We start from the raw sequence: 56,657 nt of genomic DNA on the forward strand, positions 1-56,657 counted from the left end.
GGATGACGCCCGCCCCGCCGAGTACCGCAGCGGCCGCCACGGGGGCCGGCACGGCCGCTGCGGTACTCGGCGGGGCGGGCGTCATCCTGGGTGGCCTGGCGATCGGGGCGGCGGCGCTGGCCCAGGGCTTCGCCATCATCGCCGAAGAGGCGAAAACCGTCGGGCTGTTTTTCGACCATCTGGAAAAGGCCTGGAACGGCGCCGTCTACCGCTTCGACGAGGCGTTGCAGGCGTGGGTGGTGGATCCGTCTTCCCTGATCATCGAATGCGTCGACCTGGGCACCGGCACCTTGACGCTCGGCAGCCCGAAACTGTTCAGGCTGCGCGACCACTTCGGCGTACCGGGCATCAACCCGGATGACAAGGAAGCCTTCGGTATCCGTCAGACGTGGGGGATTTCCAGCCGGATCAAGGCACCGTTGCCCGCCGGGCAATGCGTCGTTCTGCCGTGCACGCCGAACACGAACTACAGCTATGAATACCAGGCCTTGCCGTTCGCGTCATGGCGTCATGACGCCGGTTTCGATGCGGCGCGCCGTCTTGAGCGCAAGGATGGCAGCGGGCAATGGAAATTCCTGTTCTCCTTCTACTCCTTCCCCAGTCACTACATCGTGCATCGCCTGTTCCCCAACTACCTCCCCACGACCGTCGAGGTGCGGCTGGATGCGGCCGAGCGGCAGCTGGCGGTACCGATTGTGCCGCCGGCATGGCACGGGTTGCTGACCTACGCGCTCAAGGGCGCGGGCGGCACCTGCACGCTGTTGCTCAACCCGGGGGTGTCGGTCGAATTGCATTCGACCCGCTTCACACATTGCCGTTGGGTGCTGCGGGCCGATTGGGCCAGCGAGCAGGCAATCAAGAAAGTGGAAGGGGGACTGCTGATCGACGGCATTCGCGTCAAGTTCATCGGCAAGGGCCGGCATGACGTCGCGCTGGCTCTGGCCGACCGGCGTGTGTTCAGCGTCGACCTGGTTTCCGCGAAACTGGATCTGCTGCAGGACACGGCACCCGACGGCCTCGATGAGACGGCGTTGCTTGAACGCTACAAAACGCTTGCGCACGACCATCGCCTGGTTCTGCCGTACACGCCGGTCGACAACTACTTGATCCCGTTCGAGCCACCGCAGACGCCGCGTCACACCAAGGCCTGGTACGACGCGCACGAAGACCGTTTCCTGTACATGCGCGACCTGGCAATCAGCGGTTCCGACAAGACGCAGTTGGCTCTGGTGTCCGGCGGCTCGGCCTATTTCTATGAGCCGTCATCCTTTCTGGTCTGGCAAGTCGATGCCGTCAGCGGCCTGCCCCAGGCGGAGTACCGATTGCTGCTGATGCCCGGCGAAAGTTCGATCCAGCGCATCGAAGCCGATGCCCGAGGGATGATTCACGTGGTGCAGATGTCCGTCGACCGAGGGCGTGTCAAAGAACTGGGTTACCTGATCCATGACCGGCAATTGCTGCTTTGCTCGGTGACTTGCGGATCAACCCCCAAGCTGCGGGCACAGGCCTTTGCCGGGGAGAGGCTGGCGCGCTGGGCGTCGGTGTTGGGGGAGCATTGGCCGCAAGCGGGCTCGTCCGCGAAGGAAAGCGACACGACGATCGGATGGGCGCCGGCACCCTACGTTTCGGTGTGTTGGCAGATGGATGAGGCGCGGCGGGACCTGGTCTGGATCCGCGGTCGCGACCGTCTGCTGATCAACCCTCTGCCGGCGCCGGGGCAACCGCGGGGCTGGGACGACTCGACCAGGAACCTGGATCGGTTGACGTTGCTGGTTCCGGCGAATGACGAAGAGGTGTACGTGGTTTACGACCGCTCGGCCCAACGCCTTTGCCGGTTGCAGCGGATGCCGGGGGAGGGGCGCTGGTCGCATGCGTGGATCGAGCCTGATCGGCTCAAACAGGTGGTCACGACGCCGGGTGGCTATGTCGCCATCACCGAAGACGGGCACTTCTTCAACCTGAACACCGACGGCCGGCTGCAGTTCGGCGGGCTGACCGAGCACTGGCTGCAGGGCCGCTCCCGCTGGTGGGAGACGCTCAAGGCGGTCGCGCAACGTTATCCGGTGGATCGCTTCGCCCTCATCGGTTTGCTCGAACATGGAGGGCATGGGCATCTGGGCGCCTGGTACATCGATCAGCGGTTGCTGCTATGCGCGTCGGCGAACGGTGATCGGGTCCGCTTGCTCGGTCTGGCGCCGGACAGGCGCCAGGCCTGGCTGTTCGATCCGTCCGGCGGCAGGATTCTTTCTCAGGCCTTTGTCGATCCCGGGCTTCTGGAACAAGCGTTCGCCAACGGTGCGCAGTTGCTGCGCAGCGGCCTGCTGCCCGCACCGCAGGAGGAGTGGGATGACTGGCGTTTCAGTGACGTCAGGCGCGAGGGCGCCGGGCTCAGAGGCACCACCGTGGACGGTGTGGAACTGGTTCTGCGCTTCGGGGAAACTGAGCGTGTGACCGGCGTCAACCACGCCTGGGTGACTGCCCAAGGGGATCATCTGATCCCGAACCTTCAAGCCCTGCTGCGCTCCGTAGAGCACGACGGGTTTGTGTCCACCGAAGCGGAACCCGGTGTGCGGCAATGGTACGACGTGGAGAACGCTTGCCTGGTCCGGGTCGTCGGCACGGCCCTGCGCGACGGTGACGAGCTGCTGGGCACCCGACGCCGCGAGCAAGTGCTGCTGCATGACCGGCAGGACCGGTGTGTGCTCGTCTACCCGGACGCGAAACGCCTCGGGCCGTTCACGCATGTGCAGCGCGATGCCGAGGTGATGGTGGTCGAAGGGCAGAACCGGGTGACGGATCTGCCTGCGCTGGTGCCTGACGGCGTCGGCACCGTGGTTCTGCGGGCGGGGCAGGGCGCTGTGACCTACTTTTTGCCGACGGCGCTCTGGCTCGAGCGCGATTCAGTCATCGTCGACTGTCGGCCCGTGCCGGCAGACGCCGTGACGGTTCCGGCGAAGCTGGTCTGGCTGCTGGACGATCCGCAGAGGCTGCAGTTGCAGATCGTTGACGGCCATTTGGTGCTGATCGACCCCGACAGCGAACATTGCCTGATACTCAGGGATGTGTGCAGTGACGATCCCCTGCTGCGCGGCGAAGTGTTTCTTGCGTTCGGGGCCTATCCCACCATGTCGGCTTCGCGCCTTGTCCAGCTGATGCGCACTGCACAGGGCGCGCCGGGCGGTGCCGCGCTGGGGACGTTGCTGGCGCCTTCGCGCAGCCGCCTCGCAAGCGCTGGGCCCGAGTGACGGTCCGCCGAAAGGAAAGCGCCGCAGGCCTGATTGCCTGCGGCGCTCTTTGCGTGACCGGCTCAAGGCACCAGATAACCCTTTACCCCCGTGAAGATGATCTGCGCCGCCAGTGCGCAGACGAACAGCCCCATCAACCGGCTGACGATCTGCAACCCCTGGTCGCCGAGAATCCGCTCGATGCGGTTCGACAGGAACAGCACCACGCCGACCGTGAAGCTGGCCATGGCGATGCTCATGATCGCCGCGAGCTTGTCGTCCCAGTGCGGCTGGCTGACGCCCATCACCAGCAGCGCACCGATGGTGCCGGGACCGACGGTCAGCGGAATGGTCAGCGGCACGATGGTCACGTCCTGCTGCACGTTGTCGGCCTGCACCGCCGGTTTGCCCTGGGCCATGCCCAGCGCCGAGATGAACAGCACGCTGCCGGCGCCGATGCGGAACGCGTCCACGGTGATGCCGAACACATCGAAGATCACCCGCCCGAACAGGTACAGCAGGACGCTGGAGACCAGCGTGGCGATCGCCACCTTCCACGCCAGCCGCCGCTGCTCCTTGCGCGAGTAGCCGCGGGTCAGGCTGATGAAGCAGGACAGCACGAAGAACGGGCTGTAGAGCACCAGCATCTTCAGGTAAACGCTGAACAACTCGTGGAGCATGATGGAAACCCGCGTCGGCGAAAGTTGAGCGGAGTCTATCAGGCGCCGGACGGTCTGTCGGCGCATTCGGTGTTTTGTTTATTGGTTAGTTGTCTTTGTTGTTTTTGGCGTTATTTAGGAGTTGTCGGCGGTTGTAAGTTTTTATTGTTATTCATTGGAAATACTCATTGGCTTGTGGGGGGTTGATGAGTTTCGTAAGTTAGTCCTGTCGGCTCGGGAAGAGTCGAACTAATTAACTAAGGAAGACGAAACATGAATGTAAACACTGTTGTAACCGTAGCCGACCGCCTGGAACGACTGAATGCCTATGATGTGACGCCGCAGGACATCACCCTGGCCCCGCGCAGCCTCAACAGGTTGACGCCCTTCAATATCGAAGTGCCTGACCGCGCTTCTGTCGTGGGCGATGCCATTCTGGCGTTCGTGTCGGGCATGTCCGAGCAGAACCGTGCGGATGTACTGAACACCTATCTGTTCGCCTCGTTGGCCGCCAACAAGAAGTACCCGTTGGAAAGCCAGGGCAAGGAGTGGTACCAGACCTTTCTCACCGTCATGCAGGACGCCGGCTGGATCATCCTGAAGAAGTACTACGATTCCACTTCGGCGTCCGGCAAGAGTTTCAAGATGGATCAACTGGCGCTGACCATCCTGGGTTCCGCCCTGGCCGCTGCGGCGGTCCCCGGGCCGACCTCGGCGCTCCTGCTGAAGGTGGCGACCGATGCGATGGCTTCGCTGCAGGCCAGCGACAAGCCGCTTCAGGTCTTCGACCAGAACATCAAGAACAAGGGCACCGGCGGTTTTGCGGTAGGTTCCTGCCTTGAGACCGAGGGGCAGGAAGTGATCCTGACCCTGGGCGCGGTGCGCTTCATCAACCGGGTCAACCAGACCAAGGTTCTTTTCGTGAATTGGGACAGCAGTTCGGTGGACCTGTACAAGGGCGAATCCAGCATGACCATGGTGCCGGCCATCATCGGAAAGACCCGCGACATCATTGCCGGCAAGTTGGGTGACCGTGCAGTCAAGCAAATCAGCGAATGGGAAATCTGATTTGACGTCATTGAGTGGCGACCACACAGTGGTCGCCACTTTTTCATGTGCAGGAGGCAAAGATGAAAGAGCAATACTCGGTTTATGCCAACTCAGGCGCCATCGTTTTGTTTCCGTACGGGATGGCTGAGCAAGAAATACAAGATGTTCAACATTCAATCTTGTTTGCGCAGTTGGCGGCCAACAAGAAGTTTCCTCTCACGGCCGATCCGGATGATTGGTATTCCATCTGGCAGCAAGTTCTGAAGGGCCAATGGCTGCAAAGGAAAGTGGAGTGGAGCACGGTCACGCCGGCTCAGGGCGTCGGGTTCAAGGCGATGGGCGGGATGATCGACGTTCTGCAGCCGTCGCTGGCCGAGGCAGGGGACTGGGTGCCGGTCCTGCAGGCCATCGCGGCATTGCCGGTCTCGGATCCTGCCGTCGCGTTTCTGCAAGGGAGGATCCGGCAAGCGGTGGGTGCCGAAGGGGAGGATCAGGTAGCCGCAAGTGACCGCTACCGCTTCATGGTGGTTGTGGCGCAACCCGGCCCTCGCCTGAACGCCGCCTATGTGACGCTGAAGTCTTCGGCCGCCGCCGAGGGCAATCCGTACGCCTGGGTCTTCTCCGCGGACACGCTCCATGGGCCGCTGGAGCAACGCTTCTTTCAGGCTGACCTCGCCGCGCCGCTGTTCGATCCCGTCCGTGACACGCTGGCCAAGCGGTTGGAGCCGCATGTCGATCTCATCAGGGAGATCGACTTCAGCCCGCCGGACAGTGTTCGCTGCGAACCGGCCGGTTGATCAGGGCGTTCGCACCGTGTTGCGGTTCTGCTGATCGCGCTGGGCCACCCAGTGTTCGATCAGTTCGCGCAGTTGCGACAGTTCCACCGGCTTGGCCATGTGGCCGTCCATGCCGGCCTGGCGCGCGCGTTCCTTGTGTTCGGCGAGGATGTGCGCGGTCAGGGCCACGATCGGCGTGCGGATGCGCTGGTTGCCGACTTCCCACGCCCGCAGTTGCTGGGTGGCGGAGAAACCGTCGAGGATCGGCATTTCGCAGTCCATCAGCACCAGGTCGTAGCGCTGGGCCTTCATGGCCTGCAAGGCTTCCTCGCCGTTGCTGGCGGTGTCCGGCTGCAGGTTGAGCTTGCCGAGCATGCCGCGGATCACCTTGGTGGAGATCGTGTTGTCTTCGGCCACCAGGATGCGGAAGTCGCTCGGCACCTTGACCGCCGCGCCGGGGACGGCCGGCTGCGGCTGGAACACGGCCTGCCCCTTGTTGCGCTGGTTCAGCTCGTCGGCCAGGGTGGTCTTGAGGGTGTAGCCGGCCACCGGCTTGGCCAGGATGCGCTTGACCCCGGAATTGCGCGCGATGATCTTGCTCGGCGCATTGCTGATGCCGGTGAGCATGATCAGCAGGATGTCGTGGTTCAGGCTCGGGTCTTCCTTGATCTTGGCCGCCAGCTGCATGCCGGTCATGCCCGGCATGTTCTGGTCCAGCAGCACCACGTCGAAGTAGTCGCGCAGGTGCGCCTTGGTGCGCAGCAGGGCCAACGCCTCCTTGCCCGACGGCACGGCGCTGACGTTCAGGCCCCAGGCGCTGCACTGCTGCACCAGCACTTTGCGGCAGGTGTCGTTGTCGTCCACCACCAGCACCCGCGCGCCTTGCAGCGGGCTGTCGAGGTCGGAGGTCGGGTGTTCGAGGCGGTCAGGATCCAGCGGCAGGGTCAGCCACAGGGTGCTGCCCTGGCTTGCGCCGCTCTTGATGCCGAACTCGCCCTGCATGAGCCGGATCAGTTGCCGTGCGATCACCAGCCCCAGGTTGCCGCCCAGGCGGTTGGCCGACAGGAAGTGCTTGCTGTGCAGTTCCGCGTGCAGCAGCGCGTCGCGCTCTTCCTGCTCCATCGGCTGGCCGCTGTCCTGCACGGCGATGCGCAGGCGCGGCTTGACGCTGCGGTCGTCGAGGGCGACGACGATCAGCACTTCGCCTTCGTCGGTTTTCTTCAGGGCGTTTTCCAGAAGGCTCAGCAGGGTCTGGCGCAGGCGGGTCGGGTCGCCGCTGATGACCCGCGGCACCTGGGGCTGGATGAAGCTGATCAGCTCGACGTTCTGCTGTTCGGCCTTGGCGCGGTAGATGCTCAGGCAGTCTTCGATCAGGGCGTTGAGGTCGAACTGCACGTCGTCGAGCTCGATCTGCCCGGATTCGAGGCGGGAAATGTCGAGGATCTCGTTGATCAGGGTCAGCAGTTCGTTGCCGGCGCTGTGGATGGTCTGCACGTAGTCGCGCTGCTTGACCGACAGCGGCGTGCCCAGCAGCAGTTCGGTCATGCCCAGCACGCCGTTCATCGGCGTGCGGATCTCGTGGCTGATCTTGGCCAGGAACTCGGCCTTGGCGTTGATCTCGGCGTTGCTCGCCGCCAGGTCGCGGCTGATGCTGAACCGGCTTTCGGTGATGCTGCGCTGACGCTCGCCCAGGGCGATGCTCATCAGCAGGCCGCTGATGCAGATGAACCCCATCAGGGTCATGATCAGGCCCTGCGGCGCGACCAGGGTCAGGCCCAGCAGGGCCGGCAGGATGATCAGCGTGCCGATGTTGAACACCACCATCGCGGCGACGAACAGCCGCGCCGGACGGTAGCCCTTCTGCCAGTGGTAGCCGCCGACCAGCAGCATGCTCAGGCCGGCCAGGGCCACCAGGGCGTAGGTGATGATGTTCAGCGGCAGGGTGTTGACGAACAACAGCAGCAGGCCGCAGATCACGGTGATCAGGATGTCGGCCAGCAGCAGCTTGTTGAGCGGGTGCGGGCCGATCGGGGCGAAGAACCGGAAGGCGAACATCAGGCCGGCCGGTGCGGTCAGCAGCAGGGCCAGATAGGCGCCCGGGGTCTGGATCGCGTGCCAGTCCGGCAGCCAGGGCCCGGCGAGGTTGAGCAGCAGCAACAGGCTGAGCCCCAGCAGGCCCTCGCAGACCGCCAGCCACAGGCAACTGCGCGAGCGGGTGTAGCCGTAGCGGATCAGGTTGTGCAGGATCAGCATGCCCAGGCAGCCGAACAGCAGGCCGTAGAGCAGGGTCTGGTTCTGGTTGGCCGCCGACATCACCGCCGACTGCAGGGTGATGTGCGGGCGCAACTGGTGGTCGGAGACCAGCCGCAGGTAGACCTCAAGGGGTTTGTCGCGCTGGGGCAGCGGCACCAGGAAGTCGCTGCTGGGCAGCGGCCGGTCGACCTGGGGTTGGCCGGTGCCGCTTTCGCGCTGGTCGATCAGCGTGTCGCCGTCCAGCACGTAGAGATTGAGGCGCGACAGGTCAGGGGCGAAGATCCGCAGCACTTGCTCGTGCTTGCCGGCGGCCAGCCTGAAGCGCAGCCACAGTGCACCATCGGGCTCCGCCGCCGTGAGGCGGTCGAGGTCGATGGGGCTGAATTGGTTGGTGTAGCGGGGCGAGCGGATGTCGCTCAGTTGCAGGTTGCCCTGTTCGTCGAGCAATACCGCCCAGCCACTGCCTTGTCCGGCCTGGGCCGGCAGCATGCAGAGCAGGGTCAACAGCGTGACGGTGAAGCCTATGGCGATCCTGAGCCAGCGCACGGCGAAATCCCTTCGTAGGTTGATGCCAGAATATAACGATGCGCAGCGTCGGAACAGCCCGACCGGGGGATGGCCCCCCGGCCGGACGTCACGGACAACCGATCAGCGGGATTCGCCACGCTCACGGGCGATGGCGCGGTAGCCGATGTCCTTGCGGTAGAAGCAGCCTTCCCAGTCGATCGCCGCCGCCAGGCGGTAGGCCTGTTGCTGGGCTGCGCCGACGCTGTCGCCCATGGCGGTGGCGCAGAGCACCCGGCCGCCGGCGGTCACGATCTGGCCGTCCTTTTGCGCGGTGCCGGCGTGGAAGACCTTGCCTTCCAGCGCGGCGGCGGCGTCCAGGCCGTTGATCGCGGCGCCCTTGGCGTAGTCGCCCGGATAGCCGCCGGCGGCCAGCACGATGCCGACGCTCGGGCGCGGATCCCACTGCGCTTCGACCTTGTCCAGCGCCTGGGCCAGGGCGGCCTCGACCAGCAGCACCAGGCTCGACTGCAGGCGCAGCATCACCGGTTGGGTCTCCGGGTCGCCGAAGCGGCAGTTGAACTCGATGACCTTGGGGTTGCCGGCCTTGTCGATCATCAGCCCCGCGTACAGGAAGCCGGTGTAGACGTTGCCTTCGGCGGCCATGCCGCGCACGGTCGGCCAGATCACCTGATCCATCACGCGCTGGTGCACGTCGGCGGTGACCACCGGGGCCGGGGAGTAGGCGCCCATGCCGCCGGTGTTCGGGCCGCTGTCGCCGTCGCCGACGCGCTTGTGGTCTTGGCTGGTGGCCATCGGCAGGACGTTCTTGCCGTCGACCATGACGATGAAGCTGGCTTCCTCGCCGTCGAGGAATTCTTCGATGACCACGCGCGAACCGGCGTCGCCGAAGGCGTTGCCGGCGAGCATGTCGCGCACGGCGTCTTCGGCTTCGGCCAGGGTCATGGCGACGATCACGCCTTTGCCGGCGGCCAGGCCGTCGGCCTTGATCACGATCGGCGCGCCTTTTTCACGCAGGTAGGCCAGGGCCGGCTCGATCTCGGTGAAGTTCTGATAGTCGGCGGTCGGGATCTTGTGGCGGGCCAGGAAGTCCTTGGTGAAGGCCTTCGAACCTTCGAGCTGCGCGGCACCCTGGGTCGGGCCGAAGCAGTCCAGGCCACGGGCGCGGAACAGGTCGACGACGCCGGCCACCAGCGGCACTTCCGGGCCGACGATGGTCAGGGAAACGTTCTTCTGGGCGAAGTCGGCCAGTTGCTCCAGGGCCAGCACGTCGATGGCGACGTTTTCGCACTTGGCCTCGATGGCGGTGCCGGCGTTGCCCGGCGCCACGAAAACCTTCTGCACGCGCGGATCCTGAGCCACTTTCCAGGCCAGGGCGTGTTCACGGCCACCGCTGCCGATGATCAAAACATTCATTTCAGAAACCTCGGATGACGCTAATTCTATGGAGCACCGCTGGGATGCTTTTCTGTAGGAGCGAGCCTGCTCGCGATGGCGGTGTATCAGTCAATACTGCGTTGACTGGTCTATTGCTATCGCGAGCAGGCTCGCTCCTACAGTGGGTCGTGTACTTAGTGACGGAAGTGGCGCATGCCGGTGAAGACCATGGCGATGCCGGCTTCATCGGCAGCGGCAATCACTTCAGCGTCACGCATCGAGCCGCCCGGCTGGATCACTGCGGTGATGCCGACCTTGGCCGCGTTGTCCAGGCCGTCGCGGAACGGGAAGAACGCGTCGGACGCCATGACCGAGCCGGCCACCTGCAGACCGGCGTGCTCGGCCTTGATCGCGGCGATGCGGGCGGAGTTCACGCGGCTCATCTGGCCGGCGCCGACACCGATGGTCTGACGGTTCTTGGCGTAGACGATGGCGTTGGACTTGACGAACTTGGCCACTTTCCAGGCGAAGATCAGGTCGTTGATTTCCTGCTCGGTCGGCGCGCGCTTGGTCACGACCTTCAGGTCGTCGGCGCTGATCATGCCGATGTCGCGGCTCTGCACCAGCAGGCCGCCGTTGACGCGCTTGTAGTCCCAGGCCGGGCTGCGGTCGGCCGACCACTCGCCGCAGGCCAGCAGGCGCACGTTGGCCTTGGCGGCCACCACGGCGCGGGCTTCTTCGCTGACGCTCGGGGCGATGATCACTTCGACGAACTGACGCTCGACGATGGCCTTGGCGGTCTCGGCGTCGAGTTCGCGGTTGAAGGCGATGATGCCGCCGAACGCCGACTCGGTGTCGGTGGCGTAGGCCAGCTCATAGGCCCGGCGGATGCCGCCTTCGGCGTCCGGGCTCACGGCAACGCCGCACGGGTTGGCGTGCTTGACGATGACGCAGGCCGGCTTGACGAAGCTCTTCACGCATTCCAGCGCGGCGTCGGTGTCGGCCACGTTGTTGTACGACAGTTCCTTGCCTTGCAGCTGGGTGGCGGTGGCGATGCCGGCTTCGGCCGGTTTGGCTTCCACGTAGAACGCCGCGCTCTGGTGCGGGTTCTCGCCGTAGCGCATTTCCTGGGCCTTGATGAACTGGCTGTTGAAGGTGCGCGGGAATTCGCTGCGGCCTTCGGTGCTCAGCACGTCGGTGGCCTGGTTCACGGTGCCCATGTAGTTGGCGATCATGCCGTCGTAGGCGGCGGTGTGCTCGAAGGCCTTGAGCATCAGGTCGAAGCGCTGGGCGTAGGTCAGGCCGCCGGCCTTGAGGTTCTGCAGCACGTTGGCGTAGTCGCTGGCGTTCACCACGATGGCGACGTCTTTATGGTTTTTCGCCGCCGAACGCACCATGGTCGGCCCGCCGATGTCGATGTTCTCGATGGCGGTCGGCAGGTCGCAGCCGGGCTTGCTGATGGTGGCTTCGAACGGGTAGAGGTTGACCGCGACCAGATCGATCGGCTTGATGCCGTGCTCGTTCATGATGGCGTCGTCGGTGCCGCGGCGGCCGAGGATGCCGCCGTGGATTTTCGGGTGCAGGGTCTTGACCCGGCCGTCCATCATTTCGGCGAAACCGGTGTAGTCCGCGACTTCCACTGCGGACACGCCATTGTCCTGCAGCAGCTTGAAGGTCCCGCCGGTGGAAAGGATTTCCACGCCCAGGGCTTCCAGCTCCCTGGCGAATTCGAGGATCCCGGTCTTGTCGGAAACGCTGATCAAGGCGCGGCGGATCGGCAGGCGGGTAGTCTGGTCGGTCATCTCAATTTCCATCAAAAGCAAGGGAAGTCAGCAAAAAAGGCGACCGGTTTCACGCGGGCGCCTTTCTGGTTGGTATTGAATGCTTACAGCAAATCGTACTGCTTGAGTTTCTTGCGCAGCGTGCCGCGGTTCAGTCCGAGCAGCTCGCTGGCCTTGGTCTGGTTGCCCTTGACGTAGTTCATCACGCTTTCGAGCAGGGGAGCCTCGACTTCGGAGAGCACCAGGTTGTACACGTCCGTGACGGTTGCGCCCTCGAGGTGGGCGAAATAATTGTGCAGCGCCTTCTCGACACTCCCGCGAAGGGTCTGGCCTTCTTCGCTCGGCGTATTGAGGTGCTGTTTCAAATTCACGTTGTCGCTCACGGGTGTTGTTCCACTCACTAAAGTCTCGGTCATCATCGTCATGCGGCCACCCCTTCTCCGTCCCCTGTCAGGCTCTTGTAACGTTCGGCGAAGAACTCCCGAACGTTGGCGCATTGTGTTTCCGTACCATCCAAACGATTGAAGCGGGCGCGGAACTCCCTGGCGCCCGGCAGGGTTGCGAGATACCAGCCCACATGCTTGCGGGCGATGCGCACGCCCATCACGTCCCCATAGAACGCGTGGAGGGCGGCCAGATGCTCAAGCAGAATGCGTTCCACCTCGATCAGCTCCGGCGCCGGCAGCTTTTCGCCGGTGCGCAGGAAATGCTCGATCTCACGGAAAATCCACGGCCGCCCCTGGGCGGCCCGGCCGATCAGCAGGCCGTCGGCGCCGGTCGCGTCGAGCACGTGCCGGGCCTTTTCCGGCGAATCGATGTCGCCGTTGGCGAAGACCGGGATCGACACCGCCTGCTTGATCGCGGCGATCGTGTCGTACTCGGCCTCACCGGTGTACAGGTCGGCGCGGGTGCGGCCATGCACCGCCAGCGCCGTGATCCCGGCCTGTTCGGCGATCTTCGCCACGGTCAGGCCGTTCTTGTTCTCGCGATCCCATCCGGTGCGGATCTTCAGGGTCACCGGCACATCGACCGCCGCCACCACGGCGTGCAGGATCTCGGTGACCAGCGCCTCATCCTTCAGCAACGCGGAGCCGGCGGCCTTGTTGCAGACCTTCTTGGCCGGGCAACCCATGTTGATGTCGATGATCTGCGCGCCCAGCCCGACGTTGGCCCGGGCCGCGTCCGCCAGCATCTGCGCATCGCCGCCGGCGATCTGCACCGAGCGCGGCTCGGGATCGCCTTCGTGGATCATGCGCATGCGCGACTTGCGGGTGTTCCACAGGCTCATGTCGCTGGTGACCATCTCCGAGACCACGAGCCCGGCGCCCAGACGCTTGCAAAGCTGCCGGAAGGGCTGGTCGGTGACCCCCGCCATCGGGGCGAGGACCAAGCCGTTCTGCAATGTGTATGGGCCGATGCGTACCGCCGACATAGGACTTCCCTGAAGTGGGGCCGGATCATGAGAGTTCGAAAAAGGGTTGGCATGATACCCGCTCTCGATGACTGGATAAAGGCTGAATTGAACAAAATCTGAACAGTTATTCTGTTATCGCCAGCGGTTTGGTCGAGCCGGGCAAAGTCAGAAAACCGCCGCCAATCGCGCAGCGGCCGGGCGTTTCACTCGGGGGAGTGGAAACTCAGACTGTAGTTCACCGCTTTGGCCCCGGGGTCGAGGATGTCCAGCGCGATGTGGATCGGCGTCTGCGGCGGCATTTCCGCCATGCCTTCGAGGTCGCCGTTGAGGTACTCGCCGGGCTTGAAGCGACGGCTGGCGATCAGGTGCCCGTTGAGGTCGGCGAAGCGCAGTTCCAGCAACGGGAACGGTTGGGAGAACGGAGCGCGGTTGTAGATGATCGCATCGACCACCAGCGCGCCGCTGAACTCCGGATGGCTGCGCACCACCAGGTTGCTGCTCTTGATCTTGGCGATGTCGACCTTCGACGGCACCGTGCAGCCGATCTGCGGGCACAGTTGCTGGAACCACGGGCGGTACTGGTCCTGGCGGGCCAGTTCGTCGAAATGGTAGGCCACGTACTGGCCGGCCAAACCGGCGGCGGCGAGGATGATCAGCAGCAGCCAGAGAAAGCGCCGGCCCCAAGGGGAGCGGCGTTTCTGCCAGTCCAGCTGCAGCGGGTCGTCGGTCAGATCCTGCAGCACTTCGGCGCGTACGCCAGGGGCTGCGCGCTCGCCGCGTTCGCGTTTCTTGCGCAGGGGCTCGACCGACGGCAGTTCGCCTTCGGGCTCGTCGTCCGCGGACAGGCGCTCCTGGCGGGCGGCGGGGTCGATCGGGTCGTGCAGCCGCAGTTGCGGGATCGGCGGCTCGTCGTCCAGATCAACAGGTTCCAGCGACAGCGACGGCTCCGTGCGCTGCGGCCTGGCCGGCTCCGGCTCGACGGCCGGTGGCTCGTCGTCCGGCGCCGGCGCGGCCATCCGTTCGTCCGCCGGTTCGCTGAACAGGCTGTCGGGCCAGGCCCCGTCGTCCGGCTCGTGGCTGTCGCGGCGGGCGCTCAGGGACTCTTCGCGGGGCCGGCCGGACTCGGTGATCGGCTGGATTTCCCGCTGTTCGAGACGGGCGAGCTCTTCGTCCAGGTCCAGGCTGTCGAGGTCCAGCTCGGCGGCGCTCCATTGCTTCTGGCTGATGGCGCGCGGCGGTGCCGGTTCGACAGGGGCGGCAGGCTGCGGTACGGCGGCTGCCGGCTCCGCGGGGCGCGGCGGCTCGCTCGGCGCTGGCGCGGCCTGCACGGCCGTTTCCCTGCCGGCCCGCTGTTCAAGCAGCTGTTTGGCGGCGTTGAACACTTGCAGGCACGAGCCGCAACGGACCACTCCGCGGGCCACGCTCAATTGGGCGTGGCTGACGCGAAAGCTGGTTTGGCAATGCGGGCACTGGGTGACGAAGCTGTCGGTCATGCGAGGATCCGGATTGTGCAGGCGGCCATTCTAGCGCCGACGGCCGGTGATGCGCACCCAGCCGTCACGGTTGGCGATCGGATCCAGGTCGAAGTCCTGGGCGTAGGCGGCGGCGACCTCATCGCCCTGTTCGGCGAGGATGCCGGACAACGCCAGGCGTCCGCCGGGCTTGACCAGGCCGGATAGTTGCGCAGCGAGGGAGACCAAGGGGCCTGCCAGGATGTTGGCCACCAGCACGTCGGCCTTTTCCTGCGGCAGATCCTGGGGCAGGTAGAGCGGGAACAGTTCGTCGGCGATGCCGTTGCGCCCGGCGTTGTCGCGGGAGGCTTCCAGCGCCTGCACGTCGATGTCGGTGCCGACCGCTTCCTTGGCGCCCAGCAGCAGGGCGGCGATGGCCAGGATCCCCGAGCCGCAGCCGAAGTCCAGCACGTTGCAGCCTTTGAGGTCCTGGCCGTCGAGCCATTCCAGGCACAGGGCGGTGGTCGGGTGGGTGCCGGTGCCGAACGCCAGACCCGGATCCAGCAGCAGGTTGACCGCGCCGGGCTCGGGTGCGGCGTGCCAGCTCGGCACGATCCACAGGCGCTGGCCGAAGCGCATCGGCTGGAAGTTGTCCATCCAGCTGCGTTCCCAGTCCTGGTCTTCGATCACTTCGCTGTGGTGCTCGGGCAGCGGGCTGCCGGTCAGCAGCTCAAGGTGGGCCAGCACGGCGGCGGCTTCGGTGCCGCCCTCGAACAGGGCCAGCAGATGGGTGTGCGACCACAGCGGGGTGGTGTTGAGTTCAGGCTCGAAGATCGGTTGGTCTTCGGCGTCCATGAAGGTCACCGAAACGGCGCCCACTTCAAGGAAAGCGTCTTCGTAGGTTTCGGCTTGTTCTGGGCTGATGGCGAGACGGACTTGCAGCCAAGGCATGGCGGGCACCTGTGAAAAAGATTGATGTGCAGCCTAGCGGTCTGCGCGAAGCGCGCAAGTTTACGCGAGCGCACGGCGTTTGTGGGAGCAGTGTTGACCGCAGCCTTTCCCCTGTAGGGGCGAGCCTGCTCGCGAAGGCGGTGTGCCATTCACCGTATGTGTTGAATGTGCCGACGTCATCGCGAGCAGGCTCGCTTCCACAAGGAAGCGGAGGTGCGGATACGACAAGGCCGCCCGGAGGCGGCCTTGTCGTGCGCAGGCTGAAGCTTAGTGCTTGTCGCCGGCCAGCTTGTGCTCGAGGTAGTGAATGTTCACGCCCCCTTTGCAGAAGCCTTCGTCGCGGGTCAGGTCACGGTGCAGCGGGATGTTGGTCTTGATCCCGTCCACCACGATTTCGTCCAGGGCGTTGCGCATGCGTGCCATGGCCTCGTCGCGGGTGGCGCCGTAGGTGATCAGCTTGCCGATCAGCGAGTCGTAGTTCGGCGGAACCGCATAACCGCTGTACAGGTGCGAATCGACGCGAACGCCGTTGCCGCCCGGTGCATGGAAATGCTTGACCGTGCCAGGGCTCGGCATGAAGGTCTTCGGGTCTTCGGCGTTGATCCGGCACTCCAGCGAGTGGCCGCGGATGACCACGTCGTCCTGGGTGAACGACAGCTTGTTGCCGGCGGCGATGCTGAGCATCTCCTTGACGATGTCGATGCCGGTGACCATCTCCGAAACCGGGTGCTCCACCTGAACGCGGGTGTTCATTTCGATGAAGTAGAACCGGCCGTTCTCGTACAGGAACTCGAAGGTGCCGGCACCGCGGTAGCCGATGTCGATGCACGCCTGGACGCAGCGGGCGAGGACTTCCTTGCGGGCCTGCTCGTCGATGCCCGGTGCCGGCGCTTCTTCGAGGACCTTCTGGTGACGGCGCTGCAGCGAGCAGTCGCGGTCGCCCAGGTGGATGGCGTTGCCTTGGCCGTCGGAGAGCACTTGCACTTCGACGTGGCGCGGGTTGGTCAGGAACTTCTCCAGATAGACCATCGGGTTGCCGAACGCTGCGCCCGCTTCGGAACGGGTCAGTTTCGCCGAGGCGATCAGGTCTTCTTCCTTGTGCACCACGCGCATGCCGCGACCGCCACCGCCGCCGGCAGCCTTGATGATCACCGGGTAGCCGACTTCACGGCCGATGCGCAGCGCCGTCTCTTCGTCTTCCGGCAGCGGGCCGTCGGAGCCCGGTACGGTCGGAACGCCGGCGGTGATCATCGCGTGCTTGGCCGAGACCTTGTCGCCCATCAGGCGAATGGTGTCGGCCTTCGGGCCGATGAAGGCGAAGCCGGAGTTCTCGACCTGCTCGGCGAAGTCCGCGTTTTCCGCGAGGAAGCCGTAGCCTGGGTGAATGGCGGTGGCGCCGGTCACTTCGGCGGCGGCGATGATCGCCGGGATGTGCAGGTAGGAGTGCGCGGCGGAAGCCGGGCCGATGCAGACGGATTCGTCCGCCAGGCCCAGGTGCATCAGCTCTTTGTCGGCCTTGGAGTAAACGGCGACGGTCTTGATGCCCATCTCTTTGCAGGCACGCAGAATCCGCAGGGCGATCTCACCGCGGTTAGCGATCAGAACTTTTTCCAACTTCGCAGTCATCAAAGGCTCTCCGCAGTTCAAACGATGGTGAACAGCGGTTGGTCGAACTCAACCGGCTGACCGTCTTCGACGAGGATGGATTCGATCACGCCGCTGGCTTCCGCCTCGATGTGGTTCATCATCTTCATGGCTTCGACGATGCACAGGGTGTCGCCTTTCTTCACGGTCTGGCCGACTTCAACGAAGGCCGGCGAGGTCGGCGATGCCTTGCGGTAGAAAGTGCCGACCATCGGCGAACGGGCGACGGTGCCGTTCAGCGCTGGAGCGGCAGCGGCGGCCGGGGCGGCTGCAGCCACTGGGGCGGCGGCCGGTGCGGCTGGGGCGGCGACCGGAGCAGGCGCCGGCGCGTAGTACTGCTGCGGCGCAACTTTGCTGTTGCGGCTGATGCGTACGGACTCTTCGCCTTCCTTGATCTCGAGCTCGTCGATGCCGGACTCTTCCAGCAATTCGATCAGTTTCTTAACTTTACGGATATCCATGAATCATCAACTCCCAAGGGTCGGTCAGGGGCGTTTAACGCTTGTTGTTCAAGCCGTTGCCTGTCGTTCAAGCTGTTCCAGGGCGGCCTCCAGGGCCAGTCGGTAACCGCTGGCGCCAAGGCCGCAGATCACTCCCACCGCAACATCGGAGAAGTAGGAGTGATGGCGGAAAGGTTCGCGTTTGTGCACGTTGGACAGATGCACTTCGATGAATGGGATGCTCACCGCCAGCAGCGCGTCACGTAATGCGACACTTGTGTGCGTAAAAGCCGCCGGATTGATCAGGATGAAGTCCACGCCCTCGTCGCGGGCGGCATGGATCCGGTCGATCAGTTCGTACTCGGCGTTGCTCTGCAGGTACAGCAGGTGATGGCCGGCTTCGCGGGCGCGGCGCTCCAGGTCCTGGTTGATCTGCGCCAGGGTGGTCGAGCCGTAGGTGCCCGGTTCCCGGGTGCCGAGCAGGTTCAGGTTGGGGCCGTGCAGCACCAATAGCGTTGCCATCTGCGTGTACCTTGTTTGGGGTGAGCCTTCGTCGGAACCCGGCGACTATGCCGCAAAGACTTTGTGACTGTCCAGTTCTCTGCAATAGCCAGCACGATGCCCGATGTTTGCGCAAAGTATGTGACCGAGTGATTAAATCCGGTCATTCGCCTGGCGGATCCGCTCAAGGAAGCCGGCCGCGCCGATCTCGCCGATCACCCGCACATCAAGGCGTTCGTTACCGTCCTTGCCGAAGAACATCAGCGCCGGCGGGCCGAACAGGGTGTAGCGGTCGAGCAGGGAGCGCTGTTCGGCGGTGCTTGCGGTGATATCGAAGCGGATCAGCCGGTAGCCCTTGAGCCGCTCCATGACCGTGGCGTCGTTGAGCACTTCGTGCTCGATGACCTTGCAGCTGATGCACCAGTCGGCGTACCAGTCGAGCAGCAGCGGGGTGCCGGCGGCCTTCGCCTCCAGCAGCACGCGGTCCAGCTCCGCCGGGGTGCTGACGGTCTGCCACCGACCGCTGTCCTGGGCCGGTGCGTCATGTTGGGCCATGCGCGGAGCAATGGGGTTCAGCGGGTCGGTCTGGCCGCTGAACGCGCCGTACCAGCAGGCCAGCGCATAGAACAGCAGGAACATCCCCAGCAACTGGCCGAGGCGTTTGCGCGGCGGCTTGTAGACGAACTCCAGCGCACCGAGGAACAGGCCCACGCCGCCGGCCAGCAGACCGATCAGCAGCAACGTGACCTGGCCCGGCAGCACGCGGCTGAGCAAACCGATCGACAGCCCCAGCAACAGCACGCCGATGCCGTTCTTCACGTACATCATCCATGGCCCGCTCTTGGGCAGCCATGCGGCGCCGCCGGTGGCCACCAGCAACAGCGGCGCGCCCATGCCCAGGCCGAGCATGAACAGCTTCAGCCCGCCGCCCAGCGCATCGCCACTGGCGCTTATATATAGCAGCGCACCGGCCAGCGGCGCCGAGACGCACGGCGACACCAGCAAACTGGAGACCACGCCCAGCACCGCCGCGCCCCACAACGAGCCGCCTTCGGTGCGTCCGGCGATACGGTCGAGGCGGCTGCTGATGACGTGCGGCAGCTTGAGCTCGAACACGCCGAACATCGCCAGGGCGAACACCGCAAAGAACAGGGCGAACGGCACCAGCACCCACGCCGACTGCAGCCGCGCCTGCAGGTTGAGCTGCGCACCGAACAGTCCCATCAGCGCCCCCAGCAGGGCAAAGCACGCCGCCATCGGCAGCACATAGGCGAGCGACAGGTTGAAGCCGCGTAACCCGCCGACCTGGCCGCGCAGCACCACGCCGGAAAGGATCGGCAGCATCGGCAGCACGCAGGGCGTGAACGTCAGGCCCAGGCCCGCAAGGAAGAACAGCGCCAGGTCGCGCCAGTCCCAGGCGGGCGGCGCCGTGCCGGCCGAAGCGCTGCCTTCGATGTTCAGCCGTTCGGTCTCCGGCGGATAGCACAAGCCCTTGTCGGCGCAGCCCTGATAGGTGACGGCGAGCGTGAAGGGGCGGGCATCGTTGCGCGGCAGTTCGACATCGGTGATGCCGTGGTAGACCTCCACGTCACCGAAGAACTCGTCGTGCTTCTGCTCGCCCGGCGGCAGTTGCGCGGCGCCCAGCGTCACGTCGGACGGGTCGGCGCGGAACTGGAAGCGGTGGCGGTAGAGGTAATAGCCCTCGGTGGCGACGAAGCGCAGCTTGACCGACTGCGGCGTGGTTTCGACCAGGCTCAGCCGGAAGGCTTCGCGCACCGGCAGGAAGTCGGCGCTGTTGTTGATCGAGCCCAGGGAGGCGCTGGGTTTGCTGTCGAACAGCCCGGCGGCGCCGGCCGGCAGGGCAAGGATCAAGAGCAGGAGGCAAAGCAGGCGGCGCATGACAATCTCGCGTATCGGAATTGAGGGCATGATAGCGGACGGTGCCGGGGACTGCAGGACGCGCTGCGGCGATTGGCCTGACGCAGCGCAATGGTGTGTGCGATATCGTGCCTGGGGGCGCCGGCCTGCCGGCGATGGGGCCCGGCAGCGCAAGACGGTTGCTCCCGCAGGCCCAGCCCGCCCATGCCGCCGGTCAGACGCGGAAAGCCTGCACCGCCGTGTGCAGTTGCCCGCCCAGCTCCAGCAGGTTTTCGCCTTGCTCGCGCCCTTGGCCGATGCGCAGCAGGTTGTCCCCGCCCAACTGGTGGATCCGCTCGCTGTGGTCGCGGATCTCGCTGACCGCGCCGCTCTGCTGGGCGGTGACGTCGGCGATGCGTACGGCGGTGGCGGCGATGGTCTGGATCGCGCCGACGATCTTGTCCAGCGCCCCGTCCGCCGCCTGGGCCTGGTTGGCCGTGGCTTCGGCGTGTTCGACCTGGGTGCGCATGCCTTCGACCGATTGACGGGCGGCGGTCTGCAGGCCGGCGATCAGCGTCTGGATCTCGGCGGTGGCCCCGGCGGTGCGTTGCGCCAGCGAGCGGACTTCCTCGGCCACCACGGCGAAGCCGCGGCCCATCTCGCCGGCCCGGGCCGCTTCGATGGCGGCGTTGAGCGCCAGCAGGTTGGTCTGGTCGGCGATCGAGCGGATCACCGTCAGCACGCCGCCGATGGTGGCGGACTCCTCCGCCAGGTGTTCGATCATCTGCGCGTTGCCCTGCACCTCGCCGACCAGCGCATGCAGCCCGGTGAGGCTCTGGCCGATCACCTGCTGGCCGTGCTCGACGGCCTGCCCGGCATGGCGGCTGGCGTCGGCGGCCTGGCGGGCGTCGCCGGCCACTTGCTGGATGGTCGCTTCCAGTTCGCTGAGGGAGTCGCGGATCAGCGCGGTGTCCCCGGCCTGGTGTTCGGCGCCGCTGTGCAGGTCGTTGCTCAGCTCGGCCAGGGTGCGACTGCTGCCGGCCACCTGCTCGGCGTTGCCGCGGATGGTGCCGACCAGATCCACCAGGTAGGCGCGCAAGCGGTTGAGCGAGGCTTCGATGTCGTGCAGTTCGCGGTTGGTCTTGCCCAGCCGGATGTCGCGGCTGAAGTCGCCCTCGGCCCAGGTCGACAGCGCCGGCGCGAGATTGGTGAGCGTGCGGGCCAGGCGCCGCTGCAAGGTGTCGATCAGCAGCGCGATCAACAGGATCAGGCCGATCATCACGCCCTGCATCAGCCGCACCTCGCCCTGGATCTGGCCGTGCTGGGCGCGCACGGCCGGCTCCAGCCCGGCGATGGCCTGCTGCACGGCGGCGATCTTCCGGTGGGTGGCGGCGGCAAGGTCGGTTCGCTTCTGGATCTGCTCGCGGGTGCGCGAAAGCTCCGCCGGGTAGCGGCCGAGCAGGCTGTTGAGTTCACGCTTGAGGCCGACGCCGGCGTCTTCGGCGGCGGCCTTTTCGGTGCTTTCGATGCCCATCATCGCGGCGAAGTCGTCGCTGCCGGATTCGCTCTGGCTGATCACGCCGAGCAACGGCAGGGCATCGATGGCCTGGGCCTGGGCACGCAGGTTGGCGACTTCCCGTTCGACGTCGGCGGCCAGTTCGCTGCGGCCGCTGCTGACCAGTTTGTCCCGGGCCAGCGTCAGCTTGCCCAGGTGCTGCGCCGCGTTGAGCAGCGGCGCCAGGTACGCCGCATTGCCGTTGGCGTAGGTGCTGAGCTGGTCGAGGCTGGCGCTCAGCTCCCGTTCGGCCTGCACCAGCAGCGCTTGCGGGTCGCCGGCCAGCTTGCCGGCCGCCAGCAGGTCGGTCTTGCTGAAATCGTCCAGGTCCGAAAGGCTCGGCCGCAGGGTGTCGGCCAGGGCGGGCGACAGTTCGCCGAGTTCCTTTTGCAGGTCGTCGAGGGCGGCGGTGGCGCCGCTCAGGCGCAGGGCGTCGCCGCTGGCGAGGTAGTCTTCGACGTTGCGTGCCGCATCGTTCTGAAAGCGCTGCGACAGACCCAGGTAGCGCTCCATCAGCAGGTAAGGGCGCTCCAGGGCTCTCTGCGACCACCACAGCGTGGCGCCGAGGGCCACGCACACGGCGACCAGCAACAGCGTGTTGAGATTGGTGAGCAACTTCAGGCGCATGACGGCTACCAACGGCAGAAATGGTAAGCGCCTGAATTTATTGCGGTTCTGTTACAGGGTTATGACCGAATCGGTGGATTCCGATGAAAAAGTGGCACTTTGCTTTGAGTCCCGGGCGACCTGCACCCGGTTGCGCCCTTCGCCCTTGGCGCGGTACAGGGCCTCGTCGGCCTGGGTGGCCATCATCAGGCTGTCGGAGTCCTCGCTCATCTCCACGACACCGGCGCTGAAGGTGCACCACAGATCCTGCGGCTGCGCCGGGTAGTGGATCTCGGCGAAGCGCTGGCGGATCTCGTCGAGCACGTTGTGCGCGGCGGTCAGGTCGGTGTCGGGCATGACGATGGCGAATTCCTCGCCGCCGTAGCGGCCGATGAAGTCGGTCTTGCGCAGGCGCTGCTTGAGGAACAGCGCCAGGCTCTTGATCACCCGGTCGCCCATCGGGTGGCCGTGGCTGTCGTTGACCCGCTTGAAGTGGTCGATGTCGAGCATGGCGAAGCTCAGCGGCTTGCCCTCGCGGCGGGCGCGGAACGAGCAGTCCTCCAGCAGTTGCAGGATGTGGGTGTGGTTGTACAGGCCGGTGAGACTGTCGCGCACCATCCGCGCCTTGAGGTTGCGCGCCCGGGCGGCGCGGTTGCGCACGGTGGTGATCAGGTGGCGCGGTTTGATCGGTTTGGTCAGGAAGTCGTCGCCGCCCTCGCTCATGGCGTCGAGCTGCTTGTCCAGGTCGTCCTCGGCCGACAGGTAAATGATCGGCACGCTGACGTAGCGGTCGTTGTGGCGGATGACCTTGGCCAGTTCGGTGCCGGTGCAGGCCGGCATGTACATGTCGAGGATGATCAGGTCCGGCTGGAAATCCGCCAGTTCGGCCATGGCCTGGATCGGCTCGATCAGGGTGCGGGTGACGATGCCCGCGCTGTTGAGCAGGCGTTCGGTGTGCAGGGCCTGGGCGCGGGAGTCGTCGATGATCAGCACTTTATAGGGTTCGTACTGGGCGACGCAGGTCAGCACCTCGATCTTCTCCAGCAGGCTCGACGCTTCGAGGGTGCCGGTGAGGAACTCCCGGCCGCCGGCGCGCACGGCGGCCAGGCGGGTCGGGGTGTCGGTTTCGTGCAGGCTGAAGAACAGCAGCGGCAGCGGCTCCTCCAGGCCCTGCTGGGCTTCGGCGGCCAGGGTCAGGCCGACGCCGGGGGCGCTGAAGTCCACGTCCATGACGATGGCGGCGGGCAGGCGCTCGACCATCGAGGAACGGAACGCCGACACGCTGTCCAGCGCCTGGGCGGTGAGGCCGAAGAACTCCAGTTGCTTGGCCAGCCGCTCGGCGCGGTCATGGTCTTGCAGCAGCACGTAGATCGGTTTGCGCAGCGGCGGCAGGAACGTCTGGTCGAGCTGGTCGCCGTGGCGCAGGCCAGTGCGCGACAGGCGCTGCATCAAGCGGTTGAGGTCGGTGATCAGGCCGCTGCTCAGCCGGCCGCGGTTGGCGTCGACGGCTTCCAGCGACTGGCTGATGTGGCGGGCCAGCTGCGTGTGCTCAGGCTGTTCGAAGCGCTCGGCGAAACGCAGCAGGCGCAGGTTGGCCTCGCTCAGCTCGGCGAGGTCGGCGGTGGACCATTCGCTGCGTTGCAGGCGCTGCCATATCTCAAGAATCTGACGTGCCTGATGAATTACCCGCTGGGCAAAGTGGTGCTTGAGGCGCTCACGGCTGGGGTCTTCTGGCTCGGTCATATCCTGACTACTAGTTAGGGTGCATGCTGAGATCGACTGGTGGCTCTATGCTAGCACCTCTTTTCCCTTACATGAGTGTCGTACGTCAATAATCTGCGGCGCAGCACCATTCAGTTTTCGACTTGGCGGTTTCGGCCGGGACATGCGCTTGCGAAAAGTGCCCGTAGGCTGGGCTTACAGGAAGTTTCCTCTCATGGTTGAAGAGATTTCCCGACGCGTTTCGGATGTTGTCCTACAGGGCGTTCTGCTTTTCTCCAGCGTCGGTTTCCAGGGTGTTTATCGTTGATAGGGTCAGGGAAACCCCTAGAAGACGTTTGCCCGGTCATGACCCCATGTTTCAACGAACAAGGAGCGGCGCCATGCCAATCCCAGCCCAGCCTTCCTTTTTCGGGACGCGGCAGCGCTGTTTTTCCCGGATGCCCGCAACGGCGGGTGCCGGGGCAAGGCACGTTGCTGTATGGTTGCTGTCGAACCGTTGAACCCAAGTCTGAAAGGATATCGCCATGCTGGACTGGAAGAACCGCGCGGGCAGCGCGCCTGAACGTGCCGCCGAACCCAAGTCGGCCACCCGCAGCTATCTGGGCGGCCTGCTGTTCAGCCGTGCGCTGGCCACCCTGGTGGGCATTTACCTGTTGGTGACCATTGGCCTTGGCTGGTACTGGAGCCAGGAGCCGGCGCTGTTTCCCGTGGCGCAGAACGCGCAGGTCGCCGCCGAGAAGGAAGGCAAGCAGATGGTGGTCGGCTACACCACCGTCGAGACCCTCAAGACCGTGGCCGGCACGTTGCTGACCAAGCCGGGCGGCTACATTTCCAACGACCGCTTCCCGCCGGGCCTGTGGATGGACAACATGCCGAGCTGGGAATACGGCGTGCTGGTGCAGGTGCGCGACCTGACCCGGGCCCTGCGCAAGGACTTCGCCCGTTCGCAGTCGCAGTCGGCCGAAGACGCCGACCTGGCCAAGGCCGAGCCGCGCTTCAACTTCGACAACAAGAGCTGGATCCTGCCGTCCAGCGAGTCGGAGTATCAGGAAGGCATCAATTCCCTGACCCGTTACCAGGCGCGCCTGGCGAGCCCCGACCAGAAGAGCGCGCTGTTCTACGCCCGCGCCGACAACCTGAACAACTGGCTGGGCGATGTCGGCACCCGTCTGGGTTCGCTGTCGCAGCGGCTGTCGGCCAGCGTCGGCCGGGTCAAGCTCAACACTGCGCTGAAGACCGAAGTGCCGGCCGTGGGCGAAGTGCCGCAGGTCGACGAGGAAGTGGTCGAGACCCCGTGGATGCAGATCGACAACGTCTTCTATGAAGCCCGCGGCCAGGCCTGGGCGCTGTCGCACCTGCTGCGCGCCATCGAAGTGGACTTCGCCGACGTGCTGGCCAAGAAGAACGCCACGGTCAGCGTGCGCCAGATCATCCGCGAGCTGGAAGCCTCGCAGGAGCCGGTGTGGAGCCCGATGATCCTCAACGGCAGCGGTTTCGGGGTGCTGGCCAACCACTCGCTGGTGATGGCCAATTACATCTCCCGGGCCAACGCCGCCGTGATCGACCTGCGCCAACTGCTCAACCAGGGTTGAGCCATGAGCGACCTTCCCGACGAGGCGGCCCACCGCGCCGCCTCGGACGCCGAACGCATCGCCTGGGTCGACGAGCGGGACAACCTGCTCGGCTCCTTGGCGCGGGCCGAGCTGCGTGAGCGCGGGCTGATCGGCCGCGGCACCTACATCATGCTGTTCAACTCTGCCGGCGAGCTGTGCGTGCACCGGCGCACCTTGAGCAAGGCGATCTATCCCGGGTATTGGGACGTGGCGGCCGGCGGCATGGTGCTGGCCAGCGAAACCTACGCCGAATCGGCGGCCCGCGAGCTGGAAGAGGAGCTGGGCGTGAGCGGCGTCGAACTGACCGCCCACGACCATTTCTTCTTCGAGGACAGCGAAAGCCGCCTATGGTGCTCGGCGTTCTCGGCGGTGTGGGACGGCCCCCTGAAGCTGCAGCCCGAAGAAGTGCTGGAAGCGTGCTTCATGCCCGTCGGACAGGTCATGCTGGAAATCACGCAAAAGCCTTACTGCCCGGACTCCTTGGCGGCGTTGGAACGCTATCTGAAGGCCCGGGGCAACGACGTCGCAAAGAAGGTGTAAATTGGCGCCGATTGGCTCTTAGCAAGTCGGCTTTTTGCCGTTACACTGCGCGACCTTTTCAAGCTGCGCCGGCCCGCTTTCCCGAAAGCGTCGGTGCAGTAGCGCTGCCCCTGCCTGAGTGGGGCTTCGCGGTCGATCGCCTTGCCCAAGGCGGCGGCCAGTCTTTTGTCCTCCCGAGAGGATTGCCGGTGGCCAAAAAAGCCGCATCCTTCGCCGCCCTGGGCGGCCTGGTGTTTTCCACCGACGCAGGTCGTCATTGCCCGGAATGCAGTAAACCGGTGGACGCTTGCATCTGCAGACAGACGCAAATCCCGGCCGGCGACGGCATTGCCCGCGTGCGACGCGAGAGCAAGGGCCGTGGCGGCAAGACGGTGACCACCATCACCGGCGTGCCGCTGGCCATCGACGCGCTCAAGGAGCTGGCGGCGACGTTGAAGAAACGTTGCGGCACCGGCGGTGCGCTGAAGGACGGGGTCATCGAAATCCAGGGCGATCATGTCGAGCTACTCTTGGCCGAGCTGATCAAGCAAGGTTTCAAGGCGAAGAAGTCCGGCGGCTAGCAGCCTCTGTGAAAGCCACTCGCGGCTTGATCCGGCCCTGAATCCCTTCAGGTCCGGCGTCGTCTCATTGGTTTTCACAGAGCCTGTTCATGACCGGTCTCTAAACTCGTGACAGCGGGCGCGGTCTACCGCCCGCTGACGAACCGTCATTTTCATTCTTTAGACTGCGCCGGCCTGACTGTCAGGCGACGCCTCATGACTTCTTTATAGGGGACTTCGATGTCCGTACGACGCACACGCAAAGACGATGGCAGCCAATGGACAGTTGCGGACAGCCGCAGTGTTTACGGGATCCGCCATTGGGGGGCCGGGTATTTCGCGATCAATGACGCCGGTCGCGTCGAAGTTCGTCCGAACGGCCCGAGCAGTTCGCCCATCGACCTGTTCGAACAGGTCGACCAGCTGCGCAAGAGCGGCTTGTCCCTGCCGTTGCTGGTGCGCTTCCCCGACATCCTGCAAGACCGCGTCCGTCAGCTGACCGGCGCCTTCGACGCGAACATCGAGCGTCTGGAATACCAGAGCAAGTACACCGCGCTGTACCCGATCAAGGTCAACCAGCAAGAAGCGGTGATCGAGAACATCATCGCCACCCAGAACGTGTCCATCGGCCTTGAGGCCGGCTCCAAGCCTGAGCTGCTGGCAGTGCTGGCGCTGGCGCCGAAGGGCGGCACCATCGTCTGCAACGGCTACAAGGACCGCGAGTTCATCCGCCTGGCGCTGATGGGCCAGAAGCTCGGCCACAACGTGTTCATCGTGATCGAGAAGGAATCGGAAGTCGGCCTGGTGATCGAAGAGGCCGCCTCCCTGCGTGTGAAGCCGCAGGTCGGCCTGCGCGTGCGCCTGTCGTCGCTGGCCTCGTCGAAGTGGGCGGACACCGGCGGTGAGAAGTCCAAGTTCGGCCTGTCGGCGGCGCAGCTGCTGTCGGTGGTCGAGCGTTTCCGCGCGGCGGGCCTGGATCAGGGCATCCGCCTGCTGCACTTTCACATGGGTTCGCAGATCGCCAACCTCGCCGACTACCAGCACGGCTTCAAGGAAGCGATCCGCTACTACGGCGAGCTGCGCAACCTCGGCCTGCCGGTCGATCACATCGACGTCGGCGGCGGCCTGGGCGTGGACTACGACGGCACCCACTCGCGCAACGCCAGCTCGATCAACTACGACATGGACGACTACGCCGGCGTGGTGGTGGGCATGCTCAAGGAGTTCTGCGACGCGCAGAGCCTGCCGCACCCGCACATCTTCTCCGAGAGCGGCCGTTCGCTGACCGCCCACCACGCCATGCTGGTGGTGCAGGTGACCGACGTCGAGAAACACAACGACGACGTGCCGCAGATCGAAAACAAGGAAGCGCTGCCGGAAACCGTGCAGTGGCTGGTGGACCTGCTCGGCCCGACCGACATCGAGATGGTCACCGAAACCTACTGGCGCGCCACCCACTACATGAGCGACGTGGCGGCCCAGTACGCCGACGGCAAGCTGACCCTGGCCGAAAAGGCCCTGGCCGAGCAGTGCTACTTCGCCGTGTGCCGTCGCCTGCACAACTCGCTGAAGGCGCGTCAGCGTTCGCACCGTCAGGTGCTGGACGAACTCAACGACAAGCTGGCCGACAAGTACATCTGCAACTTCTCGGTGTTCCAGAGCCTGCCGGACACCTGGGCGATCGACCAGGTGCTGCCGATCATCCCGCTGCACCGCCTGGATGAAGAGCCGCTGCGCCGCGCCGTGCTGCAGGACCTGACCTGCGACTCCGACGGCAAGATCAACCAGTACGTCGACGAGCAGAGCATCGAGACCAGCCTGCCGGTGCACGCACTGAACGATGGCGAGGATTATCTGCTGGGCGTGTTCCTGGTCGGCGCCTACCAGGAAATCCTCGGCGACATGCACAACCTGTTCGGCGACACCGACTCGGTGAACATCTACCAGAACGCCGACGGCAGCGTGTACCACGCCGGCATCGAAACCCACGACACCATCGAAGACATGCTGCGCTATGTGCACCTGTCGCCGGAGGAACTGATGACCCACTACCGCGACAAGTGCGCCAGTGCCCGCATCAGCGCCAACGAGCGCACCCAGTTCCTCGATGCCCTGCGCCTGGGCCTGACCCGCTCCTCCTACCTGTCTTCCTGAGACACGGCACAGCCCTGCCGGGCCATCTGAATGTTTTCCTGACGTTGTGGAAAATTCGGATGGCCCGGTAGGGCTTTTCTCAATTTCCGCGTGAAACAGTTCGCTGCCTAGACCGACAAAGTGAAGCGGTCTGCTTTTCACGTAGGTCATTTCCTAAGTTGTACTTCGGCCCTCTACTCGGCCAAGGCTCTCGGCGAGAATCCCCGGCTGTCCCTCCTGTAGAGATCCGCCCCATGTTCGATCCAGTCAACGAGCCGTTGTTTCGTCTCGACGTCGCGGGACTGCCCGAGCCCCTGGAAGTGCTGGCCTTCACCGGTCGGGAAGGGTTCGCCGAGCCTTATGCCTTCGAGGTCGATGTGCTGATCGACGATCCGCACCTCGACCTGGCCGGGCTGATGTTCCGCGCGGCGTTCCTGCAGTTCGGCCCGGCGCCCGAGGGCGTGCACGGGCGCCTGCACAGTCTTGTCCAGCGTGAGCACGGCCCCGGGGCCCGGCTGTGCCGGGTGCGCCTGGCGCCGGCGTTGAGCTGCCTGGCGCTGCGCTGCAGCCAGCGGATGTTCAGTGGCCGTTCGGTGCCGCAGATCCTCGATCAGGTGCTCAAGGAGCACGGCATCGTCGGCGTCCAGCGGCAGTTTCGGCTTTCGGGCCAATACCCGGCCCGAACGTTCTGCACCCAGTACCGCGAGTCGGACCTGCAGTTCGTCCAGCGCCTGTGCGCGCAGGCGCAGATCCACTATCACTTCGAACACCGGCGCGACGGGCATTGCCTGGTGTTCGGCGACGACCCGGCGAAGTTGCCCCAGATAAGCGTAGGCCCGTTGGACGGCGCGGGCGTGCACCCGTGGCAGGCGCGCACCGATGGCCGGGCGCAGACCGCCGAGGGCGGCACGCGGATGCCGTTGCTGCGCAGCGGCCGGAGGCTGTCGTTGAGCGGTCCTGCGGCCATGGGCGGGGAACGGGACTGGCTGGTGGCGCGGGTCGAGCATCAGGCCGGCACGGCCCTGGATCCTCCTTACCGCAACCGGATCGCCTGCGTTGCACCCGGCAGTCCGGCGCCCGTTCCCCCGCCGGCCGCCATCCCGGCCCTGCACAGCCTGCAGCGGGCCTGGGTGGTCGGGGTGGACGAACCGCCGCCCGACCCCTTGCGGCGGGTGGCGGTGCAGTTCGACTGGCTCTACCAGGGTGAAGGCGCGGCGCCCAGCCATTGCTGGCTTGCCCTGGCGCCGGGCCTGGCCGATGTGCCCCCGGCGGCGCTGCGCGAAGGCGTTGAAGTGGTGGTGGGGTTTCTGGAGGGGGATCCCGACCGGCCTGTCATCAGCGGCATTCTTCAGGCGCCGGTCGATGCCGGGTTCGATGCCGGAGCCGATGGCGAGGACGACCCGCCGATGGAGGCGCCGCGCAGCGAAGGGCTGGCGCAATGGCTGGGCTCGGCGCAGCCGCTGCTGTTGCTGTGCCTGATCCCCGGCGGAGGCAGTTTTGCCCATTGCCCGCAGCCGCTGTGCAGTTGCCGGCTGCTCGGCGCGCTTGAGCCGGGCGGCGCCGCATGAGCGGCCGGTCGCCGGAGCCGCAGGCGCAATGGCTGCTGCTGGACGCCCCGCTGACGCCCCAGGTGCAGGCCACGCTGCGTCAGGGGTTTGCGCATCAGCATCAGGTGTGGCTGTTCGAGGCCACCGAGTTTCAGCCGGTGCGCGAGCAAGGGCCGCTGCTGGTCGCGCTGGCGGGGAGCCCGGCGTTGACGGCCCTGTGCCACAGCGATCCGCAGACCTGGCGCGGTCTGCTGATCGGCTGCGAGGCGCCGGTCGAACGCTTGCTGGCGCATCTGCGCTGCATGCTGACCGTCTCGGTGGGCCTGCATCACCGGGCCTTGTTCGGGTTCTACAACACGCAGACCGCCAGTTATTTCTTCGACGCCTGCGATGCGGCGCAATTGAGCTGCTGGCTCGGGCCGATCCGCCGGTTGCGCTGGTACGGCGGCTCCTGGGCCGACCGGGCGCTCGGCAGCCTGGGCTGGCAGCAGCTGCGCAATCCCGGGCTTGCGGTGACGCCGTTGGCGGTGGATCAAAGTCTTACGGCGCTTCAGCAGAGGCGTTTGCGCACGTGCCTGCTGGAGCAGCATGCCTGGCGCTGGAGCCGGGCGTTGAACGCCGATTACGCGGCGTTGTGGCGATATGTCCAGGAGGGGTTGGGCCTGGGCTTCAGCGAACGCGCCGTGCTCGACGGCTGGCTGTGGCTGCGGCTGCAGCATCCCCGTGCGCCGTTGGTGCCGCCGCCGGCGGGCCTGACCCCGCAGCAGCGGCTCGATCACCTGCATCGCCTGTGGCAGCGCGACGGCCCCTGAGGGTTCAGTGGGCGGTGGCGCTGAACCAGCCATCGTCGCGGCCCAGCCGCAGCGCCTGGGCGCCCAGCGTCAGGCTGCGCAGCGCCATGAACAGCAGGAACGCGATCCACAGCCCGTGATTGCCCAGATCCTGCAGCAGCCAGGCCAGGGGCAACAGCGCCACCACCGTCAGCAGCATGCAGTTGCGCATTTCCCTGGCGCGGGTGGCGCCGATGAACAGGCCGTCGAGCAGGTAGCTCCACACGGCGATCAGCGGCAGGGCGGCGAGGTAGGGCAGGTACAGGTACGCCGTGCTGCGCACGCTCGGGATGTCGGTCTGCAGGTCGATGAACAGGTGCCCGGCGTAAAGGAACCCCACGGCGAAACCGATGCTGGCCAGCAATGACCAACCGCCGGCCACCACCAGCGAGCGGCGCAGGGCGGTGCGGTCGCGGGCGCCGATGGCGTGCCCGCACAGGGCTTCCACCGCATGGGCCAGGCCGTCGAGGGCGTGGGCCGTCAGCAGCAGGCCGTTGAGCAGCAGCGCGTTGGCCGCCACGGTGGCGTCGCCCAGCCGCGCGCCTTGCACGGTGATCAGGAAGAACACCGATTGCAGCGCCAGGCTGCGGATGAAGATGTCGCGGTTGACCGTCAGCAGCGGCCGCCAGTTGCCCCAACGCTTGAGGGTCGCCCAGACGATGCGGCCGGGATAGGCCCGCAGGGCCTTCGACGTCAGCGACAGGCCGAGCAGGGCGCCGCACCATTCGGCCACCACCGAAGCCCGGGCCGAACCGGCCACGCCCCAGTCCAGGCCGATGACGAACCACAGGTTGAGCACGATGTTGATCAGGTTGGTGGTCAGCAGGATCGCCAGCGGCGCCCGGGCGTTCTGGGTGCCGAGGAACCAACCGACCAGCGCATAGGTGGCCAGGGCCGCCGGCAGGCCGAACAGACGGGTGTGGAAGAACTCCCGGGTCAGTTGGTCGAGCTCCGCCGACGGTTGCATGACGTGCAGGGCGATGCCGCTCAGGGGCACGCCCAGGATGCCGAGCAGCACCGCCAGCCCCATCGCCAGCAGCAGGCCTTGCAGCAGGATCTGGCGCAGCGCGGCGCCGTCGCGGCGTCCCGCCGCCTGGGCCGCGAACCCGGTGGTGCCCATGCGCAGGAAACCCATGGCCCAGGCCAGGAACGTGTACAGGCTGGCGCCCACCGCCACGGCGCCCAACTGATGGGCATGGGGCAGGTGGCCGATCACGGTGCTGTCGACCAGCGCCACCAGCGGCACGGAAATGTTGGAAAGGATCATCGGGGCGGCGAGGGCCCAGACCCGGCGGTGGGTCGGACGGTCACGCCAGTCGGCGGTCAGGTTGGACATGCGGGCTCCTTGAGGTGCCCGCATTGTAGCGGCTGCTTGCGGGGATGGCGTCAGTGGATGATCCAGCTCAGCAGCCACAGGCCCAGCAGCAGCCAGATGATCCCGGCGACGATCCGCACGTTCATGAACGCGCGGATCGCCGACCACAGCAGCATCAGCCCGACGATCAGCGTGACGATGCTGATGATCGACGTGTCCATGCCCAGCGTGCGCGCCAGGCCGTCGATGAAGTTGCCGCCGGCGTTGCCCAGCAGGTTGAACAGGCCGCTCAGACCGTCGACGATGAAGCGGATGACCGAGCCGAGCGCCTGGCCCAGCCATTCGAAAAAGCTTTCTGCCTGCATGTATCCATCCTGATCAAAAGGCTGAACCTTGGACCGCCGCGAGCGCGGCCCGGTTCCCTGCAAGCATAGTGGTTTTGCTTCGTGCCCACAGTGAATCCCACTGCGCCGCCGGACCTGCGCCCCTTGCCTTCGCCGGGCATCCCCCCGAAGCTATGCGCATTCAGGAGAGCCCGATGAACCTTGTTGAACTGACCGAACGCCTGCACGCCATCCGCGACCGCAACGACTGGCGGCAATTTCACAGTCCGAAGAACCTGGCCATGGCCGCCAGCGTGGAAATGGCCGAGCTGGTGGAGATCTTCCAGTGGCTGAGCGAAGACCAGTCGCGCGAACTGCCGGCGGACAAGCTCGCCCATGCCGGCCAGGAAGTCGGCGACATCGTCCTCTATCTGCTCCTGCTGTGCAGCGAGCTGGGGCTGGACATGAACGAAGTGGTGCGCAGCAAGCTGGCCGACAGCGAACGGCGGTTCGGCGCATGAGCGACCGTCACTTCGACCGGTTGGCGACCCGCTTCGCCGAAAAGATCTACGGTGGCGCCAAGGGCGCGATCCGTCTGGCGGTGCTGCAGGCGGACCTTGCCGAAGCGTTGCCGGAGCGGCCGCTGCGGGTGCTGGACATCGGCGCCGGGCTGGGCCACATGTCGCTGTGGCTGGCCGAGCGCGGGCACGCCGTGACCTTGGCCGAGCCGGCCGAGCCGATGCTCGAAGGCGCACGCCAGCGCTTCGCCGAGGCCGGGCGGCAGGCGACGTTCATCCAGGCGCCGTGGCAGGAACTGCCCGGGCTGCTCAGCGAGCCCTATGACCTGGTGGTCTGCCATGCGGTGCTGGAATGGCTAGCCGAGCCGCACACGATCCTGCCGGTGCTGCATCAATTGACCGCGCCCGGCGGCTGGCTGTCGCTGGCGTTCTACAACCGCGATGCGCTGGTCTACCGCAACCTGCTCAAGGGTCATTTCAAGAAGCTGCGCAAGAACGACATGGCCGGCGAAAAGCAGAGCCTGACCCCGCAGCAACCGTTGGACCCGCGGGAGCTGGCCGCGCAACTCGCGGGCTTGTGGCAGGTCGAAAGCCAGAGCGGCGTGCGGGTTTTCCACGATTACATGCCGGTGGAGTTCCAGTCCCGCGCCGCACTGCCTGACTTGCTGGAAATGGAGCTTGCCCACCGCCGCCACCCAAGCTTCGCCGGGCTTGGGCGTTACCTGCACTGGATCTGCCGGCCGATCTGATCGGAGCACGAAATGAAGACGCATTGCGGGTTACTGCTGATCTGCCTGGGGTTGGCCGCCTGCCAGGGCAGCAACCCTTACGTGGCGCAATCGCGCCCCTTGCCGCCGGCGCCGCCGCAGGCCGCCACGGTGTTCGACCGCAGCGCCTACCCGGCGCCGCCGCGGGACTACGGGCGCTACCGCAGTTGGGCGTGGCTCAACGGGCGTCTGCCGCCGGGCACGGCCTGGGCGGATTCGGCGCAGGTGGCCGAGGCCGTCAGCAACGCCCTCGATCAGCGCGGCTTGCGGCCGTTGCGCGACAACCGCCCGGCCGACCTTTTCGTCAGCGCCGACCTCCGGCTGGAGACCCGTCTGCGCCAGGTGCAGGACGATTACGGCTACTACGGCGGATACGGCGGCTATGACCGCTATGGCCGGGGTTACGGGATGTACAACACCGTGCCGGTCGTGCGCACCTATCAGGAGCAGGTCGTGGTGGTGCGGGTCGATCTGTTCGACGCCGGCACGGGCCAACCGGTGTGGAGCGCCAGCGCCGAAACCGGCACCCGCGGCAACCAGATCGAACGTGCCGACGCGATCCGCGAGGCTGTGGAAAAGGCCATGTCGGCGTATCCTCCCAGTTAGCTTCAAGGCAACGCGAAGCCCCCGGGTTCATGTCTTCCACCGGAGAAAAACCATGTTCCGCCGTCTCGCTCTACTGGCTGTGGCCGCGCTGCTCGGCGCCTGCGCCGCCAACCAGGTCAACCATGACTTCGACGCCAGCCGCGACTTCGCCGCCTACCGCAGCTGGAGCTGGAAAGAACCTGCCCTGCAATACCGCCCCGACGACCCGCGGATCAAGAGCGACCTCACCGAACAGCGCATCCGCCAGGCCGTCGCCGACCAGCTCGACCAACGCGGCCTGCGCCCGGCCGCCCAAGGGGCCCGGGGCGACCTGAACGTACAGACCTACCTGATCGTCGAAGACCGCCAGCAGCAAGTGACGACCAACTACGGCGGCGGTTGGGGCGGCCCCTGGAACGGCTACTGGGGCGCGCCGATGTACAACGAAACCCGCAACGTCACCTATAAGGTCGCCACCATCCAGATCGATCTGATCGACGGCAAGGACGGCAAACTGGTCTGGCGCGGCAGCGACGAACAGATGCTCAGCCGCACGCCGAACCCGTCCGACCGCAGCAGCGCGATCCGCGAGACCGTCGGCCGGATCCTGGCCAACTACCCGCCGCGTTAGGCTCCTGGCGGGAACTTGCCTGCAAGCGATGAGGCCTGCACGGCTGACATTTCCATTGCCTGACCTGCCGCCATCGCCAGCAGGCTGGCTCCCACAGAGGATCTTGGGTGAGCGCTTAGCCTGCGGTCACCGCCGAACCCTGTGGGAGCTGGCTTGCCAGCGATGAGGCCAGCGCGGCTTGCATTCTATTGCCTGACCGGCCGCCCTCAATGCATCAGCCCGATCCACGTCGCCAACCGATGGGCTGGCGTGTTGCCAGCAGTGTCGCGCCGCCGCGTCTACACTGAGGGGCACCAATGGAGGTAGCGCTCGGCCGTGCGCCGGCAAAGGAGTGCGCGATGTCGCCTCGTTCGCGGTTTTGCGGCCCCACCCGGCAGCGGGGGGCCATCGGGTTGATGGCGGCCGCCACGTTGAGCCTGGCCGTGGTGATGCTGCTGCTGGTGGTCGACAGCGGCCGCTTCTACATGGAACAGCGCAAATTGCAGCGGGTGGCGGACAATGCCGCCCTGGAAGCGGTCAGCCGCGGCGGCACCTGCGCCGGCGGGCTGACGGCGGCTGCGTACGCCACGCAGAACGCCGCGCGCAACGGTTTCACCACCGATGCCGACAACACCCTCGCCGCCACCTGCGGCACCGTGCAGACCGCCGCTTCGGGCCTGCGCACCTTCACCGTCGACGCGACCCAGACGGGCGCCGTCAAAGTGGTCGTCACGCACATTCTCACCACCAGTTTCGCCGGCGGCGTCCAGGCGCTGTTCACCGGCACCCCGGTCAGCCTGAACACCCAACTCACCGCTTCGGCGGTGGCCGCCAAGCCGCAGCCGCCGCTCGCCCAGCTGAGCATCCGCAGCAACCTGGCCACCATCAGCACCGCCCAGTCGAACATCCTCAACCCGCTGTTCTCCGGACTGCTGGGCGGCAACGTCAACCTGACGGCGCTGGGCTGGAACGGGCTGCTCAACACCGACATCAACCTGCTCAGCTACTTGAACCAACTGGCCATCGACCTGAACGTGGCCGCCGGCAATTACAGCCAACTGCTCAACACCCAGGCCACGGTGACGCAACTGATCCAGGCCGCCGCGAAGGTGGTGCAGCTCAACGGCGCCACCGCCGAGGTGATCACCGCGCTCGGCACGCTGCAAGTGGCGGCCGCCAATGCCTCACCGGTCAAGCTGGGCGACATCCTGCAATTGCAGACCGGCACCACGGCGGCCGGGCTGGACGCCAACCTGCAACTGCTGCAACTGATCCAGGGCATGGTGCAACTGGCCAACAGCAAGAGCGCGGTGGCCGCGACGCTGCCGGTCAACGTGCTGGGGCTGGCCAACGTCACGGTGCGGGTCAAGGTGATCGAGCCGCCGCAGTTGTCCGCCGTGGGCGACCCGTCGCTGGCCAAGGCCGATCCGCTGGGGACGAACCGGATCTACGTGCGCACGGCCCAGGTGCGCACGATGTTGTCGGTGAACTTGCCGGTGCTGTCCGGGGTGACCGGGCTGACCAATGCGGTGCTGGGGCTGGTGGGCACGCTGACGCCGACGCTCAACTCATTGTTGAGCCTGAACCTGGTGGCCACGCTGAACTCGGTCGGTTGTCTGTTGGGGGCCGGTTGTCAGCAGTTGGATCCGCAGTTGCTGCCGTCGCCGCGGATCGATATCAGCCTGGAGGCGGGCGGCGCTGAAAGTTATGTCGTCGACTTCAGCTGTCCTACGGGCAACAGCGGAACCAAAAGCCTGACGGCCCGCACCAAAACGTCCCTCGTCGATCTCAAGTTGGGCACGATCGATCCGACCAATGCATTTTCTTCTGTTGCCAAGCCCACGGTTACTCCGCTGCCCTTGATCGATCTTGGCACCGTGACTTGTCACAAGATACTCGGAATCGGCAGCTGCGACCCGGCCACTCACGTGCAATACGGCGCAGGGGGCATCGGAATCATGGTCGATAGCAGTATCGCTGCGGGAGGTGCAGGGAGCGGCCAGGATCTGCTGTTCTCCAGCAGCACCCCGTTCGCCACGCCGCCCAACCTGAAACTGCCGCCCAGTATGTTGTCCGCCACGCCCACCAGCAACATCGTCGCCAGCCTGTCCAACACGTTGGCCGGCATCAATATCGTTGCCTACCAACCCGTGGGAAACAGTCCGCTCGGCGTCGTCACGGCCACCGTCACCGCCCTGATCGGCAGCGTCGTGTCTCTGCTTCAGCCGGTCATCACCAACGTGCTCAGCCCGCTGCTCGACCCTCTGCTCAACAACCTCCTGGCCAGCCTCGGCATCAACCTGATGAGCGTGGACGTCGGCGCCAACATGACCTGCGGCCAGACCGGCAAGGCCTATCTGGTCATCTAGGCCTCGTCCGGGGCGATGGGCAGCTCGATGCAGAACCGCGCCCCGTCCGCCGAGTTGCGCACGCTCAGGTGGCCGCCCATGTTCTCGACGATGCCGTAGCTCACCGACAGCCCCAGCCCGGTGCCGACTCCCACCGGCTTGGTGGTGAAGAACGGCTCGAAGATCCGCTCCAGCAGCCGCGGGTCGATGCCGCCGCCGTTGTCCTCGACCCACAGGCGCACCTTGTGCTCGTCGCGCTCGGCGTAGATCGAGATCCATGGCTTGAACGCCGGGTCGGATTCGCGCTTGCCCAGCAGCGCATCCCGGGCGTTGACCATCAGGTTGATCAGCACCTGCTCAAGCTGATCGACGTAGCCGCGGCAGTGCACGGCGAACGGGGTCTCGCTGATGCGCAGATCCACCCCCTTGCCGCGCATGCCCTCGGCCAGCAGCGACAGCGTGCCTTCGATGGCGGTGGCCGGGTTGAACAGTTGCTGCTCGATCTCCGAACGGCGGCCGAACACCCGCATGTGATCCACCACCTTCGCGGCGCGCTGCACCTGGGCGTCGATGCGGTTGAGCTTGTCGGTCAGGTAATCGACCTGCGCATCGCCGTTGCCCAGGCGCTTGAGCACGTTGACGATGGCCATGCGCATCACGTTCAGCGGCTGGTTGATCTCGTGGGCCAGGCCCGTGGCCATTTCGCCGAGGGTGGCCATTTTCGCGCTCTGCGTGAGCTGCTGCTGGGAGCGGCGCACTTCGGTGTTGTCGCGGCCCACGGCCTGCACTTCGGTCAACCGGCCGTGCTCATCGAACACGCCACGGTCCGACCACACCCACCACGCGTGCTCGCGCCCCGGCAACTGCAGGCTGATCTCCGCCGTGCTGACCGGGTTGTCCGGGGTCAGTGCGGCCAGGCGCTGGAGGAAGGCGGCGCGCTGTTCGTCGGACAGCCAACTGCCCAGGTCGGTGCCCGGCAACTGCTGCGGCGTACATTCCAGGTAGTGGGCCAGGGGCTGGTTGCCGAAAGTCAGGATCAGGTCCGGGCGGTAGCGGCAGATCATCGCCGGCGAGTCCTCCACCAGGATCCGGTAGCGCTCTTCGCTCTGGCGGATCTGCTCGGCGGCCACGGTCGCGTCGGTGACGTCCAGCCACAGGCCGACCGCCTCCACCGGCAGGCCGAGGTCGTTGCGCAGCAAGCGGGCTTCGTCGAGCAGCCAGTGGTAATCGCCGCGATGGTCACGCAAGCGGTAGCGGGCCCGCACCGAACCTTCGCGCAGCAGCTGCCGGCAGCGCTCGAAGTAACCGTCGCGGTCGTCGGGGTGGATCCGCTCGGCCAGCGCCGCCGCGTCGAGGTCTTCCAGGCGCCAGCCCAACAGCGGTTGCAGGCTGGCGCTGAAGAACGAAGGCAGCAGCGCGCCTTCGACGTAGCGCTGGACATAGATCACCGCCGGGGAACTGGCGATCAGGTTGTCTAGGCGCGCGTGGGCGGCGGCGGTCTGCTGTTGCTGGTTCTTGATGTCGCTGATGTCGAGCATGAAGCCCACCAGCCGCCGGCCCTCGCCGCTGCCGGCGACCTGGCCCTGCACGCGGTACCAGGCGTCGGGACGGTGCAGGCGCACGCACAGCGACAGGGCTTCGCCGTGCCGTTGCAGGGCCGCGAGGCGGCTGCGCAGTTCTTCGCGGTCGGCGGGGTGGATCTGCTCCAGCCAGTGCCCGACCGGCAGGGCCTCGGTGCCCAGTTGCAGGTCGGCCGCCAGCGCCGGCGCCAGCTGCACCGACTCGCCGTTGCCGGAGAGCTCCCACCAACCGGTGCCGAGCAGGCCCTGCAAGGACTCCAGCCGTTCCAGTTGACGATGGTGTTCCTGCTCGCGCAGGCGGCCGAGCAACGGCCCGGCCAGGGCACTGGCCAACAGCATCCAGTCGAGGTCGGCCAGGTGCGGCGCGCCATCCTCCGCCCGGTAGAAGCCGCAGAGCAGCCAGGCCACGGTTCCGCGGTCGTCGCAGTACGGCACGGCCAGGCCGTCGGCGTTGCCGAACGTGGCCTGCACCCGGGTGTGCTCATCCAGCCCGTGGTGGGCGCCGATCCGCTGGGGCGCGCTGCCGTTGAGGCTGTCCAGCGGCGTGCCCAGGCGTTGCCCGTCCTCCCACAGCGCCGGCGCGTCGTGGGCGCCGTAGCAGCCCTGGATGCGCCAGCCTTGTTCGCGCTCGTCCGGCAGGGCCAGCGCCAGGCAGGGGATGCGCCAGCGCTGGGCGATGACCTGCAACTGCTCGGCCATGACGCTCGGCAAACGCAGCAGGCTGCAGGCGCGCAACTGCTCGGCGATGTGCCCGGCCATCCGTTGGCAGGCTTCGCGCTGGCGCGACTGCTGGCGTTCGAGCAGCAGGTCGGCGATGTCCATCAGTTGCATCAGCCAGCCGTCGCCCTGGGGCTGCACCCAACCGCGCAGGTGCAGGGGCTGGCCGCCGAGGCCGGGAAAGTCCAGGTCCAGCGGCTGCCCTTGCCAGTCCGCCGGCCGGCCTTCGATGGCCAGCGTGCTGTGGGGCAGCACCCAGGCGTTGAGCGGCAGGGGGCTGTCCGTGGGTGCGTGTTGGCCCAACAGGTGCCGCAGCGGGCCGGCGGCCTGCAGCACGCGGCCGTCGGCGTCCAGGTACAGGTGCAGGCCCGAGGCGGGCGAGCCGAGCAGGTTGGGCAGGTCGAGGGCGGCGGGCGGTGCGCGTTTGAGCAGGCGGCCGAGGAGCTTGTCCCCCGAACTCAAAATTGCAGGCTCGACGTGGCGGTCAGGTTGGCCGGCAGGCTGGGCACCGTGCCGACGCCGGGCAACACCAGGAACGGCAGTACCTGATTCAGCTTGCTGGTGGGATAGTTGACGCTGACGGTCAGGGTGCCGGCGCTGTAGACCGCGCTGGTGTCCACGCCGATCACCAGGTTGAACGACGGCGGCACCCAGGCCAGTTGCTGCTGCAAGGTGGTGTTGGCGGTGTTCACCAGCACCGTGGAATAGTTGGCCGTGGCGGGATCCACCGCCACGCCGCGGCGCACCGCTTCGGACGTGGCCTGGTTGAACGACTGCATCAGCACGAACGGCAGGCTGTAACTGACCAGCCCGTAGAACACGGCGAAAAAGATCACGAACACCAGGGCGAACTCGATCGCCACCGCGCCTTTTTGCGACTTCCGGAAGCCGGTTTTCATGAGTGCGTCTACCCTGACAGTCACTGCGTAGTATCAGCATAGAATCATTCAGCGGAAACGGACGGTTTTTACCCGATGCAGACTGTCGTCCTCCTGGCCTGGCTGGCGCTGTGCGCCGCCCAGGACGCCCGCCAGCGGCGGATCGCCAATGCCCTGACCCTCGGTGCGGGCGCGTTGGCGCTGGCCTGGCTGCTGCTCACCGGACGTACCTGGATCGGTGCGGACGCGGTTCAGGGCGGCTGGGCGTTCGGGCTCGCGCTGGCGTTCACGCTGCCGGGCTACCTCATGGGCCGGATGGGCGCCGGGGATGTGAAACTAATGACAGCCTTGGGTCTTGCGACGGACGGTCTTTGGGTGTTGGCGGCGGTGATCGGCGCGGCGGCGGCGAGCGTGGCCTGGTGGCTGCTGGCGCCAAGAGTCTGGCTGCATATGAGTCAAGGGCTTAGGGAGCGTTTGCGCTATCTGGGGCCAGATTCGTCAAAAAAGCTGCCATATGCGCCGTTTGTGCTGGTTGGTGTCGGGCTCGCCTGGCCCTGGATCCATTAGTCGCGAAACGCCACTAGTCTTATGTACATAGTCGGAAAGTGCGTCTACTTTCAAAGCAGGGTATTTCTGCCATCGGTTGGCAGTACAGGAATGGTCAGCTTTGGCCTGGGCATGGAGTGGGACGTGAACAAGCTTACATCGGCGGTGAAGGTTCTGGTGGTCGACGATCAGCCGTTGATCGTCGAAGAACTCTGCGAATTTCTCGAAAGCAGCGGCTACCGCTGCGTCCCTTGTGTCTCCAGCGTGGAGGCCCTCGAACGGTTCAACGATGACGCGGGCATCGGCCTGGTGCTGTGCGACCTGCACATGCCGGAGATGGACGGCATCGAACTGGTGCAGGCGATGCAGCGCCTGGCGGGCAAGCAGCGGGTGTTCGAGGCGATCATGCTCACCGGCCGCGCCGACAAGCAGGACGTGATCAAGGCGCTGCGCGCCGGGATCGCCGACTACTACCAGAAGCCCATCGACCTGGACGAGCTGCTGCAAGGGCTGCAGCGCCAGGAGGCGGCCTTGCAGGAGCGGCAGAAGACGCTGCAGCTGGGGCACCTGAACCAGAAGCTGCAGGACCTGTCGTCCTCGATCGACGATCTGTACCAGGACCTGGACAAGGTCCGGCGCGGGCCTTCGGTGCGCGAGGATGAGCCGGCGCAGGGCGATGAGCTGGAGATGCCGGCGATCTTCCATCAGTTGTCGCCGCGTCAGCTCGATGTGGCGCGGCTGGTGGGCAAGGGGCAGACCAACTATCAGATTGCCTGTGAGTTGGGGATCACCGAGAACACGGTGAAGCTGTATGTGTCGCAGGTGTTGCGGTTGACGCATATGCATAACCGGACGCAGTTGGCGTTGGCGCTTTCGCCGGGTGGGGTGGGGGGGCGGCAGCGGGTGACGGCTCACTGACTTTTTGGGGGGTGTTGGCCTTGGCGGCCTCTGGGCCGACCAGGCGGTAGGTTGTTTGGTGTGTTTATCCGTTTCTGCGGGTGTGGCGGCTGGCGGTTCCGCCCTTACGGCGGGTCACTTTTTTCAAACGCCCGGAATGCCGGCCCAGAAAAAAGTAACCAAAAAGGCTGGGCCCCGGCGTACGGCCCCTCGCTGAGGCTCGGGGTTCCTTCGCTCCGGGATTCATCCGGGGGCATCGGCTACGGTTTGCTTCGCTGCACCTCCTTCCGATGTGTTTGGCTGCGCCAAACGGCGCTGCGCGCCCACCCCCGGATGAACCCCTCCGCTCAGCCTTCCGAAGGGGCCGGCAGATCAAGATCAAAAGCGAGGCGAGCTGACACTCGGCCTTTTGAGACGTGCGCGATGGCGGCCTGACAGCCGACCTGTTTCTGACTGCCCGACACAGTTCCCTGTGGGAGCTGGCTTGCCAGCGATGACGGCCTGACAGCCGACCAACCTCTACCTGACTGCCCCCAATCCAACTGTGGGAGCCAGCCTGCCAGCCGACCAATCTCTCCCAGACCACCTCAATCCCTGTGGGAGCTGGCTTGCCAGCGATGACGGCCTACCAGCCGACCAACCTCTACCAGACACCACCCGATCCAACTGTAGGAGCCAGCCTGCTGGCGATGACGACCTGACAGCCGACCAATTCCTACCAGACCACCTCAGACCCTGTGGGAGCTGGCTTGCCAGCGATGACGGCCTGCCAGCCGACCAACCTTTACCTGACACCCACCCGATCCAACTGTAGGAGCCAGCCTGCTGGCGATGGCGGCCTACCAGCCAACCAATTCCTCCCAGACCACCCCAATCCCCTATAGAACCTGGCTGCGGTTCAGAGCCGAAATGTTTAAAGGCTGTTTCAAATTTTACGGACTCTCCCACAAGGTTTTCAGGTTGTCCGTCAGAAGCCCGCTCTCTAGTCTTGGGCTGTCGCTGACACTTCAGCGATCGGGTGTGGAAACCCGAATCCAAGTAGATGCATTGCATCACCACCGTAAGCGTTGCCGGCGTCCTCTTTCGTCTGCAAACTGCGTCACGGCGGCTGTGCGTGGGCAGACTCAGGTCTGGCCGGTTGCCTACTTATCGGTTTTCCACCCTGCGTACAGCTGCCACCCTTTTGCCGTGTGGAAACGGCAACCGGATGGCTCCCATTGCCAAGTAGGAGCTTCACATGAGCAAAGTCATCCCCGATCCCCCCTACAACATCACCAACCCCTTCGCCGAAGACAAGCGCGCCGAAGACCTCATCAAGGACCGCAACGCCTCCCGCCGCGCCCTCGATTTCTATCTCAACCCGGAGCCGGCCAACCCGCGTCAGCCCAGCGAGATGTTCGGGGTGCATCCGAACATCGATTCCGAAAGCCTGCTGGTTCACGCCTGCGAGTCCCTGGCCTCGGCCCATGTCATGTCCGGCAATTTCGCCAACGAGCTCAAGGGCCCGCAGCGCAGCACGGCGCTGGCGATCCAGCAGATCGTCATGCTGGCCGAGCTGTCGGTGAACCGCGCGCTGGATCGGGTCAAGCCTAACGGGCTGGGCATCGTGTAACCGTTCGGCACGGGCATCTTCGGCGCCGGGTACATCGCCATCGCCAGCCTGCTGGCGATGAAGGCCCAACGGATGTCCCGTCAGTTCTTGGTCTCGATCTTCCCGCCCGCATCCGGGTCGTAGAAGTCGGGGATTTCGTATTTGTATTTCTTCAGCCACCGCTGCATCGCCAGTTCCCGTTCGGCGGCCGTGGCGGTCTGCGGGGTGGGGGAGGCGGCCTTGTTGCGGCTTTGCAGCAGCAGCCAGCCTTCGGTTTCCTGCTGCTGGGCCGAGGCGGGGCCGGCGTCGATGGCGTGGGCGCCGAGGGGCAGGGTCAGCAGGGTCAGGCAGCACAGGCCTTTGAGGGTGTTCATGGCGGCCTCCTTGGGGGTCATTTGAGTGTCGACGGCTGCGGGTCGGCGACGACGGCGACCTGGTTGCCGGCAGCGGGCCGGGTGGGGGCCGGGGCCTTGAGCCGTTCGGCGCGCTGCTGGGCTTCGGTGAACTGTTCCGGGGTCAGGTGGGCGCGGCTGACGATTTCGGCGGCCTGCTGCCAGTTGTCCTGGTACAGCAGCAGGGTGACCAGGTTCAGGGTCGCCAGCGGGTTGTTCTGCTGAAGCTCGATGGCGGTGAGGAATTCGAAGCGGGCGTCTTCCAGGCGCAGTTGGTTGAGGTACACCACGCCCAGGTCGTTGCGGATCTTCTCGTTGGTCGGGGCCAGGCGGGCGGCCCGTTGCAGGTGGGCCTGGGCCTGGCCGTTGTCGCCCCGGGCCGCGTAGAGCTGGCCCAGGCCGTGTTCGGCGTCGGCGTTCAGGCACGAGCCCAGCAGGCTGCGGTATAGGGGTTCGGCTTCGCTGCGCCCGAGCAGGCGATAGACCTTGGCCTTGCGCAGGCGCACCTCGCCGAGGCTGTCGGGCAGGCTTTGCAGGTTGGCCAGGCTGGCGTGCAGTTTGCCGTCGTTGGCCAGGTCGTCGGCCAGGTTCAGGGCCAGCTCCTGTTCGGAGCTCAGCTTGCTGCAGCTGGCCGGCGCGAGGATCGCCGTCCACGGCGCCTGGCCGTCGGTGGCGCAGCCGCCGAGCATCAACAGGGTCGCCACGACCATCAGTGCTTTCATCAAACGCTCTCCTTAGCCAGGTTCAGGACGCGAACGCCCGAGTAATCGCGGTGAAACCGGGGCCGGCCAGCACGATCAGCAGGGCCGGGAACAGAAACAGCATCATCACCACCGACATCTTGGCCGACATCTTCGAGATGTATTCCTGCAGGCGCGTCAGGCGTCGGTCGTCCAGCAACTGCTTGAGCGCCAGCAGCGATTTCATCGCGCCGCCGCCCTGCTGGATCAGCTGTTGCAGGATCACGCAGGTGTCGGTGAATTCGTCCACTGCCAGCTGTGCGGCGGTCTTGTTCAGTTCTTGGCCGAGTTCGAGGCCGGAGTCCACGCGAGACAGGATCAGGCGCAGTTCGCGGGTCAGCTCCGGCAACAGCTTTTGCCCTTCGAGGCTGAGCACGCGCAGGGCCTGTTCGACGGCCATGCCGGACTCGAACAGGATGCGCAGCAGCGGAATGAACGTCGACACTTCCACCGCGATGGCCTTCTGCCGGCGGGCGGCGGCGTAGGCCAGCAGGCGTTTGGGCAGCAGGTAGCCGGCGCCGGTGGCGAGCATCGGCACCAGCCAGCCGTTCGCTGCCTGGGGGAAGAACACTTCGCGCAGGAACAGGCCCAGCCCCAGGGTCAGAAGCGGCGTGCCGATCTGGCAGGCGGCGTACAGCGAACGTTCGCTGGCGCGGCGCCAGCCGAGGCGGGCGAGCAGGGTCTGGGTTTCGCTGTCGATGCTCACCGAACGCTGGCCGAAGCGACTGCTGCCCAAGGCCCGCAGCCACTGGCCGACGCGGTTCTCGCGCACCAGGTGGCCTTGCAGGCGTTCGTTGACCTGGCGCACCCGGCGCCGCTCGGTCAGCAGGTGGTTGGCCACCAGCAGCAGGGCGCCGAGCAACAGCAGGAGGGCCGCCAGGATCACCATCTCAGACGCTCCTCAGCATGCGCCACAGCAGCAGGCTGCCCGCCACCTGCAGCAGCACCGCGACGATCAGCATGGTGTGGCCCGCCGGGTCGTTCCACATGACCAGCATGTAGCCGGGGTTGGTGAGCATGAAGTAGCTGACCAGCAGCACCGGCAACGAGCCCAGCACCCAGGCGGTCATCCGCGTCTCGCCCGTCAGGGCGCGCAGTTGGCGGGCGCCCTGGTCGCGTTCGCGGATCAGCTTGATCAGGTTCTCCAGCAGTTCGCTGGCGTTGCCGCCGTAGCGGTGGTTGACCTTCAGGCCCAGGGCGAACATGCGCAGCTCATCCTGTTCGTAGAGTTCGGCGAAGTCGCTCACGGCGTCCGGCAGGTTGACCCCCAGTTGTACGTTGCGCTGCACCCGGCCCATGGCGCTCTTGAGCGGATCCTCGCTGCTTTCGATGCTGCCCAGCACCGCGTCGCTCAGGGTGCGCCCGGACTTGAGGCTGCGCACCGTGTGGTCGAGCAACTGCGGCAACTGCTCGATCATGCGCTTGAGCCGGCTGCGGTACAGCCAGGCGATGTACAGCCGCAGGGCCAACGGCGGCGCCAGCAACGCGGTGAGCAGGCCGAACCAGTCGGCCAGCAGGTAGCCCAGCAGCAGGGTGACGGTCCACAGGGTCAGCCACAGCCCGAAACGCTCGCTCGGCCGGCCCAGCCCGGCCTGCAGGAACATCCGCTCCAGGGGTGCCCAGGTAGGCTTTGCCACGGCCGTCTGCGGCTGGCCCGCCGCGAGGCGGTTGAGCACCCGTTCGTTGGCGGTCTTGTGCACGCCGTGCAGGAACAGACGGATCGACAGCCCCAGCAACAGCAGGCAAATGGCGATCAGGATCACCGGCCCCATCATCATGAAAGCTCCGTGCGGCCCAGGCCCGTTTCGTGGCGCAGCTTGTCGCCGGCCGGGTTGACCGCCTCGCGCAGGAAGCCGAAGCCGGTGCGCCGGTCCAGGCGGAACAGGGTGTTGGTGACGTAGATGTCCTCGCGCACGCCCACCACTTCCACCACCTCGCTGACGCAGCGGCGGCCGTCGGGCATGCGGGTCAGCTGGATGATGAGGTCCAGCGCCGCGCAGATCATCTGGCGCAGGGTGCGCTCGGCCACGCTGCGGCCGGTCAGGCCCACCAGGGTCTCCAGGCGCAGCAGCGCGTCCTGGGCGTTGTTGGCGTGCACGGTGCTCATGGAACCGTCGTGGCCGGTGTTCATCGCCGTCAGCACTTCGAGCACTTCGACGCCGCGGATCTCGCCGAGGATGATCCGGTCCGGGCGCATCCGCAGGGCGTTGCGGATCAGGTCGCTGGCCTTCACTTCGCCGTGGCCTTCGGCGTTCGGCGGGCGGGTCTCCAGGCGCACCACGTGAGGGTGGCCCAGTTGCAGTTCGGCGACGTCCTCGATGGTCACCAGCCGTTCGTGGGGGTTGATCAACTGGCTGAGGATGTTCAGCAGCGTGGTCTTGCCGGTGCCGGTGCCGCCGCTGATGAGGATGTTGCAGCGCCGGCCCACGGCCTCCTGGAAGCACTCGAAGATCGGCAGGTCGATGGTCTGCATGGCGATCAGGTCGCTGCTCTTGAGCATGTCCTTGCGGAACTTGCGGATCGACAGGCACGGCCCGTCGAGGGCGATGGGCGGGATGATCGCGTTGACCCGGCTGCCGTCCGGCAGGCGCGCGTCGACCATCGGTGACGACTCGTCCAGCCGCCGCCCGAGGGGCGCAAGAATGCGTTGCATGACCCGCTCGACATGGTGCGCATCGATGAAGCGCAGGTCGCTCTGGTGCAGTACGCCGTCGCGTTCGATGAACACCCGGTGCGGGCCATTGACCAGGATTTCGGTGACGGCGCTGTCGCGCAGCAGCACTTCGAGGGGGCCGAAGCCGGTGAGCTCGTCGACGATCTCTTCGGCCAGGCGCTCCATCTCGTAGCGGGAAATGGCCAGGTGCAGGCGGGCGATGTATTCGGCGACCTTGTCGATGACGAACTGCGCCAGTTGCTGGCGCGAGCCTTCGAGCAGGTTTTTCCCGGACTCCTCGATGGCGTCGATGATATAGCGGTGCAGCACCAGTTTCAGGCCTTCGTGGTCGGCGTTGCCGGCGGGGCTGCGCGTGGGGGCGCCGAACAGTTTTTCCGGGCTCATGAGGTGCCTCGCAGGCGGTCGAACCAGGTGACCTTCGGCTTGGTCAGGCTTTCGGAGCGCTTGGCCAGCCGCTCGCCGAGGGTGCGCAGGCTCTGGGTGAGCTTCTCCCTCGGGGCCAGCTCGAACAGGCTGACGCCCTGGTTCTTGGCGTTCAGGCGCAGTTCCGGGCTCAGGGCCAGCACGGCGATGACTTCCAGGTTGAAGGTCTTGCCGAGGGTGTCCGAGTCCGGCGCGACGTTGTTCAGGTAGCGGTCGATCAGCAGGCGGCCGTGGTCGAGCTTCATGCCCTTTTCCCGCCACAGGTTGTACACCGCCAGGTTGCGCCGGCAATCGAGGACGTTCTGGTCGGTGTACCACAGCAGTTTGTCGCAGTGGCTGACGAAGGTGCGCAGGGCTTCGCTGTCGGGCTGGCCGGTGAGGTTCACCACGATGTGCTGGAAGTGCTGGCGCAGGGCGCTGAGCAGCATGTACAGCTCGGCGGCGCTGGTGCTTTCCAGCGGTTCGTCGTTGTCGGCGTAGGCCAGGATGCGCAGGCCCGCTTCGGCGCTGGTGAAGGCGCTGTCGATCAGGGTGGCGTCGAGCCGGCGCAGATGGCGCAGGGCGTCGCCGAAGTGGAACGAGCTCTCCAGGCCCAGCAGCGCCAGGCTGTCGCCTCGGGGCAGGCCCAGGTCCAGCAGCAGCGTCTGCTGCCCGCTCTTCTGCACCACCAGCGCCATGTGGTTGGCCAGCAGCGCGCCGTCGGAGCCGCCCTGCACGCCGTACATCACCGTGAGGCCGCCCAGTTGCGTGTTCGGCGCCACCGGCGGCAGGCGTTTGCTCAGGCGCCGCACCAGGCCGGCGACCTCGCTTGAGCGCGAGCCGTAGGCAACGAAGTCCCGGGCGCCGGCGCGCATGGCGTTGAGCACCAACTGGTTGTCCATGCCGTCGCCGAGGGCGACGATGGCCAGCATCGGCTTGGCCTCCAGCGCCCCTTCGATCAGGGCGCACTGGGCCACCACGTGGTCGCGGTCGAGGCCGACGAACACCAGGCTTGCGAACGTGACGTCCACCAGCGCCAGCAGTTCGTCGAGGCTGCCGCCACCGGCGCTCACCACTTGCCCCAGCGGCGCAAGGGCGTTCTGCAGCCATTCCAGGTCGGTGCTGTTGCGGGTGATGGCGAGGAACGTCTGGCTCAGGCTCTGGCTCATTGGGATAACCCGCTGCGCTTGTCGAAGTTGCCGTTTTCCAGGAAGAACATGCGGTAGAAGTTCGGGTCGTAGTTGCGCAGTTTTTCCCCCGGCAATGCCGGCAACTGCGCCTGGGCCGACAGCGGCTGCACCAGGTGCGGGGTGACGATCATCAGCAGTTCGCGCTCTTCGCGCTTGATCTGCGAGCTCTTGAAGAACGCCCCCAGCACCGGGATGTCGCCCAGGCCCGGAAACTTGTCGACCTGGGAGGAGTTGGTGGTGCTGATCAGGCCGCTGATGACGAAGCTTTCGCCGTCGGCCAGGGAAATGCTGGTGTCGGTGCGCCGGATGGTCAGGGCCGGCACGGTGGTGCCGGCGATGTTCACGGCGTTGCTGAAGTCCAGTTCGCTGACTTCCGGCGCGACCTTCAGGGCGATGCGGTCGTGGCCGATGATGGTCGGGGTCAGGGTCAGGCGGATGCCGAATTCCTTGTACTCGATGGACACGCTGTCGCTGCCGGAGCTGGGCACCGGGATGGGAATCTCGCCGCCGGCCAGGAAGCTCGCGCTCTGCCCGCTCAGGGCCACCAGGCTGGGCCGCGCCAGGGTGTAGGCGAAGCCGCTGCCCTCCAGCGCGTTGATGATCGCCATGGTCTTGCCGCCGATCCACGAGAAGTTGAACAGCGAGTTGTCCACCGGCAGTTTCGGTGTCGGCACGCCGTCCACCGGCGGCAGGGTGCCGGGGGAGCCGAACAGGAAGTTGCCGCGGGTGCCGATCAGCGAAGCGGTGGCCTGCTTGAGCTTGGTGCGGCTGACTTCGACGAAGCGGATGTCGGTCTGCACCTGCGACGGCAGCTGCGGGTCATCCGACGGCAGCGCGCCGGCGCTGGTCAGGGCGGCGGTGGCGGCGCCCTGGACGAACACCATGCTCTGGCGCGGCTCCTTGGCGCAGGCGGTCCAGACCATCAGGCTGGTGGCGCCGGGGGCCATGCCGGTGAGCAGGAACGAGGAACTGCCGTTGGCATGCACGTCGGCGATCTTCGGGTCGCCGATGGCCAGGCGGGTGATCGCCACCGGCGACTGCATGTCCTGCTGCAACCCTTCGCCGATCTCGATCACCGGCGGCAGCCGGTCCAGGCTCGCACAGTTGCCGGTGGCCGCCAGGGCGGCGTCCATCGACAGCCCGGTCAGCAGCAAGGCCATGAGCGCGGTTTTGAACGTCGGCCGGAAGCGACTCTGCATGCACGTGGATCCTTGCTCAGTCATGGGGTTTGTTGGGTGATCTGGTTGCCGCGGATGATCTCCACCGCCGCCCGCGGGCTGCCCGTGCTGCGTTCGGCCGCCGGCGGTTTGGGCGCGCTGCCCAGGGCCAGTTGGGTGAACTGGAAGAGTTGGCTGTCGGCGGCGTCGAGGTGTTGCGGCGCCTCGTGTTCGCCGGCCCAGTACTTGGCCAGGCGCTGTTCTTCGCTGCTGCGCACCGCCAGGCGCAAGGTGCCGACCTGGGTGGCGAGCATCAGCCGGCTCAGCAGGGGTTCGGGCACGGCCAGCACCACGGTGCGCGCGGCGATCCGGCGCTGGTCCTGCTTGAGCTTTTCGTCGGCGCCCAGGGTCGGCGAGGCGGGCTGGCCGTCGTTGGTCAGGCCGTACTGCTCGCCGACGCCCAGCACGCGCAGGGCCGGCACCACGGTCTGCGCCGACTGCTGCGGGTTGCTGGCGTCCTGGCGCAGGTACAGCAGCACGTCGACGTAGTCGCCGGGGATCAGTTGCCCGGCGGCGCCGATCACCTCGTCGACCGCCACCGCCAGGGCGCGCTCGTCGCGGCGGATCATGCGCGCCAGCGTGCCGCCGGCGGTGAAGCTGTCTTCGTTGAGCCAGGTGCCGGCGCTCAGGTGGCGCCAGGGCATGCGGCCCACGGCCTGCTCCAGGGTGCCCAGGCTGCCGGCGGGCGCGCTGCGCAGCTTTTCGATGGCAAGGTCGGCGGCGGTCAGCGGTGTGAAGGGGGGCACGTCATGCAGCAGCACCACCACCGGTTGACGGGTCTGGTCTTCGGCGGCGGCGACGGTTTTCTCGACGCTGGCCGCCGGCGCGGCGGGGGCGGCAGGGGCCTCGGCGACGGGGGCCGGCTGGCGGCTGAGCACCAGGCCCCAGTAGCCCACCACGATTGCCCCGAGCATAAGCAGGGCCGCAAGGCCCAAGGTGACGCGACTGTTCATGACGGCTCTCCCTTTCCTGCTGCACCTCTGGCCCGCACTTTCCTGAACAAGGGAACTTCGCAATCAGGCAGCTATGAACATGCAACGATTTGGCTATTTCCACGCTAGCTGATCCGAGCCAAAACGCCATTACTGCCCGGAAAATAACCTACGAAAGTAGGGTCGGCGGCCAATTAGCAGACGCAAACCGCCGCGTCACGAACGGATTAATCCTTTGTGATTAATCCGTTCTTACAGTTGTTGCGCCGGGCTTTGTTGGCAATGCTCAAATGGCACGGTGGAGGCTTTGCCGCCGTTGCGTGAATCGGCGCCAGGCGCGCAAAGGAGTGGACGTATGCTTCGCATGATCATTGATTATCTGGTGGCCCGGGCCCTGCTGTTCTTCAAGAAGGATGACGGCGCCTCGGCGATCGAATACGCCATTGTGGTGGCGATGGTGGCTGTCGTCGTCGTGGTGTTCGTGACCCCGGTCGGCGCAAGGGTGCTGAACATCTTCAACGCCATTCTGACCTCCCTCGGCGGGACAACGGTGACCCGTCCGGTGATCCCTTGAGCGAATTCCCCCCTGTTCTCGTCGGTGCCTGCCCGCGGCCCCTGAAAGGGTGCGTGCAGGCATTACCCTAGCGACCGGATCCCCGGTGTCGGAAGGAGAACGATCATGTTCCTTGATTACCTGATGATGCGTGTGCGTCTGTTTCTGGCCCGTACCGATGCGGCGTCGGCCATCGAGTACGCCATTGTCGTGGCGATGGTGGCGGTGGTGGTCGTGGTGTTCGTGACCCCCGTGGGGGGCAGGGTGCTGGCGATCTTCAACAACATCCTGGTGGCGCTGGGCGGCTCGGCGCAGTCCGCTCCGGCGCAGATGCCGTAGCCGGACCGGTCGCCTGCGGCGAAAGCCCCGCTACACTCGGTTCCACCTTTTGCCTTTCAGGGATTGCCCATGACTGCCTCCTCTTTGCCGCGCCAACAGTTGCTTCTGGTTGACGATGAGGAGGACGCGTTGCTGGAGCTGGCGGAGCTGCTGGAGGGCGAGGGGTTTGTCTGCCACACGGCGACGTCGGTGAAGCTGGCCCTGCACCACCTGACCCGGCATCCCGACATTGCCCTGGTGATCACCGACCTGCGGATGCCGGAGGAGAGCGGCATGTCGCTGATCCGGCGACTGCGCGAGCATACGTCCCGCGAGCATTTGCCGGTGATCGTGACGTCGGGGCATGCGGACATGGAAGACGTCAGCGACATGCTGCGGTTGCAGGTGCTGGATCTGTTTCGTAAGCCGATCTATCACGTCAGGTTGTTGGAGACGTTGGATAATTTGTTTCCTAAGCCGAAGGTGAATGTGTCTTGAGCTTTTGGCCTTTTGGCCTTTTGGCCTTTTGACCCTTTAGCCTTGGCGGCCTGTGGGCCGACCAGGTTGTGGGTTGTTTTGTGTGTATATCCGTTTCTTCGGGTGTTGCCGCTGGCGGTTCCGCCCTTACGGCGGGTCACTTTTTTCAAACGCCCGGAATGCCGGCCCAGAAAAAAGTAACCAAAAAGGCTGGGCCCCAGCGTACGGCCCCTCGCCTAGGCTCGGGGTTCCTTCGCTCCGGGATTCATCCGGGGGCATCGGCTACGGTTTGCTTCGCTGCACCTCCTTCCGGTGTGTTTGGCTGCGCCAAACGGCGCTGCGCGCCTGTCCCCGGATGAACCCCTCCGCTCAGCCTTCCGAAGGGGCCTGCAGATCAAGATCAAAAGCGAGGCGAGCTGACACTCGGCCTTTTGAAGAGCCGCGATGGCGGCCTGACAGCCGACCAATCCCTCCCAGACCACCTCAATCCCCTGTGGGAGCCAGCCTGCTGGCGATGACGGCCTGACAGCCGACCAATCCCTCCCAGACCACCTCAATCCCCTGTGGGAGCCAGCCTGCTGGCGATGACGGCCTGACAGCCGACCAATCCCTCCCAGACCACCCCAATCCCCTGTGGGAGCCAGCCTGCTGGCGATAGCGGCCTGACAGCCAATCAATTCCTACCAGACCATCTCAATCCCTGTGGGAGCTGGCTTGCCAGCGATAGCGGCCTGCCAGCAACCAATCTCTACCTGACTGCCCCCAATCCAACTGTGGGAGCCAGCCTGCTGGCGATGACGGCCTGCCAGCCGACCAATCTCTCCCTGACCACCCCAATCCCCTGTGAAAACCAGCCTACAGCTGATAACTGAAACTGATGCTGTACCGCATCCGCCGGTTGAAGGTGTCCAGCGCCTCGTCCGACATTGCCTTGGCCGCCTCCAGGGCGATGTTGTAGTACTTCGCGTCGCCGAACCTGAGCCCGACCGCTGCCGACGACAGGTCGTTGGCCTGCACCGGCAAACGGTTGAACCAGCTGCGCGAGCGGTCCAGCACCACGTACGGCTGCAGGATGCGCACCCAGTTGCCCTCGCGGTTGAAGCTGTAGTTGATCTCGTAGGCCACGCCCCAGCCCTTGTCGCCGGAGGCCTGGTCGTCGGGGTAGCCGCGGCCGAAGTTCTGGCCGCCGAACACCGCCCGTTCGCTGTCGGGCAAGGTGTCGTCGCTCCAGTACAGCGCCGCCGACGCCACGCCCTGCCAGTTGTCGAGGAATTTGTCGCTCTGCACCCCGGACAGCCGCAGGCGGAAGAAGCTCAGGTCGATGGCGTCGTTGTTGGTGTGGGCGCCCATGCTGTCGAAGCCCTGGTAGACGCCGCCGCTGAGGATCCGCAGTTGCCGGGCATCGGCCTTGCGCCAGTCGCTTTCGAAGGCGAGGGCGCGGATGTCGGTGCGTTCTTCGACGCTCAGCGGGTAGCCGATGACCTTGTAGCGGGTCTTGTCGTTGACCGCGTACAGGCGCGAGCCGGCGGTCAGCAGTTCGTTGGGCGAAGCGATCAGCGGCAGGCTGAAACCGAAGGAGTAGCGGTCGTTCTCGCGGTGCGGCTTGAGTTGCAGACCGTTGTCCAGCAGCACATTGGTGCCGGGGTCGGCGCGGTAGCGTGAGGCGGACAGGATCAGCTGCGAGCCTTCGTCGTCGATGAACTGGCTGTAGTCCGCGCGGTAGTAATGTTCGTGGTCGTCCCCCGGCGGAAACAGGCCGCTGAGGGTCAGCTGTTCGCCCATCGACGTCTGCGAGTTGCTGCTGACGCCGAGCAGGGCCTGGGTGCCGTTGCGGTTGTCCTCGGTGGTGCTCAGGGTGCTGGTGAACGGCTTGCGGCTGGCCTGGGCCAACAGCGTCGTGGCGCCGTCGGTGGTGCCGGGCGGCGGCACCTGGGCCTGCAGGGTGACGCCGGGGATGCGGGTCATCAGGGTGGTGTAGCGTTCGAAGGTCTTGCGGGTCAGCGGGCGTTCGGCCTGGATCTTGGCCGCCAGCCGGTCGAGCAGGCCCTTGACCCGGCCGATGTCGCCCTGCACCTGCACGTCGCGCACGTAGCCTTCCACCAGCACCACCCGTGCCACGCCGTCGTCGAAGGACTGCTGCGGCAGGAAGGCGTAGGACAGCAGGTAGCCGTCCTGCTGGTAGCGGCGGCTGATGCTGCGGGTCGCCTCGATCAGGTCGGCGAGGCTGGATTCGCGGCCGATCAGGGGTTGGTAGATGGCCGCCAGTTCGTTCAGCGGGTAGAGCGTGCCGCCTTCGATCTGCACGGTCTTCAAATGGATCTTGGTGCCCATCATCAGCGGTTGCGCAGCGGTGGCGCCGGGTTCTGGCACCTGCAACGGCGCGGCGCTGGGGCGGTAGGCGTCGGCCGGCAGGTTGGGCACCGGCAGGTTGCGGATGGTTTCGTTGCTGTTGAGGAAGCTGGGCAGGGTGTCGGCGAGGGCCGTGCAACTGAGACCGAAAAACAGCAGGGACGCCATGATGCGCATAGGACACTCCATGTTCAGACCGCAGCACTTGGCTGATGCTTTCCCAAGAAAAAGGCGGAAGATCCGCGGGGATCTTCCGCCTCCAACCAAGCGTAGGCGCTGTAGGGATGGCCGTCGAATCGGCCAGGTGCAATTAGCGTTGGGTGCCGCCCAGCGCGCCGGTGAGGCCGCCGAGGGCTCCCCCCAGTCCGCCGCCGGTATTGCCGGTGTTGCCGGTGCCGCCGGTGACCAGGCCGCCGACGGCGGAGACGGTGCCGCCCACGGCGGTCACGGTGTTGCCCACGGCGGTGACGACAGGGTTGCTGCCGGTGCCGGCGATGGCGCCGCCCACATTGGCGACGGTGGCGCCGACCTGCCCGGTGAGGCTGGCCACCGGACTGCCGACGCCGGTGGCGGCGCCGACGTTCTGGGTCAGGCTGGTGACGGCCGTGGTGACCGGGGCCAGTCCGCTGCCCACGTTGGTGCCCAAGGTTGCCAGCGGCGTGGTGGGGCTGGTGATCGGGGTGCCCGAGCCGCCGAGCACGGTGTTGACCGAAGCCACCACGTTGCCGACCGAGGCCACGACACCGCCGGGCGCCGTCAGGCTGCCGTTGCCGGTGGCCGCCCCGCCGCCGACGTTGACCGCCGCGCCGCCGACGGTCTGCAGCAGGCCGGTGCCGCCCAGGCCACCGCCGATGCCGCCGGTGGAGCCGCCGGTGCCGTTGTCGGTCAGCCCGCCGGCCTTGGCGACCGTGGTGCCGACGTTGCTCAGGGCGCCGCCTACGGTGCTGGTCAGCGCATTGCCGCTGCCGGCGCCGGTGACGTTGTTGCCCAGGCCGTCGACGGCGCCGCCGACCTTCTGCAGCACACCGTTGAGGGGGGCGCCCAGCCCTGTGGCGCTGCCGAGCTTGTCGGTGGTGCTTTCGACCATGGCGATCACCGGCACCAGTTGCTTGCTCACCTGTTGGGTGGCCGAGCCGAGCGGGCCGCTGGTGGTGGCGGTGCTCAGGGTGTCGCCGAGCATGGTGACTTTTTCGCCGACGCCGTCGAGCACCGGCGCGACCCGGGTGACCACGCCGCCGACCACCGGAATGCTGCCGGTGGCGCTGGCCAGTTTGCCGCTCAGGTCGGACACGCCGTTGCCCGCATCCTGCACCACGCCGCCGAGCGCCGAGGCGGTCACGCCCAGGCCGTTGTCCGTGGTGCCCAGCTTGCCGAGGCCGTTGGCCACGCCGTCACCCAAGGTGCTCACGACGTTGCCGGCGGTGGTGGCGAAACTCTGTACGATGCCGCCGGCCACCGGCAGGCCGCTGAGCGCATCGCCGACCTGACCGACGCCGTTGCCGACGCCTGCCACGGTGTTGCCCACGTCCTGCACCAGAGTGCTGGTCACCAAGGGTTGAGGGCCGGAGGGGTTGGTGGGGCCGGTCGGATCCGTCGGGTTGGTGGGGTTGGTCGGATCGGTGCCGCCCGTTCCGCCAGTGCCGCCTGTACCTCCGGTTCCTCCTGTGCCACCGGTTCCTCCGGTACCGGCGGTGTCGCCGCTGCCGCCCGTGCCGCCCGTGCCGCCCGTTCCGGTCGAGCCGCCTGTGCC

The 56,657-nt window shown here is 66.1% G+C and carries 48 protein-coding genes (1 of these 48 running past the window's edge); 20 read left to right on the forward strand and 28 right to left on the reverse strand.

Annotated features, from left to right (window positions below; all coding sequences use genetic code 11):
• Positions 1-3,245: TcdA/TcdB pore-forming domain-containing protein (locus CAG29_RS25025; protein ID WP_085695297.1), on the forward strand; the 3,245-nt coding region annotated here is incomplete at its 5' end.
• Positions 3,246-3,307: 62 nt separating this feature from the next.
• On the opposite strand, the gene CAG29_RS25030 is transcribed toward CAG29_RS25025, so the two are convergent.
• Positions 3,308-3,904: a MarC family protein gene (locus tag CAG29_RS25030; protein ID WP_085582726.1), complete on the reverse strand. Its 597-nt coding sequence runs from the start codon at positions 3,902-3,904 to the stop codon at positions 3,308-3,310.
• Between the two features lie 252 nt (positions 3,905-4,156).
• Between CAG29_RS25030 and CAG29_RS25035 the strand changes: the two genes are divergently transcribed.
• Positions 4,157-4,951 carry a hypothetical protein gene (locus CAG29_RS25035; RefSeq protein WP_085722051.1) on the forward strand — a complete coding sequence of 265 codons (795 nt, stop codon included), beginning with the start codon at positions 4,157-4,159 and terminating at the stop codon, positions 4,949-4,951.
• Between the two features lie 62 nt (positions 4,952-5,013).
• On the forward strand, positions 5,014-5,730 hold the full coding sequence (locus tag CAG29_RS25040) for a hypothetical protein (protein ID WP_085582722.1): 717 nt from the start codon (positions 5,014-5,016) through the stop codon (positions 5,728-5,730).
• Here CAG29_RS25040 and CAG29_RS25045 read toward each other — a convergent pair whose 3' ends face one another.
• The 13 genes from CAG29_RS25045 to gcbA all read right to left on the reverse strand — a co-directional run bounded on the left by CAG29_RS25045 (position 5,731) and on the right by gcbA (position 23,807).
• A complete protein-coding gene (locus CAG29_RS25045) occupies positions 5,731-8,508 on the reverse strand; it encodes a hybrid sensor histidine kinase/response regulator (RefSeq protein WP_085582720.1) in 2,778 nt (925 codons plus the stop codon). It lies immediately after the preceding gene.
• A gap of 102 nt (positions 8,509-8,610) precedes the next feature.
• On the reverse strand, positions 8,611-9,903 hold the full coding sequence (gene purD, locus CAG29_RS25050) for a phosphoribosylamine--glycine ligase (protein ID WP_085582718.1): 1,293 nt from the start codon (positions 9,901-9,903) through the stop codon (positions 8,611-8,613).
• 155 nt (positions 9,904-10,058) lie between these two features.
• Positions 10,059-11,666 (reverse strand): bifunctional phosphoribosylaminoimidazolecarboxamide formyltransferase/IMP cyclohydrolase, encoded by a 1,608-nt coding sequence (purH, locus tag CAG29_RS25055; RefSeq protein WP_085695298.1) that lies wholly within the window; start codon positions 11,664-11,666, stop codon positions 10,059-10,061.
• 83 nt (positions 11,667-11,749) lie between these two features.
• A complete protein-coding gene (gene fis, locus CAG29_RS25060) occupies positions 11,750-12,070 on the reverse strand; it encodes a DNA-binding transcriptional regulator Fis (protein WP_085582714.1) in 321 nt (106 codons plus the stop codon).
• Positions 12,067-13,077: a tRNA dihydrouridine synthase DusB gene (dusB, locus tag CAG29_RS25065; RefSeq protein ID WP_085582712.1), complete on the reverse strand. Its 1,011-nt coding sequence runs from the start codon at positions 13,075-13,077 to the stop codon at positions 12,067-12,069. The genes fis and dusB overlap by 4 nt, the downstream gene beginning before the upstream one ends.
• 185 nt (positions 13,078-13,262) lie before the next feature.
• Positions 13,263-14,552: a DUF3426 domain-containing protein gene (locus CAG29_RS25070; protein WP_085582709.1), complete on the reverse strand. Its 1,290-nt coding sequence runs from the start codon at positions 14,550-14,552 to the stop codon at positions 13,263-13,265.
• A gap of 30 nt (positions 14,553-14,582) precedes the next feature.
• The gene (gene prmA / locus CAG29_RS25075) at positions 14,583-15,461 is read right to left on the reverse strand and encodes a 50S ribosomal protein L11 methyltransferase (RefSeq protein WP_085582707.1); all 879 of its coding nucleotides are present in this window, start codon (positions 15,459-15,461) and stop codon (positions 14,583-14,585) included.
• Positions 15,462-15,728: 267 nt separating this feature from the next.
• Positions 15,729-17,087, reverse strand: coding sequence for an acetyl-CoA carboxylase biotin carboxylase subunit (gene accC / locus CAG29_RS25085; protein WP_085582703.1), 1,359 nt, complete (start codon positions 17,085-17,087; stop codon positions 15,729-15,731).
• A 17-nt stretch (positions 17,088-17,104) separates the two neighbouring features.
• The gene (gene accB / locus CAG29_RS25090; RefSeq protein ID WP_085582701.1) at positions 17,105-17,566 is read right to left on the reverse strand and encodes an acetyl-CoA carboxylase biotin carboxyl carrier protein; all 462 of its coding nucleotides are present in this window, start codon (positions 17,564-17,566) and stop codon (positions 17,105-17,107) included.
• Positions 17,567-17,614: 48 nt separating this feature from the next.
• Positions 17,615-18,067: a type II 3-dehydroquinate dehydratase gene (aroQ, locus tag CAG29_RS25095; protein ID WP_085582699.1), complete on the reverse strand. Its 453-nt coding sequence runs from the start codon at positions 18,065-18,067 to the stop codon at positions 17,615-17,617.
• A 132-nt stretch (positions 18,068-18,199) separates the two neighbouring features.
• Complete coding sequence (locus CAG29_RS25100) at positions 18,200-19,945, reverse strand: protein-disulfide reductase DsbD (RefSeq protein WP_085630871.1); 1,746 nt, start codon at positions 19,943-19,945, stop codon at positions 18,200-18,202.
• Between the two features lie 193 nt (positions 19,946-20,138).
• Positions 20,139-22,085: a methyl-accepting chemotaxis protein gene (locus CAG29_RS25105; RefSeq protein ID WP_085695299.1), complete on the reverse strand. Its 1,947-nt coding sequence runs from the start codon at positions 22,083-22,085 to the stop codon at positions 20,139-20,141.
• Positions 22,086-22,136: 51 nt separating this feature from the next.
• A complete protein-coding gene (gene gcbA, locus CAG29_RS25110) occupies positions 22,137-23,807 on the reverse strand; it encodes a diguanylate cyclase GcbA (protein ID WP_085582693.1) in 1,671 nt (556 codons plus the stop codon).
• A gap of 503 nt (positions 23,808-24,310) precedes the next feature.
• Here gcbA and CAG29_RS25115 point away from each other — a divergent pair.
• From CAG29_RS25115 to CAG29_RS25140, 6 genes are all read left to right on the forward strand, one after another.
• Complete coding sequence (locus CAG29_RS25115; RefSeq protein WP_085582691.1) at positions 24,311-25,378, forward strand: DUF2333 family protein; 1,068 nt, start codon at positions 24,311-24,313, stop codon at positions 25,376-25,378.
• Positions 25,379-25,381: 3 nt separating this feature from the next.
• Entirely contained in the window at positions 25,382-25,939 is a 558-nt protein-coding gene (locus CAG29_RS25120) for an NUDIX hydrolase (RefSeq protein ID WP_085582689.1), read from the forward strand.
• 188 nt (positions 25,940-26,127) lie between these two features.
• Positions 26,128-26,499, forward strand: coding sequence for a translation initiation factor Sui1 (locus CAG29_RS25125; RefSeq protein WP_085582968.1), 372 nt, complete (start codon positions 26,128-26,130; stop codon positions 26,497-26,499).
• A gap of 219 nt (positions 26,500-26,718) precedes the next feature.
• Positions 26,719-28,632, forward strand: a complete 1,914-nt coding sequence (speA, locus tag CAG29_RS25130) for an arginine decarboxylase (protein WP_085582687.1) — start codon at positions 26,719-26,721, stop codon at positions 28,630-28,632.
• 233 nt (positions 28,633-28,865) lie between these two features.
• Positions 28,866-30,179, forward strand: a complete 1,314-nt coding sequence (locus tag CAG29_RS25135) for a type VI secretion system Vgr family protein (protein ID WP_085582684.1) — start codon at positions 28,866-28,868, stop codon at positions 30,177-30,179.
• On the forward strand, positions 30,176-30,970 hold the full coding sequence (locus CAG29_RS25140) for a DUF4123 domain-containing protein (protein ID WP_085582682.1): 795 nt from the start codon (positions 30,176-30,178) through the stop codon (positions 30,968-30,970). The genes CAG29_RS25135 and CAG29_RS25140 overlap by 4 nt, the downstream gene beginning before the upstream one ends.
• Before the next feature lie 4 nt (positions 30,971-30,974).
• On the opposite strand, the gene CAG29_RS25145 is transcribed toward CAG29_RS25140, so the two are convergent.
• Both CAG29_RS25145 and CAG29_RS25150 read right to left on the reverse strand, forming a co-directional pair.
• The gene (locus CAG29_RS25145) at positions 30,975-32,324 is read right to left on the reverse strand and encodes an MATE family efflux transporter (protein ID WP_085582680.1); all 1,350 of its coding nucleotides are present in this window, start codon (positions 32,322-32,324) and stop codon (positions 30,975-30,977) included.
• A gap of 50 nt (positions 32,325-32,374) precedes the next feature.
• Positions 32,375-32,668, reverse strand: coding sequence for a hypothetical protein (locus tag CAG29_RS25150; protein WP_085582678.1), 294 nt, complete (start codon positions 32,666-32,668; stop codon positions 32,375-32,377).
• A gap of 173 nt (positions 32,669-32,841) precedes the next feature.
• Between CAG29_RS25150 and CAG29_RS25155 the strand changes: the two genes are divergently transcribed.
• The 5 genes from CAG29_RS25155 to CAG29_RS25175 all read left to right on the forward strand — a co-directional run bounded on the left by CAG29_RS25155 (position 32,842) and on the right by CAG29_RS25175 (position 37,475).
• Entirely contained in the window at positions 32,842-33,147 is a 306-nt protein-coding gene (locus CAG29_RS25155; protein ID WP_085582676.1) for a MazG-like family protein, read from the forward strand.
• Positions 33,144-33,893, forward strand: a complete 750-nt coding sequence (locus CAG29_RS25160; protein WP_085582674.1) for a methyltransferase domain-containing protein — start codon at positions 33,144-33,146, stop codon at positions 33,891-33,893. The genes CAG29_RS25155 and CAG29_RS25160 overlap by 4 nt, the downstream gene beginning before the upstream one ends.
• A 12-nt stretch (positions 33,894-33,905) precedes the next feature.
• Positions 33,906-34,517: a DUF4136 domain-containing protein gene (locus CAG29_RS25165; RefSeq protein WP_085582672.1), complete on the forward strand. Its 612-nt coding sequence runs from the start codon at positions 33,906-33,908 to the stop codon at positions 34,515-34,517.
• A 52-nt stretch (positions 34,518-34,569) separates the two neighbouring features.
• Positions 34,570-35,127 (forward strand): DUF4136 domain-containing protein, encoded by a 558-nt coding sequence (locus CAG29_RS25170; RefSeq protein ID WP_085582670.1) that lies wholly within the window; start codon positions 34,570-34,572, stop codon positions 35,125-35,127.
• Positions 35,128-35,465: 338 nt separating this feature from the next.
• Positions 35,466-37,475, forward strand: a complete 2,010-nt coding sequence (locus CAG29_RS25175; RefSeq protein ID WP_085582668.1) for a pilus assembly protein TadG-related protein — start codon at positions 35,466-35,468, stop codon at positions 37,473-37,475.
• Here CAG29_RS25175 and CAG29_RS25180 read toward each other — a convergent pair.
• Positions 37,472-40,213: a PAS domain-containing sensor histidine kinase gene (locus CAG29_RS25180; protein WP_085695300.1), complete on the reverse strand. Its 2,742-nt coding sequence runs from the start codon at positions 40,211-40,213 to the stop codon at positions 37,472-37,474. The genes CAG29_RS25175 and CAG29_RS25180 overlap by 4 nt on opposite strands.
• Positions 40,210-40,650 carry a TadE/TadG family type IV pilus assembly protein gene (locus CAG29_RS25185; protein WP_085695301.1) on the reverse strand — a complete coding sequence of 147 codons (441 nt, stop codon included), beginning with the start codon at positions 40,648-40,650 and terminating at the stop codon, positions 40,210-40,212. Before CAG29_RS25185 ends, CAG29_RS25180 begins: the two co-directional genes overlap by 4 nt.
• A gap of 75 nt (positions 40,651-40,725) precedes the next feature.
• Between CAG29_RS25185 and CAG29_RS25190 the strand changes: the two genes are divergently transcribed.
• From CAG29_RS25190 to CAG29_RS25200, 3 genes are all read left to right on the forward strand, one after another.
• Positions 40,726-41,196, forward strand: coding sequence for a prepilin peptidase (locus tag CAG29_RS25190; RefSeq protein ID WP_085582661.1), 471 nt, complete (start codon positions 40,726-40,728; stop codon positions 41,194-41,196).
• A 123-nt stretch (positions 41,197-41,319) separates the two neighbouring features.
• Positions 41,320-42,093: a response regulator transcription factor gene (locus CAG29_RS25195; protein WP_085582965.1), complete on the forward strand. Its 774-nt coding sequence runs from the start codon at positions 41,320-41,322 to the stop codon at positions 42,091-42,093.
• Between the two features lie 1,216 nt (positions 42,094-43,309).
• Positions 43,310-43,684, forward strand: coding sequence for a DUF6124 family protein (locus CAG29_RS25200; protein WP_085582659.1), 375 nt, complete (start codon positions 43,310-43,312; stop codon positions 43,682-43,684).
• Between the two features lie 80 nt (positions 43,685-43,764).
• Here CAG29_RS25200 and CAG29_RS25205 read toward each other — a convergent pair whose 3' ends face one another.
• Genes CAG29_RS25205 through cpaB form a run of 8 tightly spaced genes read right to left on the reverse strand, consistent with a single transcriptional unit; the run spans position 43,765 to position 51,231 of the window.
• Entirely contained in the window at positions 43,765-44,037 is a 273-nt protein-coding gene (locus CAG29_RS25205) for a DUF3613 domain-containing protein (protein ID WP_085640923.1), read from the reverse strand.
• 17 nt (positions 44,038-44,054) lie between these two features.
• Complete coding sequence (locus CAG29_RS25210) at positions 44,055-44,777, reverse strand: tetratricopeptide repeat protein (protein ID WP_085582654.1); 723 nt, start codon at positions 44,775-44,777, stop codon at positions 44,055-44,057.
• Positions 44,778-44,799: 22 nt separating this feature from the next.
• On the reverse strand, positions 44,800-45,684 hold the full coding sequence (locus CAG29_RS25215; RefSeq protein ID WP_085582652.1) for a type II secretion system F family protein: 885 nt from the start codon (positions 45,682-45,684) through the stop codon (positions 44,800-44,802).
• Between the two features lies 1 nt (position 45,685).
• Positions 45,686-46,570: a type II secretion system F family protein gene (locus tag CAG29_RS25220; protein ID WP_085695311.1), complete on the reverse strand. Its 885-nt coding sequence runs from the start codon at positions 46,568-46,570 to the stop codon at positions 45,686-45,688.
• Positions 46,570-47,853, reverse strand: coding sequence for a CpaF family protein (locus CAG29_RS25225; RefSeq protein WP_085695302.1), 1,284 nt, complete (start codon positions 47,851-47,853; stop codon positions 46,570-46,572). Before CAG29_RS25225 ends, CAG29_RS25220 begins: the two co-directional genes overlap by 1 nt.
• Complete coding sequence (locus CAG29_RS25230) at positions 47,850-49,040, reverse strand: pilus assembly protein (protein ID WP_085582648.1); 1,191 nt, start codon at positions 49,038-49,040, stop codon at positions 47,850-47,852. The genes CAG29_RS25225 and CAG29_RS25230 overlap by 4 nt, the downstream gene beginning before the upstream one ends.
• Entirely contained in the window at positions 49,037-50,260 is a 1,224-nt protein-coding gene (locus CAG29_RS25235; protein ID WP_085695303.1) for a type II and III secretion system protein family protein, read from the reverse strand. Before CAG29_RS25235 ends, CAG29_RS25230 begins: the two co-directional genes overlap by 4 nt.
• A gap of 20 nt (positions 50,261-50,280) precedes the next feature.
• Positions 50,281-51,231 carry a Flp pilus assembly protein CpaB gene (gene cpaB / locus CAG29_RS25240; protein ID WP_085582644.1) on the reverse strand — a complete coding sequence of 317 codons (951 nt, stop codon included), beginning with the start codon at positions 51,229-51,231 and terminating at the stop codon, positions 50,281-50,283.
• Between the two features lie 334 nt (positions 51,232-51,565).
• Between cpaB and CAG29_RS25245 the strand changes: the two genes are divergently transcribed.
• The 3 genes from CAG29_RS25245 to CAG29_RS25255 all read left to right on the forward strand — a co-directional run bounded on the left by CAG29_RS25245 (position 51,566) and on the right by CAG29_RS25255 (position 52,579).
• Positions 51,566-51,784, forward strand: coding sequence for a Flp family type IVb pilin (locus tag CAG29_RS25245; protein ID WP_371856108.1), 219 nt, complete (start codon positions 51,566-51,568; stop codon positions 51,782-51,784).
• 105 nt (positions 51,785-51,889) lie between these two features.
• A complete protein-coding gene (locus CAG29_RS25250; RefSeq protein WP_085582642.1) occupies positions 51,890-52,102 on the forward strand; it encodes a Flp family type IVb pilin in 213 nt (70 codons plus the stop codon).
• 69 nt (positions 52,103-52,171) lie between these two features.
• Positions 52,172-52,579: a response regulator gene (locus CAG29_RS25255; protein ID WP_085582640.1), complete on the forward strand. Its 408-nt coding sequence runs from the start codon at positions 52,172-52,174 to the stop codon at positions 52,577-52,579.
• Positions 52,580-53,413: 834 nt separating this feature from the next.
• Here the strand turns inward: CAG29_RS25255 and CAG29_RS25260 are convergent.
• Both CAG29_RS25260 and CAG29_RS25265 read right to left on the reverse strand, forming a co-directional pair.
• Positions 53,414-55,084 carry a ShlB/FhaC/HecB family hemolysin secretion/activation protein gene (locus tag CAG29_RS25260; protein WP_085695304.1) on the reverse strand — a complete coding sequence of 557 codons (1,671 nt, stop codon included), beginning with the start codon at positions 55,082-55,084 and terminating at the stop codon, positions 53,414-53,416.
• Positions 55,085-55,217: 133 nt separating this feature from the next.
• Positions 55,218-56,657: the 3' portion of a collagen-like triple helix repeat-containing protein gene (locus CAG29_RS25265; protein ID WP_085695305.1), read on the reverse strand. The gene runs 144 nt beyond the window's last position; only the last 1,440 of its 1,584 coding nucleotides appear in the window; the start codon falls outside the window, past its right edge; it ends in the stop codon at positions 55,218-55,220.

Source organism: Pseudomonas sp. B7(2017), assembly GCF_002112745.1.
Lineage (GTDB): Bacteria > Pseudomonadota > Gammaproteobacteria > Pseudomonadales > Pseudomonadaceae > Aquipseudomonas > Aquipseudomonas ekonensis.

What these genes read in the sequence shown, in the direction of transcription:
- accC (WP_085582703.1), bottom strand. Translation starts at nt 17,087, where the DNA reads ATGACTGCGAAGTTGGAAAAAGTTCTGATCGCTAACCGCGGTGAGATC.
- aroQ (WP_085582699.1), bottom strand. Translation starts at nt 18,067, where the DNA reads ATGGCAACGCTATTGGTGCTGCACGGCCCCAACCTGAACCTGCTCGGC.
- CAG29_RS25150 (WP_085582678.1), bottom strand. Translation starts at nt 32,668, where the DNA reads ATGCAGGCAGAAAGCTTTTTCGAATGGCTGGGCCAGGCGCTCGGCTCG.
- CAG29_RS25105 (WP_085695299.1), bottom strand. Translation starts at nt 22,085, where the DNA reads ATGCGCCTGAAGTTGCTCACCAATCTCAACACGCTGTTGCTGGTCGCC.
- CAG29_RS25135 (WP_085582684.1), top strand. Translation starts at nt 28,866, where the DNA reads ATGTTCGATCCAGTCAACGAGCCGTTGTTTCGTCTCGACGTCGCGGGA.
- CAG29_RS25155 (WP_085582676.1), top strand. Translation starts at nt 32,842, where the DNA reads ATGAACCTTGTTGAACTGACCGAACGCCTGCACGCCATCCGCGACCGC.
- CAG29_RS25140 (WP_085582682.1), top strand. Translation starts at nt 30,176, where the DNA reads ATGAGCGGCCGGTCGCCGGAGCCGCAGGCGCAATGGCTGCTGCTGGAC.
- prmA (WP_085582707.1), bottom strand. Translation starts at nt 15,461, where the DNA reads ATGCCTTGGCTGCAAGTCCGTCTCGCCATCAGCCCAGAACAAGCCGAA.
- cpaB (WP_085582644.1), bottom strand. Translation starts at nt 51,231, where the DNA reads ATGAACAGTCGCGTCACCTTGGGCCTTGCGGCCCTGCTTATGCTCGGG.
- fis (WP_085582714.1), bottom strand. Translation starts at nt 12,070, where the DNA reads ATGACGATGATGACCGAGACTTTAGTGAGTGGAACAACACCCGTGAGC.
- CAG29_RS25175 (WP_085582668.1), top strand. Translation starts at nt 35,466, where the DNA reads ATGTCGCCTCGTTCGCGGTTTTGCGGCCCCACCCGGCAGCGGGGGGCC.
- CAG29_RS25035 (WP_085722051.1), top strand. Translation starts at nt 4,157, where the DNA reads ATGAATGTAAACACTGTTGTAACCGTAGCCGACCGCCTGGAACGACTG.
- CAG29_RS25200 (WP_085582659.1), top strand. Translation starts at nt 43,310, where the DNA reads ATGAGCAAAGTCATCCCCGATCCCCCCTACAACATCACCAACCCCTTC.
- CAG29_RS25190 (WP_085582661.1), top strand. Translation starts at nt 40,726, where the DNA reads ATGCAGACTGTCGTCCTCCTGGCCTGGCTGGCGCTGTGCGCCGCCCAG.
- CAG29_RS25245 (WP_371856108.1), top strand. Translation starts at nt 51,566, where the DNA reads ATGCTTCGCATGATCATTGATTATCTGGTGGCCCGGGCCCTGCTGTTC.
- purH (WP_085695298.1), bottom strand. Translation starts at nt 11,666, where the DNA reads ATGACCGACCAGACTACCCGCCTGCCGATCCGCCGCGCCTTGATCAGC.
- gcbA (WP_085582693.1), bottom strand. Translation starts at nt 23,807, where the DNA reads ATGACCGAGCCAGAAGACCCCAGCCGTGAGCGCCTCAAGCACCACTTT.
- CAG29_RS25230 (WP_085582648.1), bottom strand. Translation starts at nt 49,040, where the DNA reads ATGAGCCAGAGCCTGAGCCAGACGTTCCTCGCCATCACCCGCAACAGC.
- CAG29_RS25250 (WP_085582642.1), top strand. Translation starts at nt 51,890, where the DNA reads ATGTTCCTTGATTACCTGATGATGCGTGTGCGTCTGTTTCTGGCCCGT.
- purD (WP_085582718.1), bottom strand. Translation starts at nt 9,903, where the DNA reads ATGAATGTTTTGATCATCGGCAGCGGTGGCCGTGAACACGCCCTGGCC.
- CAG29_RS25100 (WP_085630871.1), bottom strand. Translation starts at nt 19,945, where the DNA reads ATGCGCCGCCTGCTTTGCCTCCTGCTCTTGATCCTTGCCCTGCCGGCC.
- CAG29_RS25170 (WP_085582670.1), top strand. Translation starts at nt 34,570, where the DNA reads ATGTTCCGCCGTCTCGCTCTACTGGCTGTGGCCGCGCTGCTCGGCGCC.
- CAG29_RS25205 (WP_085640923.1), bottom strand. Translation starts at nt 44,037, where the DNA reads ATGAACACCCTCAAAGGCCTGTGCTGCCTGACCCTGCTGACCCTGCCC.
- CAG29_RS25120 (WP_085582689.1), top strand. Translation starts at nt 25,382, where the DNA reads ATGAGCGACCTTCCCGACGAGGCGGCCCACCGCGCCGCCTCGGACGCC.
- CAG29_RS25115 (WP_085582691.1), top strand. Translation starts at nt 24,311, where the DNA reads ATGCTGGACTGGAAGAACCGCGCGGGCAGCGCGCCTGAACGTGCCGCC.
- CAG29_RS25145 (WP_085582680.1), bottom strand. Translation starts at nt 32,324, where the DNA reads ATGTCCAACCTGACCGCCGACTGGCGTGACCGTCCGACCCACCGCCGG.
- CAG29_RS25030 (WP_085582726.1), bottom strand. Translation starts at nt 3,904, where the DNA reads ATGCTCCACGAGTTGTTCAGCGTTTACCTGAAGATGCTGGTGCTCTAC.
- CAG29_RS25225 (WP_085695302.1), bottom strand. Translation starts at nt 47,853, where the DNA reads ATGAGCCCGGAAAAACTGTTCGGCGCCCCCACGCGCAGCCCCGCCGGC.
- CAG29_RS25040 (WP_085582722.1), top strand. Translation starts at nt 5,014, where the DNA reads ATGAAAGAGCAATACTCGGTTTATGCCAACTCAGGCGCCATCGTTTTG.
- CAG29_RS25255 (WP_085582640.1), top strand. Translation starts at nt 52,172, where the DNA reads ATGACTGCCTCCTCTTTGCCGCGCCAACAGTTGCTTCTGGTTGACGAT.
- CAG29_RS25160 (WP_085582674.1), top strand. Translation starts at nt 33,144, where the DNA reads ATGAGCGACCGTCACTTCGACCGGTTGGCGACCCGCTTCGCCGAAAAG.
- CAG29_RS25210 (WP_085582654.1), bottom strand. Translation starts at nt 44,777, where the DNA reads ATGAAAGCACTGATGGTCGTGGCGACCCTGTTGATGCTCGGCGGCTGC.
- CAG29_RS25260 (WP_085695304.1), bottom strand. Translation starts at nt 55,084, where the DNA reads ATGCGCATCATGGCGTCCCTGCTGTTTTTCGGTCTCAGTTGCACGGCC.
- CAG29_RS25215 (WP_085582652.1), bottom strand. Translation starts at nt 45,684, where the DNA reads ATGGTGATCCTGGCGGCCCTCCTGCTGTTGCTCGGCGCCCTGCTGCTG.
- CAG29_RS25185 (WP_085695301.1), bottom strand. Translation starts at nt 40,650, where the DNA reads ATGAAAACCGGCTTCCGGAAGTCGCAAAAAGGCGCGGTGGCGATCGAG.
- CAG29_RS25220 (WP_085695311.1), bottom strand. Translation starts at nt 46,570, where the DNA reads ATGATGGGGCCGGTGATCCTGATCGCCATTTGCCTGCTGTTGCTGGGG.
- dusB (WP_085582712.1), bottom strand. Translation starts at nt 13,077, where the DNA reads ATGTCGGCGGTACGCATCGGCCCATACACATTGCAGAACGGCTTGGTC.
- CAG29_RS25070 (WP_085582709.1), bottom strand. Translation starts at nt 14,552, where the DNA reads ATGACCGACAGCTTCGTCACCCAGTGCCCGCATTGCCAAACCAGCTTT.
- CAG29_RS25165 (WP_085582672.1), top strand. Translation starts at nt 33,906, where the DNA reads ATGAAGACGCATTGCGGGTTACTGCTGATCTGCCTGGGGTTGGCCGCC.
- speA (WP_085582687.1), top strand. Translation starts at nt 26,719, where the DNA reads ATGTCCGTACGACGCACACGCAAAGACGATGGCAGCCAATGGACAGTT.
- accB (WP_085582701.1), bottom strand. Translation starts at nt 17,566, where the DNA reads ATGGATATCCGTAAAGTTAAGAAACTGATCGAATTGCTGGAAGAGTCC.
- CAG29_RS25235 (WP_085695303.1), bottom strand. Translation starts at nt 50,260, where the DNA reads ATGCAGAGTCGCTTCCGGCCGACGTTCAAAACCGCGCTCATGGCCTTG.